The sequence below is a fragment of the Streptomyces sp. NPDC051563 genome (assembly GCF_044454225.1).
Classification (GTDB): domain Bacteria; phylum Actinomycetota; class Actinomycetes; order Streptomycetales; family Streptomycetaceae; genus Streptomyces.
Map to the genome: position 1 here is coordinate 257590 of NZ_JBITDL010000002.1, position 56060 is coordinate 313649.

Below are 56060 nucleotides of genomic sequence, written 5' to 3' on the forward strand. Positions count from 1 at the left end.
ACGCGACCACGCCGGCCGACTTCTTGACGCCGTCCTCCTCGACCAGGAGCTGGTCCAGGACGTAGAACTCGTTGAAGAACTCCACGCCCTCCTTGACGCAGTTCTGGTAGAGCGTCTGGAGGATCATGTGACCGGTGCGGTCCGCGGCGTAGCAGGACCGGCGGACCGGCGCCTCGCCGTGGTTGCGGGAGTGCCCGCCGAAGCGGCGCTGGTCGATGGTGCCGTCCGGGGTGCGGTTGAACGGCAGGCCCATCTTCTCCAGGTCGAGGACCGCGTCGATGGCCTCCTTCGCCAGGATCTCGGCGGCGTCCTGGTCGACCAGGTAGTCACCGCCCTTGACCGTGTCGAAGGTGTGCCACTCCCAGTTGTCGTCCTCCACGTTGGCGAGCGCGGCGGCCATGCCGCCCTGCGCGGCGCCCGTGTGGGAGCGGGTGGGGTAGAGCTTGGTCAGCACGGCGGTGCGGCTGCGCTTCGTCGACTCGATGGCGGCGCGCATACCTGCGCCGCCCGCGCCGACGATGACGGTGTCGTACTTGTGGATCTTCATTGGTTTCGCCTCAGCCCCGTTGCCTAGCGGATGTTCGGGTCGAAGGTGAAGATCACCAGCGTGCCCAGAAGAATGGTGAACACCGTGGCGGTGTAGAGCAGGCCCTTGAGCCACAGACGCGTGTTGGCGCGCTCGGCGTAGTCGTTGATGACGGTACGCAGACCGTTCGCGCCGTGCAGCATCGCGAGCCACAGCATCAGCAGGTCCCAGCCCTGCCAGAACGGGGAGGCCCAGCGGCCGGCCACGAAGGCGAAGCCGATCTTGGACACCCCGCCGTCCAGCACGAGCTGGATCAGCAGGTGGCCGAGGACCAGGACGACGAGCACGATGCCCGAGAGGCGCATGAAGAGCCACGCGACCATCTCGAAGTTGCCGCGGGTCGAGCGCGGGGTCTTGCTGGTGCGCTTGCGCGGGGCCTCGATGTACGGCGCCGGGTTGTCGACGTCGTAGAGGGCCACGCCCTCCACGGCACCGATGCCCTTTTCGAAAGAAGTGTCAGAAGACATGCGTGTCACTTCCCGAAGAGTTCGAGGTACGCGTGGTGCAGGACGGGGTACACGGCCCCGGCCATCAGCACGACCCAGATGCCCACCACGGTCCAGAGCATCTGCTTCTGGTAGCGGGGGCCCTTGGACCAGAAGTCCACGGCGATGACACGGAGACCGTTGAGCGCGTGGAACAGGATTGCGGCGACGAGGCCGTACTCCAGCAGCGCGACGATCGGAGTCTTGTAGGTAGCCACGACATCGTCGTACGCCTCAGGGGAGACGCGGACGAGAGCGGTGTCGAGGACGTGTACGAACAGGAAGAAGAAAATGAGGACGCCGGTGACTCGATGAGCCACCCAGGACCACATTCCTTCCCGGCCGCGGTACAACGTTCCAGCCGGCACGGAAAACCCTCCGGAAGCGGGGCGGGGGCCAGCCGGCTTCTTTGTCGGTCGGGCCCGGCCGGGTACGGTCCTCCGGCCCCGGACATCGTAGCGACGCTTTGTCGGTTCCCTCGCGCGGGGGCCATCGGTGTGATCAAACAGGCACGGACGGACTATCCCACAGGGGCGAATAGCCCGAATTCGGCAGCAGATACCCCATCTGCCGAGGTCAGCCAGTGTGTCAGGTCGGCGAGCCGGACCTGCGCGACGCGACGGAGCTCGTCCGCGGAGATCGCGCGCTCCTCGTCCACCTCCAGCTCCATCCGCCGCCGGATCGCGGCCAGCAGCTGGTCCGCCTGCTCCTCCGGGGTGGTCCCGTCGAGGCAGATCACGAAGGCGTGGCCGAAGGTCCGCTCGTACTCCCCGTGCGCCGCGTCGAGCGCGAGGAGCGCGGCGTACGCCGCCCCGTGCTCCAGCTCCGGCGGGAACTCGCAGGCCAGCGCCTCGGAGAGGTCGGCTTGGGAGAGGTCGTACGAGGCCTCGTCCGCGGCGGCGAGTAGCGCTCCGGAGTCGGGGTAGGGGCGGTGGGCGGCCACCCGCTGGGCCCAGCGACGGCTGCCGCAGCAGTGCAGCAGGGCGGAGTGGGCGGCCTCGGGGGACAGCGCGTTGAACCGCGCGAGCCCCGTTCCGTCGAGAGGGCCGGTGTCGCCGAAGGGATCGGCGTCGTGGAGGGAGGAGGAGCCGTGGGAAGGGTCGGAGCCTCCGCGGGCCTGTGCCGGAAGGTGGCTGGACAGCGGGGGGCTCCTCGTGGCGCGGCGCGGGTGTCCCGCCACGCTATCGACGTGGAGCCGGGTGTGTCGTACCCATTCCGGGTTTTCACTCGGAAGTGAGCCGAAAGGATGACGGGATCGCCCGTCGGGCCAGGTGCGGGGCCGCTCGGGGGCCCCGCGGCGGGCCCGGGCATGATGGCCGTGGAGACGGCGGGGAAGGGGAGGGCGACCGAGGCCGCCACCCCCCACAGGAGAGGCCCCGGCCGCCATCCGTCGCGGACTCGTGCGACAAGCCCGCACCCCTCTCAGCGTCTTCGGTGCGTTTTGTGTCACACCTCGCTCCGCGCAGGGATGGTTGCTCGTTGTACAACTCGTGGACGAAGGTGCTTGAAAGCCGTAACGTGCTGATTTGCGCCACACACACGGGACTGTGAACGGGTTGGGGATTTTGCTGGGGGACGACGCGGAGCTGACCACCGCGGTGCTCGCGGCACAAGACGGCGACGAGCTCGCGTTCCGTTCTGTGTACCGCGCCGTGCACCCGCGCCTGCTCGGATACGTCCGCACGCTCGTCGGGGACGGCGACGCCGAGGACGTCACCTCCGAAGCCTGGCTGCAGATCGCCCGCGACCTCGACTCCTTCACCGGCGACGCCGACCGCTTCCGCGGCTGGGCCGCCCGCATAGCCCGCAACCGGGCCCTCGACCACATCCGGATGCGCGGCCGCAGGCCCGCCGTCGGCGGGGACGAGACCGAGCTGACGGGCCACGCCGCCGAATCCGACACCGCCGGCGAGGCCATGGAGTCCCTCTCCACCTGCCGCACGATGGAACTCATAGCCCAGCTCCCGCAGGACCAGGCCGAGGCCGTCGTCCTGCGGGTGGTCGTCGGCCTGGACGCCAAGAGCGCGGCCGAGACCCTGGGCAAGCGGCCCGGTGCGGTCCGCACCGCCGCGCACCGGGGCCTGAAGAAACTGGCCGAGCTGCTCGGCCAGGACGAGGACTTCGATCCGGGAGCCGACCCCGATTCCGGCATCGGCTCCGGCATCGGCCCGGCGGTCGGCGTCGGCGCCGGCCGGCTGCGCGGCGGCCTCGGCGATAATGACGGGAGTCGCGCACGGGGCGCCGGGGGCGGACGGGACCTCGACGCCGTACCGGCGCAGCGGGCCCGCGCCGCGGGCCTCGTAGAGCAAACCGGTGTGACGGATTCACGTTGGCGGACGCAGAAGGACATGTGATGGCCGACGAGCGCGACAGGTGGCTGGACAAAGCCGCGGCGGACAGACTGCTGCGCGGAGAACCAGTCGCACCTGGCGCCGAGCACCACGCCCACGCCCGGGCGGAGCGGCTGCGCGCCGCCCTCGACGCACTCACCGAGCAGCCGCCGGCCGCCGGCGGGCTCCCCGGCGAACTGCGCGGAGAGGCCGCCGCGGTGGCCGCGTTCCGCGCACGCGGCTCGGTACTCCGGGCGGAACCGCAGGCGGCGGCTCCGGACGGGGCCCTGTTCGGCTCCGCGGACACCGTGGTCGAGCTCGGCCCGCCCGCCGGCCCGGCGCGACCGGGACCCCGGCGCGGGCGGCCGGTCCGCTTCGCCCTGGCCGCAGCCGTGGCGAGCGTCGCCGTGGGCGGCCTGGCGGCCGCCGCGGGCACCGGACTACTGGACCGGGCTCCCCGGGACACCGCCGGCGGGCTGCCGGCCGCCTCGGTGACGGTCGGATCCTCCTCGGCGGCCCCCGCCGACGGCCGCTTCGCGGCGCCCCTCGCGCCGCCCCGCAGCACCGCGCCGAGCAGCGGCGACGGCCAGAGCGGCACCCCCGGCCCGGGGAACACCCCGGGTGCGGAGGGGCGTACGACGGGACCCGGCGGCGTCGCCGGGGTCAGCGGCACCACCGGCACGCAGCCCTCCTCCCCGAGCGGCCCGGCCGGAGGCAAGGACGGCCGGGACCGCAACCGGCAGGGCGGCGTCGACGGCCTGGCCACGGTTCCCCCGGACGGCTCGGGCCGGGACCGGGAGGGGCGCGGCGGTGCGGCGGAGCTGTGCCGCGACTACCGGGCGGGGCGGCTCGACGAGGCCCGCCGCGAGAAGCTCGTGCGCCTGGCCAAGGGGCTGCTCCGGATCCCGCGCTACTGCCAGGTCCTGCTCGACGTGGCCACCGGCGGGGGAGCCGGCGCGGACCCCCCGGGCTCGCCCGCGGGGCCGGGATTCCCCTCGCGTTCGCTGGGGCTGGTCCCGGCCGGGACGGCTTCGCCGAAGCCCCCGGAGACGAGCCCGCGCCGCTGAGGACCGGGTACCGGACACTGGCCTGAAACAGCCCGCGCCCCGCCTGTAACACTTTTCGAACCGGCGGCGCAGTACATAACGAGCCGACTGGTCATCGGCCGCGCATGAGCCGGGGTTCCCCCCGTACCCCTGGGCTCTGCGCAACCGGCGCGGGCGGGATTCGTTCCCCCGATCCCGCCCGCGCCCTCAACTTCCGACCGTCGATGCCGGGACCGGGAGTTCCCGCCCGGCCCGCCGCAGGACGCCGCCCGCGGATCACCAGTAGACGACGACCTTGTCGCCCACCTTCACCGCGTCGAACAGCGTCGCCAGCTTGGCCTTGTCCCGGACGTTCACGCAGCCGTGCGAGGCGCCGGCGTAGCCGCGGGCGGCGAAGTCGGCCGAGTAGTGCACGGCCTGGCCCTTGCTGAAGAACATCGAGTACGGCATGGGCGTGTGGTAGAGCGTCGAAACCCAGTCCTTGGCCTTCCACTCCACCGCGAACTCACCTTCGCGGGTCGGGGTGTTCTCCGAACCGAAGCGCACGTCCAGCGTGGTGACCACCTTGCCGTCGATCATCCAGGCGAGGGTGCGGCTCTCCTTGCTGATGCACATCACCCGGCCCGTCATGCAGCGCGGGTCCGGAGCGTCCGGCTCGTTGACGGTCGGCGGGCGCAGCTCGTCGGCGGTCGGCTTCTTCGTGGAGTTCTGGATCTTCTTCCAGGTGGGCTCGTCCACGCCGCCGGTGGCGGTCAGGCCGTTCTTCGACTGGAAGGACTTCACGGCGGCGGTCGTCTTCGAACCGTAGAAACCGGTCGGGGCGACCGACATCAGCTTGAGCTGGCGCAGCCGGGCCTGCAGTTCGCGGACCTGCTCGCTGTCGTCGCCGTTCGCCATGACCTGCTTCACGGTCGGCGAGGGCGAGGCGGAGGCGGAGGCGGAGGGCGAGGCCGAGGCGGACGCCGACGGCGAGGCGTCGCCCGGCTTTCCGTCCGTGGACGGCGAGGCGTCAGGAGTGGCCACCGCCGTGGGCGATGCGGGAGCGGAAGAACCGGAGCCCGTGGACTCCGCCTTCTGCGGTCCGCAGGCGGTCGCGGCAAGTGCGACGGCGGTGGCCAGGCCGAGTGCGCGGATTATTGCCTTCTGGCGGTGCATTGCAGTCCCCCGATTTCTACGTGTGTACCTAGGTGATGCCACGCGGGCGTGGTCAGTTGCAGGGAAGCCCGCGATGTTGCGCCATTGTGACCAGCGGCCGCCGTGCGGCCGCCGCGGGGACGTTTTATCAGTCCCGGGCCCCCGGGAGCCACGAAGGAGCGCGTCACATGGAGCGGCACACCGAGAGCGGGATCCCGATCGCGCCCGTCTACCGCCCGGACGAGCTCGCCGGCTGGGACCCGGGGACCGAACTCGGGGAGCCGGGGGAGTACCCGTACACCCGGGGCGTCCACCCGACGATGTACACCGGACGTCCCTGGACCATGCGTCAGTACGCCGGCTTCGGGACCGCCGCCGAATCCAACGCCCGCTACCGGCAGCTCATCGGGGGCGGCGTCGCCGGGCTCTCCGTGGCCTTCGACCTGCCCACCCAGATGGGCCACGATTCCGACGCCCCGCTCGCGCACGGCGAGGTCGGCAAGGTGGGCGTGGCCATCGACTCGGTCGAGGACATGCGGGTGCTGTTCGACGGGATCCCCCTCGACCGGGTGTCCACCTCGATGACGATCAACGCACCGGCCGCCGTACTGCTCCTGCTGTACCAACTGGTCGCCGAGGAGCAGGGCGTCGCCGCCGCCGAGCTGACCGGCACCATCCAGAACGACGTGCTCAAGGAGTACATCGCACGGGGGACGTACATCTTTCCGCCCGGCCCCTCCCTGAGGTTGACGGCCGACGTCTTCCGCTACTGCCGCACCGAGCTCCCCCGGTGGAACACCATCTCCGTCTCCGGCTACCACATGGCCGAGGCAGGGGCCTCGCCCGCGCAGGAGATCGCCTTCACGCTGGCAGACGCGATCGCGTACGTACGCACCGCGCTGGCCGCCGGGATGGAGGTCGACGACTTCGCGCCCCGGCTGTCGTTCTTCTTCGTCGCCCGGACCACCCTGCTGGAGGAGGTGGCGAAGTTCCGTGCGGCCCGGCGGATCTGGGCCCGTGTCATGCGCGAGGAGTTCGGGGCCCGGGACCCGAGATCGCTGATGCTGCGCTTCCACACCCAGACCGCCGGGGTGCAGCTGACGGCGCAGCAGCCGGAGCTCAACCTGGTGCGCGTCGCCGTGCAGGGCCTGGCCGCCGTGCTCGGCGGTACCCAGTCGCTGCACACCAACTCCTTCGACGAGGCGATCGCGCTGCCCACCGAGAAGTCGGCCCGCCTCGCACTGCGGACCCAGCAGGTGCTCGCGTACGAGACGGACGTGCCGCACACCGTCGACCCCTTCGCCGGGTCCTACGCGGTGGAGCGGATGACGGACGAGGTGGAGGCGGCGGCGCTCGGCCTGATGGCCCGGGTCGAGGCGATGGGCGGGGCGGTGGCCGCGATCGGGGCGGGCTTCCAGAAGGAGGAGATCGAGCGGAACGCGTACCGGATCGCCCGGGAGACCGAGAGCGGCGAGCGGGTGGTGGTCGGGGTCAACCGCTTCGCGCTCGACGAGGAGGAGCCGTACGAGCCGCTGCGCGTGGATCCGGCGATCGAGGACCGGCAGCGGGCGGCCCTGGCCGCGCTGCGGGCGGGGCGCGACGGGGTGGCAGTGGAGGAGGCGCTGGCGGCCCTGCGGGAGGCGGCGGCGGGCACGGAGAACGTGCTCCATCCGATGAAGGAGGCACTGCGGGCCAGGGCCACGGTGGGGGAGGTGTGCGGGGCGCTGCGCGAGGTGTGGGGGACGTACGTGCCGGCTGATTCCGGCTGATACCCGCTGGTGAACGGGGCTGATTGCGATGTGGTCCCGATCCGTGAAATCAACTGGCGCGACAGGTGTGTCCCCATGGGACACTCCTGCACATGCTGGGTGTCACAGATCTTCCGACGTATCTCGCCGGCCTGGTGCTGATCATTTTGCTGCCGGGGCCGAACTCGCTCTACGTGCTCTCCGTCGCCGCGCGCGGCGGGGTCCGCCAGGGGTACCGGGCCGCCGCCGGGGTGTTCACCGGGGACGCCCTGCTCATGACCCTGGCCGCGGTGGGCGCCGGAGCGCTGCTGCGGACCAGCCCGATCGTGTTCGGCGTGGTCAAACTGCTCGGCGCCGGGTACCTGACCTGGCTCGCCATCGGCATGCTGCGGGGCGCGTGGACCATGTGGCGCGCCCGCCGCGAGCGCGCCGGGGCCGACGCGGGCGCCCCGCAGGTGCCCGTGGCCGCCGCCGAGGTGAAGGCCGGCGAAACCGAGCGGCCCTACCGGCGGGCGCTGCTGATCAGCGTCTTCAACCCCAAGGCCATCCTCTTCCTGATGTCCTTCTTCGTGCAGTTCGTGGACACGGCCTACGCCTACCCGGCGCTGTCCTTCCTGCTGCTCGGCAGCCTGATGCAGCTCGGCAGCTTCCTCTACCTGACCACGCTGATCTTCGGCGGGAACCGCCTGGCGGCCGCCTTCCGGCGCCGCAAGCGGCTCGCCGCCGGGGCCAGCTCGGCGGCCGGCGTGCTGTTCCTGGGCTTCGCGGCGAAGCTCGCCGTGAGCTGACCCGGCGAGCGGGCCCCGACCCCGGCCGGGACCGCCGCCCTGCCCGACCGCCCTGCCCGACCGCCCTGTCCGACCGCGCCCTACCCGACCGCCCTGCGCAGCAGCCGGGCCAGCCGCCGGGCGGCGCGGTTGCGGGGCAGGAAGGACAACTGCGCCGGGATGCCGCCCGGCAGGCCCAAGGTGGTCAGCCGGCGGCGGGTGAAGTAGCGCCAGGTGTCCGGGGTCAGGTGCGCGGTCAGCCAGCGCTCGGCCTCCGCGCGGTGCCCGGTCAGGATCCTGGGCTGCATGGTGAAGCCCACCGCCGCGAGCAGGCCCGTCAGCTCGGCCGCGACCCGTTCGGGTCCCGGCGGGGTCCAGGAGCGTACGGCCGCGGGGTCCGCGAGGTCGGGCAGCAGGGCGTCGGCCAGCACGAGCGGGATCCGGTTGCTGTTCGGGTACGGGGACAGCCGCGCGAGAACGGCCCCCGTGCCGGTCCGGGCCACCGGGAGCCCGTACAGGGTGGCGGCGGTCAGCAGTCCGGTGGAGAAGCAGCCGACGACCAGGGCCGGGCGCAGCCGCTCGTAGAGGGTCTCGGCGAGCACCGGGGTGCTCAGTACGGTGAGCCGGACCCCGAGCCGTGCGGCCTCCTCCTCCGCCCGGCGGGAGTAGGCGGCGGGGGCGCTGGGGTGGGGTTTGAAGACCAGCTCGCGGTGGCCCAGGGCGTGTGCTCCCCGGACCATCTCCACGTGGAGCTCCTCCTCTTCGGCGGCCGGCACCAGGTCGAGGGCGGAGAGGTACTGGCCCAGCAGGAGCGCGGGGGACCCGGCCGCGGGCAGTTCCGCGTCGGGCAGTTCCACCGCCGCGTCGAGCTCGCCGATGACCTTGAGGAAGGCGGCGGCCGGGACGGCCTCGGCCCGTACGCCGAACTCGGTCAGCAGCAGCGGTTCCAGGCCCGGTACGAGGTCCAGGTGCAGCACCCGCCGTACGCGCATCCCGAGTCCGGGGTCGAGGCGGAAACGGGTGGGACCGTAGCTCATCAGCCCGTCGGCGTAGACCTCTACGGCCGCCCCGGGGAACAGCTGGCACAGGCTCTGGGCGGGCGGCACCTGGAGCGATTCCACGATCAGCTCGACCCGGTCGGTGCCCAGCCCCCAGGAGGAGCGCAGCAGGCGTTCCCACAGCGGGACGTCGTCGGCGCGCGGGCTCCAGGTGCTGGGGTGCTGCGGGGCGATGACGGCGTTCCAGTCGAGGACCGCGTCGAAGCGGGTGCTCAGGGAGCCGAAGCCGGGGGCGGCGGTCAGGCCGGGGGTGATCTCGGCGGTGACGGAGTGGTTGCTGGTCAGCAGGATCCGGCGGCCGGCGGGCGGGAAGAGCCCGGCGTCGAGGGCGGCGGCGAGGGTGGCCGTGCCGTAGAGGGTGGAGGCCAGGAAGATCTGGGTGACGTTCACGCCGGCACCCCGGCGGAAGCAGAAGACGCGGCGGGGGCGGATCCGGCGGTGGCGCGCCGGCGGAGCCTGCGGAGCAGGGCCGCGCGGTCGGCGTCCATCGCGTCCAGGGTCTGGTCCAGGACCTGCTGCGGCATTCTGCCGAGTGCGGCCGCGCTCATCGAGCGGAGTTTTCTGGCCACGGGTGGTTCGAACCTTTCGATGGACCCGACATGGTGCGCGATAATTGCGCAATACGTTCGGACGGCTTTCGGGAGGAGGAGATCGGATTCCCGGTCCGTGGCCGTTTCCGACAGAACTTGATCGAATGCCCGGATGAAATCGAGCTGACGCTCGTCGCCGATTTGTGTCAGCGAGGTGGAAACCCCGCGACGGTAGAAGATTCCGGGCAGACCGACCGGGGCGAAGGACTCCGCCTCCCGGTGCAGCCGCCAGATCCACGGCCGGTCCTCCGCCGTCCGCAGCCCGTCCGTGAAGTGCAGCAGCCCGCGGTCCAGCAGCCGCCGGTGGTACATCCCCGCCCAGGCGTAGGGATAGTCCACCGAGGTCGCCCGGGTCGCGGGCAGGATCGCCGTGCGCGGATCGGCCACCACCGACTCCGGTCCGTAGGGGACGCGCTGGACGCTGCGGGTCCGGCCCGTGCACTGGACGTGGTCCGTACGGACGAAATCGCAGCTCAGGGCCTCGATCGCGGCCAAGGTCCGGGCCAGGTGGCCCGGCGCCAGCCAGTCGTCCCCGTCCAGGAAGGCGATGTACTCCCCGCGGGCCGCGTCCAGGCCGGTGTTGCGCGCCGTCGCCAGGCCGCCGTTGCGCTCGTGTCTGAGGTGCACGGCGCCGGGCAGCTCGCGGGCCGCCCGTTCCAGGAGCGCGGGCGTCCCGTCCGTCGAGCGGTCGTCCACGAGCAGGAACTCGAAATCGTCCCGAGCGTTGACTTCGAGGCTTTTCAGGGCATCCGGCGCATACGTCTGCACGTTGAAGAACGGCACGACAACAGAGAGCTTGAGCACTCGCGAGACATTAGGGCGCCGCTCGTCATTCACTGTGGCCCGGACGCGGATTCCATGTGAACGACGCACGGCAGGCACGTTAACCCGGGCGCTTTCGCACGGAGTCGACGGGTTGTTAACCCGCTGTTGTGCGTTCGTTGGGCCGATCACCGAAAAGCCGGAATAACTTCTGCCGAGTGCCAGCAAGCAACCGCGCGGCCCATCCGGCCGCCCTCCGTGTGGCCGTACTCGCCGATTCCGACACCCGCTGGAAATGGGGAGCGCTCACCGCGCGCCGCCTTTCCCCGGAACCGGACGCCGTCCACCTGACCGGATACCTGCTCCGCGGCCGGGCCACGCCCACCGCGCGCCAGCTCGGCGAGGTCGGGGCCCGGGCGGACCGGCTCACCGAAGTCACCTGCGCGGGATTCCTCGCCGAACTCTCGGCGCCGGAGCGGGAGCCGTACGACGTGATCGTCCTCGCCCTGGTCGGCGGCGCCGTCCAGGCCGTCCTGCACGGGGCCCGGGCGCTGTGGCCCGAGCCGGCCGCCCGGCCGGTGTTCGTCACCGGGTACGTCGGAGTCGTCTACGAGAAGCTCGCCGACGGCCTGCTGCTGCGCCACGGCGCCGACCTGGTCCTCGCCAACTCCCGCCACGACGCCGGTCGCTTCCGCGCGGTCTACGAGGGGGTCGGCGCCGACGCCGGGGCCGTCGTCGAGACCGCCCTGCCCTTCCTGGCCCCGGCCGACGCGCACGCGTACGAGCCGGTGGGGAGCGCGGCCCACCGGGTGGTCTTCGCGGTCCAGCCGTCCGTACCGGACGCCCGCGCGGACCGCACGTACCTGCTGCGCCGCGCCGCCGAACACGCCCGGCTGCACCCCGGACGCGAGGTGCTGATCAAACTGCGCAGCCGCCCGGGGGAGCACACCACGCACCTGGAGGAGCTCCCGTACCAGCGCCTCGCGGAGCAGCTCCCCGGCGGCCTGCCCTCCAATTGCCGCCTGGTCTACGGGAACATGGGCGAGGTCCTGGACAGCACGGACCTGCTGGTCACCGTCTCCTCCACGGCGGCGCTGGAGTCCCTCCACCGGGGCATCCCGACGGCCGTCCTCACCGACCTCGGCGTCCGCGAAGCCCTCGGCAACCACCACTTCCTGGGCTCCGGCTGCCTGGCCTCCTGGACCCAGCTCGACGCGGGCCTGCTCCCGAAGGCCGACCCGGACTGGCTGGCGGCCCAGGGCGTGGGCGCGCCGGCGGCCCCGGTGACCCGGTCCGCGTACCCGGCGTCCGAGCCCGGCGGGCACGACTCCTTCGGGCACGACCCCTACGCCGGCGCACGGGCACGCCTCGCGGAGCTGCTGGACGGGGCCCCGCTCCCGCCCGTGGCCCCGTACTACACGCAGGACACCGCGCCGGGATACCTCCCCGGGATCCTGGCCCGGCACCATCTCGGCGCCGACGGGCACCCGTTGCCCGGCGCGGCCCGGACCGGCGCCGGGGAGTCCCGGCTGCGCCGCCGGCTCCGCGCCCACCTGCGCGAAGCCGCCAGGGGCGCCTACCGCCACGGCGTCCAGCGCGTCGCGCCGGCGATCCGCCGCCTGGGGGAGCTGTGAGCCCCCGCCCGGCCGGAGCCGTCACGCGGGCCGCCGTCGCCCGTGCCGCGGCGACCCGGGCCGCCGCGACGCGCGCCGCAGCCACGCCCGCCGCCGCGACCCCCACCGCCGCCGCCGAGCCCGCCGCGACCGCCCCGGCCCCCGCGGGATCGCTCCGCGTGGCCCGCGCCGTGCCCAGGGTGCTCGCCGTGATCCCCGCACGCGGGGGGTCCAAGGGCGTGCCCGGGAAGAACCTGGCCGACGTCGGCGGGATGCCGCTCGTGGTGCGGGCCGTCCGGGCCTGCCTGGGGGCCGCGACCATCACCGACGTCCTGGTGTCCACCGACTCCGAGGCCATCGGCGACGCCGCCCGCGGGGCCGGGGCCGTGGTGCTGCGGAGGCCCGCCGGGATCTCCGGGGACACCGCCACCAGCGAGGCCGCCCTGCTGCACGCGCTCGACGCCTTCGAGGAACTGCACTCCGTCACCGTCGACGTGGTGCTCCTCGTCCAGTGCACCAGCCCCTTCGTCACCGCCTCCGACGTGGAGTCGGTCGCCGCCGCCGTCGCCTCGGGCGCCGCCGACTCGGCGCTGACCGCGGCCCCCTTCCACGGCTTCCTCTGGCGGGCGGCGCCCGACGGCTCCGGGACCGGGGTCAACCACGACACCTCGTACCGCCCCCGCCGCCAGGACCGCCCCCAGGACCTCCTGGAGACCGGCGCCGCCTACGCCATGGACGCCGCCGGCTTCCGCACCGCCCGCCACCGCTTCTTCGGGCGGACCGTCCCGGTCGCCACGGACCCGGCCCGGGTGCTGGAGATCGACGACCCCCACGACCTGGCCCGCGCCCGCGCCCTCGTCCCCGTACTCGCCCCGGCCGCGCCCGCACCGGCCCCCGCTCCCGCCTCCACCCCGGACCCGACCCCGAGCCCGACCCCAGGGGTCCCCACCCCGGCACTCCACACCTCAGCAGTCCACACCCCCGCGGTCCCCACCCCAGCAGCCCACACCCCTGTGCCGGCCTTCGCGCCCGCACCTCCTCGCGCCCGCACACCCCACGCTCCGAAGGACAGCCCTGCCATGACGGTCACCCCCGCACCCCGCCTCCGCACCTTCGGCTCCCGCACCGCCGGCCCGGGCCACCCCGTCTACGTCGTCGGCGAGATCGGCATCAACCACAACGGCGACCTCGGCAACGCCCTCGCCCTCATCGACGCCGCCGCCGAAGCCGGCTGCGACGCCGTGAAGTTCCAGAAGCGCACCCCCGAGATCTGCACCCCCCGCGACCAGTGGGACATCGAGCGCGACACCCCCTGGGGCCGGATGACCTACATCGACTACCGGCACCGCGTGGAGTTCGGCGAGGACGAGTACCGCGCCATCGACGAGCACTGCGCCAAGCGCGGCATCGACTGGTTCGCCTCCCCGTGGGACACCGAGGCCGTCGCCTTCCTGGAGAAGTTCGACGTCCCCGCCCACAAGGTCGCCTCCGCCTCCCTGACCGACGACGAGCTGCTGCGCGCGCTGCGCGCCACCGGCCGCACCGTCGTCCTCTCCACCGGCATGTCCACCCCGAAGCAGATCCGGCACGCGGTGGAGGTGCTCGGCAGCGACAACATCCTGCTCTGCCACGCCACTTCGACGTACCCGGCCAAGGCCGAGGAGCTCAACCTGCGGGTCATCAACACCCTGCGGGAGGAGTTCCCGAACGTCCCGATCGGCTACTCCGGCCACGAGACGGGTCTGCAGACCACCCTGGCCGCCGTGGCCCTCGGCGCCGCCTTCGTGGAGCGCCACATCACCCTCGACCGCGCGATGTGGGGCTCCGACCAGGCCGCCTCCGTGGAGCCCGGCGGCCTGACCCGCCTGGTCCGCGACATCCGCACCATCGAGACCGCGCTGGGCGACGGCGTGAAGCGGGTGTACGAGTCCGAGCTCGGCCCCATGAAGAAGCTCCGCCGCGTCCAGGGGGAGCTCGCCACCGTATGAGCGGCCCCCCGGCTCCCGGCCTCCCGGGTGTCCGCCGCGCGGGGCGAAGTCCCCTGCCGGCCCTTCCGCAGTTCCCCGGGCTCCGCCCCGACCCGTAGGCCCGGGCTCCGCCCCGACCCGTAGGCCCGGGCTCCGCCCCGACCCGTAGGTCCGGGCCGCGCCCGGCCCCCTGGGGCTCCGCCCCGGACCCCGCGCCCCACACGCCGGCGGGGCTGGACTTCCGGCCCCGCCGCCCTCTCCAGAGGAGTACGTGGTGACCCCCTCAGCCCCTGCCCCGACCCTGGCCTTCGTCGAAAGCCCGGTCCAGCTGCTCAACGTCCTGGAGTGGGCGCACGCCCAGGGCGCCGGACGGCTCCTCGGAGTCGTCCCGCGCCAGCCGGCCCGTGGCGGCGGGAACAGTTCCGGGCCGGTCGCCTCCGCCGCCGCAGGCCTGCGGATCGTGGTGCTCCCGCCCACCGACCCCATGTCCCGGGGGCAGCTGCGCCGGATGGCCGGGCTGGCCCGGGACGAGGGGCACGAGGTGCGCTGGCAGGAGGCCCGCGGCGGCCGGCTGGCCCCGGTCAAGGCCTTCGCCGCGCTCGCCCGCGAGGTGCGGGAGGCCGGGCGGGTGGTGATAGGGGACCCGTTCTCCCGCTACGTGCAGCTCCTGCTCACCCTCGTCCGGGCCGAGGAGCTGGTCGTGGTCGACGACGGCACGGCGACCATGGAGTTCATCGCGCAGACGGCCCGCGGCGAGCGCCTCGTGCGCTGGCACCGGGTCGGCGGCGGGGGCCTGCCGGGCCGGCTGCGCGAGCTGGCGTACGCGCCGGTCTCCGCGACGGCCCGGCGGCGGTTCACCCCGGGCGCGGACGGCCGCCGCCGGGTCGAGGTGTTCACCTCGATGCCGGTCACCGCGCACGGCGGGATGACCGTCCGGCTCAACGACTTCGCCTGGACCCGGGCCCGCTTCGGCCCGCCCCGCCTGACCAAGGGCACCGACCTGGTCGGGACCTCGCTGGTGGAGACCGGCGTGGTCGACCCGGACCGCTACCTGGAGGCGGTGCGCGCCCTGACCCTGGAACACGGGGCCACCCGCTACTTCGCCCACCGCCGCGAGTCCCCGGAGAAGCTGCGCTCCCTGAGCGAGGCGACGGGGCTGGAGATCGTACGTCCGGACCTGCCGCTGGAGCTGATCGCCAGGCGGGGCCCGGTCGGCCGGACGATCGTCAGCTTCCCCTCCACGGTCGTCCACACCCTGCCCTACGCACTGATCGGCACCGGAGTGACCGTGGCCGTATGCGATGTGGATCCGAGCTGGCTCACCCCGTCGGCCTCCGAGCGGGCCCGCGGTTTCCTCGCCGGAGTCACCGACACCGCCCGTGATGTGCACAGACTTCCTGCTCAGACGGCTCAGGCGACCGGATGAGCGAAGGAATGAGGGCGCGAGTTTACCCACGGCTTCATCCGGTCATGCGTCCGGAGGCCGGGATTCTTTCCCCTAACGGCATGAACTTTTTGTGATCTCCGGCCAGTTGACCCATGGGTGGGCCTACCCTTGAACGGGTGAACCAGTTGATGTCCCGCGAGTCCCAGACCGCCCAGCCCGCCGCGCCCGACCGGCCCGAGCTGCCCGGCAAGCTTCCGGACCACCTGCGCGCCGAACTGATCGCCTTCCGCCGGGACTTGCACATGCATCCCGAGCTAGGACACCAGGAGTTCCGCACCACGGCGGCGATCAAGGTCCGGCTGGAGAAGGCGGGCCTGCGCCCGAGGGTGCTGAAGTCGGGCACCGGGCTCATCTGTGACGTCGGCACCTGGGACGGAGTACGTCCCATGCTGGCCCTGCGCGCGGACATCGACGCCCTGCCCATCCCGGATGCCAAGACGCACGTCCCGTACCGCTCCACCGTCCCGGACCGCGCCCACGCCTGCGGCCACGACGTCCACACCGCCGTGGTGCTCGGCGCCGGCCTCGTCCTCGCCGAGCTCGACCGCAAGGGCGAGCTGCCCCGGCCCGTGCGGCTGCTGTTCCAGCCCGCCGAGGAGGTGCTGCCCGGCGGCGCCACCGAGGCCATCGACTCCGGGGTGCTGGACGGGGTGGGCAAGATCATCGCCCTGCACTGCGACCCGCGGGTCGACGCGGGCCGCATCGGCCTGCGCACCGGGCCCATCACCTCGGCCTGCGACCGGCTGGAGGTGACCCTCGACGGCCCCGGCGGGCACACCGCCCGTCCGCACCTGACCACCGACCTGGTGACGGCGGCCGCCCGGCTCGCCCTGGACCTGCCGGCCCTGCTGACGAAGCGGATGGACGCCCGCTCGGGCATGTCGGTCACCTGGGGCCGGATCGAGGCCGGGCACGCCTGCAACGTCATCCCGATGCACGCGGAACTGTCCGGAACTGTTCGGTGCCTGGACCTGGCCTCCTGGCACGAGGCCCCGGACCAGATCCACGCGATCATCGACGAGATCGCCTCCATGCACCGGGCCAAGTCGGAGATCACCTACGTGCGCGGGGTGCCTCCGGTCGTCAACGATCCGGTGGTCACCGAGCTGCTGCGCGAGGCGATGAGCGCCCGGCGCGGGGCCGACTCGGTCGAGGACACCGAGCAGAGCCTGGGCGGCGAGGACTTCTCCTGGTACCTGGAGCACGTCCCCGGAGCCATGGCGCGCCTGGGCGTCCGCAAGCCCGGGGACACGACGAAGCGGGATCTGCACCGGGGTGATTTCGACGTCGACGAGGCCGCGATCGCGGTTGGCGTGGAGTTCTTCACGGCCGCGGCCCTCCTCGACGGCGCGCCCCTCGAAGGGCGGCGCGCCAGGCTCGCGGGCCCGACCGGATAGAAGTTCTTGCGCGATCGGCGATTGATCGGGCGGACGCGTCCGGCCCTTGGTACACATGGGTCGGGCGCGTCGTCTGTTACTGATCGGTCACTGTCTGGTTCACGACGATCCGATAACGACTCATGAACGGGCCTTTAACTGACATCTACGCGCGTTACGATCTCGGCGAAACCAGCGCCGGTCGTGGCGCTTCGGTCAGGTTTTGAAGGAGCCTCCCCTTGCGCCGGATCACCAGGATCGCCACCGTGGGCATCGCGTCCGCTGCGCTGGCCCTCTCGGCCACCGCCTGTGGCGGTAAGAAGTCCTCGGACTCGTCGTCCGATTCCTCCTCCTCCGCGGAGAAGTCCGCCGCCATCGCGTACGACATCGGTGGCCGCGGCGACCAGTCGTTCAACGACGCCGCCTACGAGGGCCTGCACAAGGCCGAGACGGACCTCAAGATCAAGGGCGCCCAGGCGGAGCCCACCGACGGCGAGGGCGAGGCCGACAAGGTCCAGCGCCTCACCGAGCTGGCCCGCAAGGGCAACAACCCGGTCATCGGCGTCGGCTTCGCCTACGCGCCGGCCATCAAGAAGGTCGCCGAGAAGTTCCCGAACACCACGTTCGGCATCATCGACGACACCTCGGTGCAGGCGAAGAACATCGCCAACCTGGTCTTCAACGAGGAGCAGGGCTCCTACCTGGCCGGCGTCGCCGCCGCCAAGGCGTCGAAGACCGGCACGGTCGGCTTCATCGGCGGTGTCGAGGTTCCGCTGATCAAGAAGTTCGAGGCGGGCTTCACCCAGGGCGTCAAGGACACCAACCCGAACGCCAAGGTGCTCAGCCAGTACCTGACCCAGCCGCCGAACTTCGACGGCTTCGCCAAGCCCGACCTGGGCAAGGCCGCGGCCGAGGGCCAGCTCGACAAGGGCGCCGACGTGATCTACTCGGCCGCCGGTCTGGCCGGCTCGGGTGCCATCGAGGCCGCCTCCGCCAAGGGCAAGTGGTCCATCGGCGTCGACTCGGACCAGTACAACCAGGCCGGTCTGGCGAAGTACAAGGACTTCATCCTGACCTCGGTCACCAAGGACGTCTCCGACTCGGTCTACAACCTGATCAAGTCGGTCCAGGACGGCAAGCCGGAGACCGGCGAGATCCGCTACGGCCTGGACAAGGACGGCGTCGGCCTGGCCGACTCCAACCCGAAGTACAAGGAGATGACCGACCTCGTCGCCGCGGTCGACAAGGCGAAGGCCGACATCATCGCCAAGAAGATCACGGTCAAGACCGCGCCGTAAGGCGTCGTCCGACCTGCGTCACGCGTGAACCCGGGGTCCGGGCAGCGGTCACCATCGCTCCCGGGCCCCGGCCCGTGTCACGTACCTTCATGTGATCTTGTGGCCGGTTGGCCGCAAGTTTTCACTTTCGACAGTGCTACGCGCGTAGAAGCATCGTGGACGCGATACCGTCCTTCTCCCGCCCGCCGCCCTGCCGTCCCCCGCCCTGCTCCCCTCCCTGCCTTCAGCTCCTTCCGCGCCAAGGAGAGTGCGTCATCAACGCGTCCAGCCCGCCCCCCGCCGTAGAACTGCACGGCATCACCAAGCGCTTCCCCGGCGTCGTCGCCAACAAGGACATCGCGATCACCGTCCGCAAGGGCACGGTCCACGCCCTCGTCGGCGAGAACGGCGCCGGCAAGTCGACGCTGATGAAGATCCTCTACGGCATGCAGAAGCCGGACGAGGGCACCATCGCCATCGACGGGGAGCAGATCTCCTTCAGCAGCCCCGGCGACGCCATCGCCCGCGGCATCGGCATGGTGCACCAGCACTTCATGCTCGCCGACAACCTCACCGTCCTGGAGAACGTGGTTCTCGGCGGCGAGAAGCTCTACGGCATCGGCGCGAAGGCCCGCAAGAAGATCAAGGAGATCTCGGACGCGTACGGCCTCGGCGTGCGCCCCGACGCCCTGGTCGAGGACCTCGGTGTAGCCGACCGCCAGCGCGTGGAGATCCTCAAGGTCCTCTACCGCGGCGCGAAGATCCTCATCCTCGACGAGCCGACCGCGGTCCTCGTGCCCCAGGAGGTCGACGCGCTCTTCGACAACCTGCGCGAGCTCAAGTCCGAGGGCCTGACCGTCATCTTCATCTCGCACAAGCTGGGCGAGGTCCTGAAGGTCGCCGACGACATCACCGTCATCCGGCGCGGCACCACGGTCGGCACCGCCGACCCGCGGACCACCACGCCCAAGCAGCTCGCCGAGCTGATGGTCGGCTCCGAGCTGCCCTCGCCGGAGACCCGCGAGTCCACGGTGACCACCGTCCCGATGCTCCAGGTCGAGCGGCTGACCGTGGCCGAGGGCGGCGTGCCCGTCGTCACGGAGGACACCGCGCGCACGCCGGGCCTGCCGGACGCCAACCTGCGCGAGAGCGCGGTCGCCGGACGCCTGCTGCTCGACGGGATCAGCTTCACGATCCACAAGGGCGAGATCCTCGGCATCGCGGGCGTCGAGGGCAACGGCCAGACCGAGCTGATCGAGGCCCTCATGGGCATGCTGAGCCCCGACGCGGGCGTCATCACCCTCGACGGCAAGGACATCACCAAGTTCCCGGTGCGCAAGCGCCGCGAGGGCGGCATCGGCTACATCCCCGAGGACCGCCACCGGCACGGTCTGCTGCTGGAGTCCTCCCTCTGGGAGAACCGCATCCTCGGCCACGTCACCGAAGCCCCCAACTCCAAGCGCGGCATCATCGACCCGAAGGCCGCCCGCAAGGACACCGAGCGGATCGTGCGCGAGTACGACGTCCGCACGCCCGGCATCGAGGTCACCGCGGCCTCGCTCTCCGGCGGCAACCAGCAGAAGCTGATCGTCGGCCGCGAGATGAGCCACAACCCGAAGTTCCTCATCGCCGCCCACCCCACCCGCGGTGTGGACGTCGGTGCGCAGGCGCAGATCTGGGACGCGATCCGCGAGGCCCGCCGCGAAGGCCTGGCGGTCCTGCTGATCTCCGCCGACCTGGACGAGCTCATCGGCCTGTCCGACACCCTGCGCGTGATCTACCGCGGCCGCCTGGTCGCGGACGCCGACCCCGCGACCGTGACCCCCGAGGAACTCGGCACCGCCATGACGGGCGCCGCATCCGGACACCTCGACGCCACGGACGCCACCGACAACAACTCCGCCGCCGGCACGGATGCCCGTACCGACTCCCCGGAGGACGAGGCCCGATGAAGAAACTCGACAAGGACCGGCTGCTCCTCGGCTTCGCCGGGCCCGCGCTCGCGCTGGTCACCGCCTTCCTGCTGACCATGGTGGTCCTGGCGGCGACGGGTGTGGACCCGATCGATCCGCTGCGGATCATGGTGGAGAACGCGGGCTACGAGGACGTCCAGGTCCTCATCGTCAACCAGGCCGGCACGTACTACCTGGCGGCCCTGGCCGTGGCCATCGGCTTCCGGATGAACCTCTTCAACATCGGCGTCGACGGCCAGTACCGCCTCGCCGCGATGCTGTCGGCGGTCGTCGGCGCCGCGGTCTCGCTGCCCGGCCCGCTGCACATCCTGCTGATCGTGGTCGTCGCCATGCTGGTCGGTGCCTTCTGGGCCGGCATCGCGGGCGTCCTGAAGGCCAAGCGCGGAGTCAGCGAGGTCGTCTCCACGATCATGCTGAACGCGATCGCCACCAGCCTGATCGCCTGGCTGATCCTGCCGAAGAACCTCGGCGTCCAGCCCCAGGGCTCGAACGACCTGACCACCGGCGACATCGCGAAGTCGGGCTGGTTCCCGGCGATCTCCCTCGGTGACGGCCTGGAGATCTACGGCTTCACCTTCCTGGCCTTCGCGCTCGGCATCGTCTACTGGTTCGTGCTGGGCCGCACCCGCTTCGGCTTCGACCTGCGCGCCACCGGCGCCAGCGAGTCCGCCGCGCAGGCCTCCGGCGTGGACGCCAAGAAGATGATCATCACCTCGATGCTCATCTCCGGAGCCGTCGCCGGCCTCGCCGGCATGCCGGTGCTGCTGGGCGAGAGCCACACGTACAGCCTGTCCTTCCCGGTCGGTGTCGGCTTCACCGGCATCACCATCGCGCTGCTCGGCCGCAACCACCCGGTCGGCATCTTCTTCGCCGCGTTCCTGATGGCCTTCATCGACAAGGCCTCGGCCTCGCTCGACACGGCCGGGTACGCGAAGGAGATCGGCACGATCATGAAGGGCCTGATCGTGATCGCGGTCGTCGTCTCCTACGAGCTCGTCCGCCGTTACGGGATCCGACGCCAGCAGCAGAAGGTCGGCGAGGAGCTGGCCGCAGGCCACGCCATCACGACCGAGAAGGAGGTCTCGGCGTGAGCACCAGCACCGTTTCCGCGACCAGCGCCGCGCCCAAGAAGCAGGGCGGACGCACCAAGCTCACCCTCCCGTGGATCATGCTGATCATCGCGGGCGGCCTCGCGCTCGTCTCGCTGGTCCGCGTGATCAGCGGCGCGGACGACCTGACCTCCATCGGCCAGGTCTCCGGGGCGCTCTCCCTCGCCGTGCCGATCGGCCTCGCCGGCCTCGGCGGCCTGTGGGCCGAGCGTGCGGGCGTCGTCAACATCGGCCTCGAAGGCATGATGATCCTCGGCACCTGGTTCGGTGCCTGGGCCGGCTACCAGTGGGGCCCCTGGACCGGCGTCATCGCCGGCCTGATCGGCGGCGCCATCGGCGGCCTGCTGCACGCGATCATCACGGTCACCTTCAACGTGAACCACATCGTCTCCGGTGTGGCCATCAACATCCTTGCGCTGGGCTTCACCCAGTACCTGTCGAACTTCACCTTCGCCGAGGCGGCGGGCGGCTCCTCCAAGCAGTCCCCGCGCGTCGAGCCGATCTACGAGATCACCGTGCCGGGGCTCTCGGACTGGATGGCGAGCCTCCAGGGCAAGCACTGGTTCTTCCTCTCCGACATCGCGGGCGTGATCGGCGGCCTGGTCACCGGCCTGTCGCTGCTGACCGTCGTCGCCCTGCTGCTGATCCCCGGCACCTGGTGGGTGCTGTGGCGCACCACCTTCGGCCTGCGGCTGCGCTCCTGCGGCGAGAACCCCGTCGCCGCCGAATCCCTCGGCGTCAACGTCTACAAGTACAAGTACATCGCCGTGATCGTCTCGGGCGCCCTCGCGGGCCTGGGCGGCGCGTTCCTGTCGATCGTGGCCAGCCCGATCTACCAGGAGGGCCAGACCGGCGGCCGCGGCTACATCGGCCTCGCCGCCATGATCTTCGGCAACTGGATGCCGGGCGGCATGGCGCTGGGCGCCGGCCTCTTCGGCTTCACCGACAGCCTCAAGCTGCGTGGCGGCGCCGAGAACGTCCACGCGATGCTGCTGCTCATCGCGATCCTGCTCGTCCTGGTCGTGGCCTGGCAGCTCTACAAGAAGCGCTACGTCCCGGCCGTGGTCTCGGCGGTCTTCGCCGTGCTGCTGTTCCTCTGGTACGCGCTCACCGACCAGGTGCCCAGCCAGTTCGTGGACGCCGCCCCGTACCTGACCACGCTGCTGGTGCTCGCGCTGTCCGCGCAGCGCCTGCGGATGCCGAAGGCGGACGGCATGCCGTACCGCAAGGGCCAGGGCAAGTGACGGCCGCTCCCGACTGGGAGGCCCTGCGCGAGGCCGCGCGGGAGGCGATGTCGCGGGCGTACGCCCCGTACTCGGGCTTCCCGGTCGGCGTCGCGGCGCTGGTCGACGACGGCCGCACCGTCGTCGGCTGCAACGTGGAGAACGCCAGCTACGGGCTCGGCCTGTGCGCCGAGTGCGGGCTGGTGTCCTCCCTCCAAGCCACGGGCGGCGGCCGCCTGACGCACTTCACGTGCGTCGACGGCAAGGGCGAGATCCTCGTCCCCTGCGGGCGCTGCCGCCAGCTCCTCTTCGAGTTCGGCGGCGCCGAGCTCCAGGTGGAGACGCCGGAGGGCGTCCTGCCGCTCTCCGCGATGCTGCCGCAGGCCTTCGGGCCGGACCACCTGAGATAGCCGCGGCGACGGCCCTCCGCCCCTGCCGGGCGGGGGGCCGCCGTTCTTTCCCCTCATCTCCCTCTCCTCTCTCTATGCGCGTAGAAGGAAGCACTTCCATGGACGTCATCTCCGTCATCCGCACCAAGCGCGACCGCGGTGAACTGAGCCCCGAGCAGATCGACTGGGTCATCGACGCGTACACGCGCGGCGTGGTCGCCGACGAGCAGATGTCGGCGCTGGCGATGGCCATCCTGCTCAACGGCATGAACCGCACCGAGATCGCCCGCTGGACCGCCGCGATGATCGCCAGCGGCGAGCGGATGAACTTCGACTCCCTGTCCCGCCCGACCGCGGACAAGCACTCCACCGGCGGCGTCGGCGACAAGATCACCCTGCCGCTGGCCCCGCTCGTCGCCGCCTGCGGGGCGGCCGTGCCGCAGCTCTCGGGCCGCGGCCTCGGCCACACCGGCGGCACCCTGGACAAGCTGGAATCCATCCCCGGCTGGCGCGCCCTGCTCTCCAACGAGGAGATGCTGCACGTCCTGGACACCACCGGCGCCGTCATCTGCGCCGCCGGCGACGGCCTGGCCCCGGCCGACAAGAAGCTCTACGCGCTGCGCGACGTGACCGGCACCGTCGAGGCGATCCCGCTGATCGCCTCCTCGATCATGTCCAAGAAGATCGCCGAGGGCACCGGCTCCCTCGTCCTGGACGTGAAGGTCGGCACCGGCGCCTTCATGAAGAACATCGAGGACGCCCGCGAGCTGGCCCGCACCATGGTCGGCCTGGGCACGGACAGCGGCGTCAAGACGGTCGCCCTGCTCACCGACATGTCCACCCCGCTCGGCCTCACGGCCGGCAACGCCCTGGAGATCCGGGAGTCGGTCGAGGTCCTGGCGGGCGGCGGCCCCTCGGACGTGGTCGAGCTGACCCTGGCCCTGGCCCGCGAGATGCTGGACGCCGCGGGCATCAAGGACGCCGACCCGGCGAAGGCCCTGGCCGACGGCCGGGCGATGGACGTGTGGCGCCGGATGATCGCGGCCCAGGGCGGCGACCCCGACGCGGCCCTCCCGGTCGCGCGCGAGCAGCACGTGGTCACGGCCCCCTCCTCGGGCGTGCTGACCCGGCTGGACGCGTACGGGGTGGGCGTGGGCGCCTGGCGCCTGGGCGCCGGCCGCGCGCGCAAGGAGGACCCGGTCCAGGCGGGCGCCGGCATCGAGCTGCACGCGAAGCCGGGCGACACGGTGACCGCGGGCCAGCCCCTGATGACCCTGCACACGGACACCCCGGAGAAGTTCGACTACGCCCTGGCGGCGCTGGACGGCACCTTCGACATCGCGGCGGCGGGGACTTCCTTCTCGGCGACGCCGATCGTGCTGGACCGCATCGCGTAGTCCTGCGCGCGCTCCCTCGTACGGCTGAACGGGACCGGTGGACGCCCACCGGTCCCGTTCTGCATGCTGGGACCGGTGACGAAGCGATAGGAGCACTCGCAGCGAAGCTGATGGCCTTCCTGCAGCCGGGCATCCCCAAGGACTGGGGTCTTCACCAGACGCTCGGCGTCATCGTCCCGTCCAAGTCCGGCCTCTACATTCCCGACCTGCTGGTCGCCCCTGACGACGTCGTGAAGGGGCTGCCGTTCATTCCGGCGGGGGCGGCGGAACTCGTAGTCGAGATCACCTCGCCCTACAACGCCAAACACGATCGCGTGGACAAGGTCGTGGGGTACGCCCAGGCCGGTGTGCCGTTCTATCTGCTCATCGACGCGTTCGCACCCCTGGGTCCTACGCTCACACTTCACGGTGAGCCGAGGGGTGACTTGTACCGGGTCCTGCACGTGGCGAAGTTCGGCGAGATCTTCCACCTGCCCGCGCCCTTCGACGTGGACGTCGACACCTCGCTCTTTCCCGTGCCCGACGACTCCTGACCTCGATCGTCGATGAGTTCCGGTGGCCCGGACAGTCATCCCCTCATGGAGATCAGACTCGTCCTGCCCGGCCCCGGACCTGCCGCGCAGGACGCCGGCTCGCTCTGTGCCCGCCTCACCAGTCTTTACGAGGACGGAGCCCCGGCAGTGGAGTGCGACGTCGGCGCCGTCACCACGCCCGACCTCGGTACCGTCGAGGTACTGGCCCGGCTCCGGCTCGCCGCGGCCGGTCGGCCCCTCCGGATCACCGGGGCCAGGCCCCCGCTACGCGCCCTACTGCACCTCGTAGGACTCGTCGAGCTGCTCGGGGAGCCCGAAGAGCGGGAACCACCGGGCGGTGTCGAGGAAGGCGTTCAGGCCGGTGATCTTCCCCCCTGACACCTCCAGCACCTGGAGCGCCCACGGGGTCCACCCCGGCTGCCCGTCCTCCCGCGGCCGGTACTGGCCGAAGGCAGGCATGCCGTTCGCCGTGGTCGGGACCAGCCGCGAGCCCTTGCAGCCGATGCCCTGGTTCAGGTGCCAGGCCGCGATGTCCTCGTGGCCCTGGAGCCACAGGTCGAACGGCGGCATCGACAGCACCGCGTCCTCGTGGAGGAGAGTGGTCAGCCGGGAGATGTCGTACGCCTCGAAGGCGGCGAGGTACTGCTCCAGCAGCTTGACCTGGTCCGCGTCCAGCGGATCCGCGGACTCGCTCTCCCGGACCCGGGTCGCGGACAGCGTCGCGCGGGCCCGCTGCAGCGCGCTGTTCACCGAGGCGACCGTGGTGTCCAGCAGGGTGGCGACCTCGTCGGCCTTCCAGGCCAGCACCTCGCGCAGGATCAGTACGGCCCGCTGCTTGGCCGGCAGGTGCTGGAGCGCGGCGACGAACGCGAGCCGCACGGACTCCTTGGCCAGCGCCATCTCCGCCGGGTCGGCGGTCTGCGGCAGCACCCGGCCTTCCGGCACCGGCTCCAGCCAGGTCACCTCGGGCCGCTCGTTGAGCACGGCGGACGCCTGGTGCTGCGGGGCGCTGAGGTCCATCGGCCGGGCCCGCTTGTTCCCCGCGTTCAGCAGGTCCAGGCAGACGTTGGTGGCGATCCGGTAGAGCCACGACCGCAGGGAGGAGCGGCCCTCGAACTTCGCGTGGCTCCGCCAGGCACGGATGTACGTGTCCTGCACCGCGTCCTCGGCGTCGAAGGCCGAGCCGAGCATGCGGTAGCAGTATCCGGTGAGCTCGACGCGGTAGCGGTCGAGCGCGGCGTCGAGCTCGGGCGCGAGGTCGGTGGCTTCGGTCATGTCCCTTGATCCCCCTGGTAGTTCCCGGTCCTTTGGACGCTACCGGAGGGGTCTGACAACCGCAGCCCGGCACGCGGACTGCTCACGGCGTCGCAGGTCAGGGGCGGTCTCCGGCCGCCGGGCTGCCGAGGGGCAGCTGCGGGCGGGCCGGGAGGGGCCACGACTGCGGCGGGCGGAAATCGCACCAGGTACACCGGGTGGCCCGCCCCGCTCTTGTGCGCCGTGGCAGCTGCGCAGCAGCACCGCGGCCGTACGGCACCCTCAGCGTGCCGCGGGCGCCGCGATCCGGGCCGTGCGGGCCGCGTGGGACCCGTACAGGGTGATCGTGACCACCCCGGCCACCGCGAGCAGCGCGAGGGTGACCGTGGCCGCCCAGCCCGCCGAGTGGTAGGCCAGCGCGCCCAGGGTGCCGCCGGCGCTGGAGCCGACGTAGTACGCCGACTGGTAGAGCGCCGAGGCCTGCGCGCGGCCCGTCTTCGCCGTGCGGCTGACCGCCGCGGAGGCCACCGCGTGGCCCGCGAAGAAGCCCGCCGTGATCAGGACCAGGCCCAGCAGGATCGCGGTGAGCGACTCCGCGAGGGAGAGGAACAGGCCCACCGCCGTCGTGGTCACCGCCAGGTACAGCGCGCCGCGCCGGCCCAGCCGGCCCACGAGCTGCCCGGCCGCCGCCGAGGAGACCGTACCGACCAGGTAGACCAGGAAGATCGAGCCGATGAGGCCCTGCCCGAGCGAGAACGGCTCGTCCACCAGGCGGTAGCCGATGACCGTGTACACCGCCCCGAACACGGTCATGAACAGCGCACCGATCCCGTACAGCCGCAGCAGCAGCGGATCGTGCAGGTGCGCGGAGACGGTACGCCCCACCGCGCGCGGGTTCAGCGAGGCCGGCCGGAAGAACCGGGCCCGGGGCAGGAGGACCAGGAACGCCGCCGCGCAGGCCAGCGACATCAGGCCGACGGTCAGCAGCCCGCCGCGCCAGCCCCAGGCCTGGGCCGCCCAGCCGGTGACGAGGCGGCCGCTCATGCCGCCGATGGAGTTGCCCGCCACGAACAGGCCGATCGCGGCGACCAGCGCCTTCGGCTTCACCTCTTCCGCCAGGTACGCCATCGCGGAGGCCGGGATGCCGGCGATCGCCGCGCCCTGGACGGCGCGCAGCGCGATCAGCCACTCCAGGTTCGGGGCGAAGGGCACCAGGAGGCCGACGCCGACCGCGATCACCATCGAGCAGGTCATCATGCGGGTCCGGCCGAACCGCTCCGAGAGCGCGCTCAGCGGCAGGACGAACAGGGCGAGCGCGCCGGTGGCCGCGGAGACCGTCCAGCTGGCCTGACCCGCCGTCACGCCGAACCCGTCGGAGATCGCGGGCAGCAGCGCCTGGGTGGAGTAGAGGAGGGCGAAGGTGGCGAGACCGGCGGCGAAGAGCGCGAGGCTGAGGCGGCGGTAGCCGGGGCGGCCGGGCTCGTGCGCCTCGGGTGCCGAGGCGGGGAACGACGGGGTGGAGGCACCCGGGATGACGGGTGCCCCGGTATGAGCGGGAGGCATGCGTACGACGGTAGGCCCGTCCTTTTCATGCGTCCAATGCACGGATTCGCGATAATCAATCCATCCACGCATCAGTGCAGGCCAGATGGGTACCTATCGATGAGTCGTTACGAAGAAGACATGGCCGTGACACAGGCGCTGGCCCCGCGCCTCGCCTACTTCGCCGCCGTCGCCCGGCACGAGCACGTCACCCGCGCCGCCCAGGAGCTGGGCGTCCCGCAGTCCACCCTGTCGCGGGCCATGGTCCGCCTCGAACAGGACCTGGGCGTCACGCTGTTCGCCCGCAAGGGCCGTACGGTCGCGCTCACCACCGCGGGCCGCACCTTCCTCGCCTCGGCGGAACGCTCACTGGCCGAGATCGCCCGCGCCGCCGGTTCCGTGCAGCAGGACGCCGACCCGTCCTTCGGCAAGGTCGCCTTCGGCTTCCTGCACACCCTGGGATCCGAGACCGTGCCCGGCCTGATCCGGGCCTTCCGGGCCGACCACCCCGGCGTGCGCTTCTCCCTGGTCCAGAACTACGGGGAGGCCATGCTGGAGAAGCTGCGCGCCGGCGAGCTCGACCTCTGCCTGACCTCGCCGCTGCCCGACGCCCCCGACCTGGTGGCCCGCCGGCTCGACGAGCAGCGGCTGCGCCTGGTGGTCCCCGACGACCACCGGCTCGCCACGCGCAAGCGGATCCGCCTCGCGGAGGCCGCCGAGGAAACCTTCGTCACCCTGGAGCCCGGCTACGGGCTGCGCCGCATCACCGACGACCTGTGCGCGGAAGCCGGGTTCACGCCCCGGGTCGCCTTCGAGGGCGAGGAGGCGGAGACCCTGCGCGGGCTGGTCGCCGCCGGTCTCGGCGTGGCGCTGCTGCCGCCGCCGGCGGTGGCCCGGCCCGGGGTCGTCGAGCTGACGGTCACCGCCCCGCGCGCGGTCCGCGAGATCGGGGTGGCCTGGCGCGACGGGCACCCGGACACCCCGCCGGTCGCGGAGTTCAAACGGTTCCTGCTGTCCCGGCGGGGCCGGCTGATTCCGGAGCTCCAGCCGGAGGGTGCGTGAGCGGGGCCGCGGAGGAGACGGCGGAGGCCGCCGTGGCCGCCGACAGCAGGAACCCGGCCTGGAACCGGGACTTGGCCCCCACCGCCCGCATGATCTCGGCGATGTGGCGCTGGCAGGTCCGCTCCGACATGCCCAGGCGCCGGGCGATGACCTTGTCCTCCAGTCCCTCCGCCAGGAGCCGCACGATGGTCTGACGGAGCTCGTCCGAGATCGAACGGGCCTGGTCCGGCCCGACGGTGGTGCTGAAGGCCTCGGCCTCCGCCCAGGTGCGCTCGAAGGTCTGCAGCATGAAGTGGACGACGTTGGGCTCGCGGACCACCAGCGCCGCCTTGGTGTCATCCTGCACCTCCATCAGTCCGGTGTGCCGGTCGACGATGATCATCCGCATCAGCCCGTCGCCGACGGTACGGACCTGCGAGCCGAGCGCGGCCACCCGCTCCACGTAGGCGGCCGTCGGGCGGGAGTAGCGGGCGGTGTGCTGGTAGAGGGTGCGCATCCGCACCCCCCGGGCGAGCATCGCCTCGTCCCGGTTCACCGCCCCCTCCAGGGTGGCCGTGCTGCGCCCGCCGCCGGGGTGGCAGGTCAGCACCTCGGACCCGGCCGAGGCGACGAGCTCCCCGATCAGGTCCTGCAGTGCCACCGGGTCGGTGACCAGCTCCAGGGCGTTCGCCCCGCCCCGGTCGCGCAGGTCGGTGCCCGCCTCGTACGCGGGGAGCAGCTCCTCCAGCCGGACGCGCAGCCGGTCCATCTCGTCGTGCGTCTCGCGCACCCGCAGCGCCAGCGGGGCCAGCGTCCGGGCCACCGCGGCCCGCGGGGACACGGCGCTCCAGCACACCCGCGCAGGCCCGTCGGGGCAGTCGGCGGGGGCGGCGGTCGCCGTGGCCGCGGTCGCGGCTGTGCCCGTGCCTGTGCTCGTGCCCGCGCCCGTGCCCGCGGCCGGACGGGAGCGGGGCTGGATCAGGTGGGCCGCCGCGAGTTCGGCGAGGGCGGCCCCGACGGACTCGCCGAGCGCCTCGCCGGCCTCCGCCTCGGAAAAGGCGTGCCGCTCGGCCGCGAAGGCGTAGAGACGCCGGGCCACGGAGCTCAGTTGGTCCGTTTCATCCGATGGCATGTACATATTCGTCCCGGACTGTGCCGATGTGTAAACCCCTCGTGTTCCCGCAAGGCATCAAGACGATGCCCTCCGATCTTCGTGAGGATAGGCCGAACCGGCACAGTGGTACCACGGCGTTCTCGGGGGAGGGCGCGGGCATCCTGAGTCCGCGCTTCGCCGTCCTGGCAACGCGCCCTCGCGCGGGCGTGTGCCTCAAGGTGGTCGCGCCGGGCCCGCCCGTGTCATCCGACCGGGAGGGGACGGCGCGGCCGGCGCGTGCGGCCCCGCGCGACCACCGACGCCCTCAGCCGCGCAGGGACCGTCCGTAGCCGGAGGCCAGCGGCATCCGCAGGCCCAGCGGCGGGGGAGCCGCCAGTGCGTCGGTGACCGGTCGCGAGTACGGCCCCGAGAACACGGAACCCAGGACGAAGTCCACGGAGAGCGCCACGACTTCGCTCTGGTGCTCGCGCAGTCCGTGCCCGTCGGAGTGCACCTCGAAGCGGCAGGTCGTGCGGTTCGCCTTCTTCGCCCGGGTGGCCAGCCGGTAGGACAACTCCGGGTCGCTGCGGGCGTCGTTGGTGCCGTGCACGATCAGGACCCGGCGGCCCGAGAGCTGCTTCACCGGTTCGGGGGAGTCGGTGTCCGACTGCCGGGGGAGCGAAGGGGCCAGCGCCAGAACGGAGTTGACGGCCCCGTGGCCCGCCGCGGCGAGCGCCGCCCGGCCGCCCGCGTCGTAGCCGGCCAGGCACACCGGTACGTCCCCGTACAGCCGGACCACCTCGTCCGCGGCCCACTCGGCGTCCCCTTCCCGGGTCCCCGCGCCGTGGATGACCTGGTGCGTGACCAGCCCGTCCGCCGCACCCGCGCGGGCCAGGGCCCGCGCCAGCGGACGCACCGGACCGGGGGACAATCTGGACGCTCCGGGGAGAAGGAGCACCACACCACTGACCGTTGAGACCGAGCCGGTCGCGCCGGCCGCCCGCCCCAGGCGGGCCCCGCGCGCCGGGGGCGCATGCTGTGCCATGACGGAACAGTCTCAGACGCGGAGGTGTACGCCACCCGTCCGCGCGGTCACTGTTACATATCGGCAGCGTCCACCGCCTCACCGCTCTACGCGCGTAGGAGCTAGAGTGCCCAGATGACGAGCGAGACCCTCAACCTGCCCACCCCGGATCAGATCCGCCGCTCCCCGAAGGTGCTCCTGCACGACCACCTCGACGGTGGCCTGCGCCCCGGGACCATCATCGAGCTGGCCCGCGAGGTCGGCTACGAGAACCTTCCCGAGAGCGACGCCGACAAGCTCGGCATCTGGTTCCGGGAAGCCGCCGACTCCGGCTCCCTCCCGCGTTACCTGGAGACGTTCGCCCACACCTGCGCGGTCATGCAGACGAAGGCGGCCCTCTTCCGGGTGGCCGCCGAGTGCGCCGAGGACCTCGCCGAGGACGGCGTCGTCTACGCGGAGATCCGCTACGCGCCCGAGCAGCACCTGGAAGCCGGCCTGACCCTCGAAGAGGTCGTCGAGACGGTCAACGAGGGCTTCCGCGAGGGCGAGCGCCGCGCGAAGGCCAACGGCCACCGGATCCGCGTCGGTGCGCTGCTGACCGCGATGCGGCACGCGGCCCGCGCGCTGGAGATCGCGGAACTGGCGAACCGCTACCGCGACAACGGCGTCGTCGGCTTCGACATCGCCGGCGCCGAGGCCGGGTTCCCTCCCACCCGCCACCTCGACGCCTTCGAGTACCTCAAGCGCGAGAACAACCACTTCACGATCCACGCGGGCGAGGCCTTCGGCCTGCCGTCGATCTGGCAGGCCCTGCAGTGGTGCGGCGCCGACCGGCTCGGCCATGGCGTGAAGATCATCGATGACATCGAGGTCGCCGCCGACGGTTCCGTGACGCTGGGCCGCCTGGCCTCCTACGTCCGGGACAAGCGGATCCCGCTGGAGATGTGCCCGACGTCGAACCTGCAGACGGGCGCGGCGGTCTCCTACGCCGAGCACCCGATCGGCCTGCTGCGGAAACTGCACTTCAGGCTGACCGTCAATACCGACAACCGGCTGATGAGCGGCACCAGCATGAGCCGCGAGTTCGAGCACCTGGTCGACACCTTCGGGTACTCGCTCGACGACATGCAGTGGTTCACGGTCAATGCGATGAAGTCCGCGTTCATTCCTTTCGATGAACGACTGGCGATGATCAACGACGTGATCAAGCCCGGTTATGCGGAGCTGAAGTCGGAATGGCTGTTCCGTCAAACCGCTTCCACCAGCGGTTCTGTCTCGGCCTAGGCCATGGCATGACGGACTGAAAGCGCCCGGGAGGAGCAATTCCCGGGCGCTTTCTCGTATTTAATGATGTTTGCGGGAGGGGGTTTGAAGTGACTAGTTTGCGGAGCCGCTCATTTCCCCGTCGCAAGGACGATTCTTCATGAAGCAGTCAGCTGCCAAGACCCTCGGTGTTGCCGCTCTCGGTGCCGCCTTCGCCGCCGTCGCCGCCGGAACCGCCTCGGCCGCCGTCCCCGCCGTCGGTCTCGGTGACGCACTGGGCACCGTCACGGGCGCCGTCCAGGGCGCGACCAGCCAGCAGCACGTGAGCCCCGAAGACGGCCAGCAGGCCCCCGAGGCGTCCGACCCGGCCGCCGCGCTCGGCACGGTCACCGGCCTGCTCGGCGGCCTGCCGACCAACAACCTCGGCGCCTGATCCACTCCGGATCCCCTGCCGGATTCGTACGCGACTCGTACGCGACCCGTACGTGATTCGTACGCATGCCCACGCGGCGCACGCCTCTTCGAGCAGGTGTGTGCCGCGTCGCGGCATGTGCCAGGATCACCGCCAACTGCCCGCCAAAACCCTGGGTATGAGGTTCGATCATGCGCATGAAGGCACGAACGGCCACGGCCGTGCTGCTCCCCGCCCTGCTGTCCGCGATGGTGGGCTGCGGCAGCACGAACACCCCCGCCTCCGCCAAGGATCCGGACCCGAAGGGCTCCGCGAGCGCACCCGGGCAGCCCGCGACGGCGGGCTCGGCCGGCGCGTCCGGCCCGGCGGGTTCCCCCGGCTCCGCGGGCACCGGCGGAGCCGGTGACACGGGCGGCACGACCGGCCCCGGCCGGGCCTCCAGCCGACTGGAGCGCTCCGCCCTGCAGCAGGGCGACCTGGCGGGCTACCAGATCTCCGCGAACGGCAAGAACCCGAACGCCCCCGACGGCCAGCCGCAGGCGGACCGCAAGGCCTGCCAGCCGCTCGCCGACATCATGGGCGACAAGCCCGACCCGGCGGCGCGCGAGACCGTCAACCGGGGCATCGGCTCGCAGAAGCAGCTGGGCCTGGCCGTCTCCGCCTCGGTCAGCTCCTACGCCGAATCCGACGCCAAGACGCTGATCGCCCGGCTGAAGGACGCCGTGGCCGCCTGCGCGGGCGGCTTCACCGCCACCGTCGAGAAGCAGAGCGGCACCTACCGCGACGTGAAGGCGGCCGACTACCGGACGGGCGGCGACGAGAGCGTCAGCTGGACCACGACCGCGGCCGCCGAGGGGGTCACCGCCCAGGTCCACCTCATCGTCGTACGCCAGGGCGACACCGTCATGCGCCTCATGGCACTCAACGTCACGGGCGGCCACCAGACCCCCCAGGTTCCGCACGAGGTCGCGGACAAGCAGCTCCAGAAGGTCCGCGCCGCGCGCTGAATTCCCGCTCCGGCCGCTTACCAGCCGGTGGCGGCGGAAGCCGTGCCCGACTTCTCGTTCGGCAGGAGCACCCACAGCGCCAGGTACAGCAGGAACTGCGGGCCGGGCAGCAGGCACGAGACGACGAAGATGATCCGCATGGTGTTCGCGGATATTCCGAAGCGGCGCGCCAGACCGGCACAGACTCCGCCGATCCATCGTCCGTCACGGGGGCGGGCAAGGGCGCTCATGGTCTCTCCTCGGTCGTTGTGCGGTCCGCGGGACGCTTTCCCGCGATGCCTCAATACTCCCGCTGAACAGAGGACAGAACGTCGGTCCAAGGGCCGAGCCCGACCCTGGTAATTCTCGGGGTCGGGCCCTGAGAACGCCTCAGCCGGGCCCTCAGGGCCGGGACGACGGCCAGGTGCGCGAGCATCACGCCGAGGGTGCTCAGCAGCACCGAATCCACGTCGACCACCTGCCCCGGTACCGCGGTCTGGAGCATCTCGATGCCGACCGCGACCAGCGCGCCCGCGGCCGCCGTCCGGGCCAGCGAGGACCAGGTCGCCAGCGGCGACAGCTCCACACGGCCGCTGAGAAGCGGCAGCAGCACCCCGAGCGGGGCCAGCATCGCCAACCCGCCGCCGATCCGGCGGGCGGCCTCGAGAGGCCCGTGGGAGAGGTCCTCCCTGATCCCCTCGAGCGGGCTCAGATTGGCGGCCGCCGCCCAGGGCACGTCCAGCGGGCGCAGCATCAGCCAGCCGACGAGGAGGAGGTGGGCGCCCAGCAGGACCCCGGCGAGAAGCCGGATCCACAGCTGTACGGCGGCGCTGCCGCTGCCCTTCACACGCTTGTCCTTGAGACGGTGCACGCCAGTGGAGACGCGGGTTCCGGCCCCGGCGGTTCCGGGGAAACCGCCGGTCAGCCCGTGGCGAGCAGCACAATCAGGATCAGCGCGCCGACCACGGCGGGGGCGATGATCTCGTACGACCAGGAGACCTTCACCGGGCCCTGGGCACCGGCCCGCGAGGCGCCGCGCTCGTGCAGTTCGCGCAGTTCGTCCACGGTCTGGTCGGCGGCCGCGCGGCGGACCTCCTCGTCCGGGGTCCTGCCCTGGCCGTTGTTCATGCCGAGCCGGCCCGCCTGCCGCCGGTTGGCCTTCTTGCGCTCCCGCAGGGAGACCGGGATGGACCACAGCTGGTACGTCGCCCCCCCGGCCAGCACCTCGGCGGAGAACCGGGCCCGGACGGTGTCGACGGCGCCCCAGGGGAGCTCGATGGTCCGGAAGGGGTTGCGCACGCGCAGCCGGTCGGCGCTCGCGAACACGGCCGGACGGACCGTGAACGCGACGATGACCGGGACCACGCACAGCGCCACGGCGAGGGCGATCCACGGGACGTTCCCGGAACCCCGCACCACGGAGTCCCCGCACAGCCAGGCGAGTAGCGCGAGCAGCACCACCCCGGTGACGGTGGCCATCGGGGAGCGGTAGACCCGGTCTTCGTACGCCGGCTCTTCGGTGGGCTGATCGCTGCTCATGCGGCCGATTGTGCCTCAAGCCGTCTCACCCCACGAGATCGGCGTACAGGATGATGTTGTCGGGACGGTGACCGTCGGTGATGTCACCGCCGCAGGTGATCACGCGCAGCTCGGGGCGCGGGGTGTCCCCGTAGACCTTCGCGGTGGGGAAGTGCTTCTTGTCCACCTGCTCCAGCTCGCGCACCCGGAAGACCGCTTCGGTGCCGTCCGCCCTGCTCACCCGGATCTCGTCGCCGGTGTGGACCCGCGAGACGTTGCGCAGGACGGCCGGGCCGCGCGCGGTGTCGAAGTGGCCGATCAGCACCGCCGGGCCGGTCTCACCGGGGGTGACCCCCTTGGTGTACCAGCCGATCTTGTCCCCGTCCGCCACGGAGGGCACCTGGACGGAGCCGTCGGAGGCCAGCCCGAGCTCCAGCACCGGCGAGGCGTCCACCCCGGCCGAGGCGATCCGTACGCGGACCGGCGCCGAGGCGGGCAGGGCGGCGGCGGGCGCGGCCGGGGCCGACGGGGCGGGCGCGGGAGCGGCCGAGGTCTCGGCGACGTGCGGCGGCGGAGTGGCGGCCGGTGCGGCGCCGCCGCACCCGGTCAGGGCGGCCAGCGCCAGCGGGCCGAGCAGGGCGGCGGCGAGCAGCGTGCGCCGGCGGGACGGGCGGTGATCCATGGGGTCGGCTCCGGGGAACGGCCCGCGGCGGGCCACCGCGGGGCGGCCCGCCGGAAGCGGGAACGAGTGGTTCGGGGAAGGGTGGTTCAGCCGTGGGTGCGGGCCTTGCGGGCGCGGACCGCGAAGGTGGTGCCGAGCCCCGCGAGGATCGCGAGGAGGCCGGCGCCGGCGGCCGCGGTGATGGTGTCGTCGGTGTCCGTGGCAGCGGCCTGCGCGGTCCCGGCGGCCGCGCCGGGTGCGTCGAGGTCGGCGCCCGCGGCGACGGGCCCCTGGGGAACGACGGCGGTCTGCGGCCTGGCGACGACGGCGGGCTGCGCGGCAGCCTGCTCCGCGGGCCTGGCGGCCGGCTTGGCGGAGGACTTCGCCGCGGGCCCGGCGGCCGGCTTGGCGGCCCGCTCGGCCTCGGGCATCTGCCGGAAGGTCGAGGCACCCTCGCCGAGTACGCGGACGTCGAAGCCCTCACCGTGGTCGGTGAGCCTGTACCGGACCCCGTCGAGTACGGCGAGGGGGTGGGTGAGGTCGAGCTTGGCGAGGACGCGGCCGGCCCAGCCGTCGCCGGGCTTCCAGTCGGGGGAGACGGCGCGGATCCAGACCTCGGGGCCCTCGGACTTGTTGCGCAGCACCGCGATCCTGCCCTTGCCCAGGTCGACGATCTCGCCGTCGTAGCGGTCGTTGCCGGAGGGGTCCGCCGATACCGCGGCAGCCACGGCCGTCACCGGGGCCGCGGCCCGGGCGGGCGTGGCAAGGGCCGTCGCGGCGGGCGCGAGGAGCGCTCCGGCGAGGGCGGCGGTGACGATCGAGGTACGGAGGGCGGTACGCATAACGACTCCTGCGAGCATTGTCCGGGATCGGGTGGAGAGCCGCATGCCGCGGTGTCGCTGCCGGGGTTTCGGCCGGCCAGGTCTGCGGGGCTGCTGAGGAGAAATCTACGGATCACGGGCGACCGGAGCATGGTCGTCCTGTCATGGCTGCGTAACAGCGAACACCTGTGTGACCAGCGCGGGAACGCCCTCCGGCGGGCCGCCACGAAGGCGGCCCGCCGGACGGGCGGCGCAGGGCGCGGGTCCGCGCGCCGCGGTGGTGATCAGCCGCGGGAGCGGGCCCTGCGGGCACGGACCGCGAAGGCGGCACCGAGCAGGGCGGCCGCGGAGAGCACTCCGACACCGGCGACTGCGACCGGAGCGGGCGCGCCGCTGCCGGCCTCCGTACCCGGTTCGGTGCCCGCGGCGACCGGCCCCTTCGGGACGACGACCGTCTGCGGCTTGGGCTGCGGCTTCGCCGGGGTGGTGGGCGCCGCCTTGGTGAACACGTAGCTGGTCTTGCACCCCTTGGGGAACGCGGGGAACGCGGCCCGGCCGAACGGGGTGCCACCGCCCTGGGTCTTCCATTCGAGGACCGGCGTGGCGCTGCTGGGGTTCAGGATCCTGGCGATGATGCCCGCCGAGGCGGGCAGCGAGGGGGTGGTGCGGTCCAGAGTGGTCCAGCCGCGCCCGTCGCCGGAGTGGAAGAGGACGACCCTCGGGCCCTTCTCGGTGAGGTACAGCTCGGCCCGCTCGCCCGCGCCCAGCGGCTGTCCGACCGGCCCGACCCGGCAGTCCGTGCTGGCCTGCCCGGCGGGCAGGGGGTAGGACTTGGTGCTCCCGTCCTTGGCGGTGACCACGAGCACGGGGTGGGCACTGGCGGCCTTGGTCAGTTCGAGCGACAGGCCTTCGGCCTTGTCCGCGGGGCCGCTCCGGTCGAGCATCGTCACGACCCGGAACATGTAGTTGTCGCCGGGCTTCCAGCCGGTCCCGACGCTGCGGATCCAGGCCTCGGGCCCCTCCACCTCGTTGCGCAGCACCGCGACCAGGCCCTCGCCGATGTACACGGCCTTGCCCTCGTAGCGGCTGTTGTCGGAGGCAGTGGCGGCGGCCGGGGCCGCTGCCGCGGCTGCCTGCGGGGCGGCGGTGACCGGCGCGGCGAAGGCGGCGCCGGCGGCGGCCGGTATGAGCATCGAGCCCGCGAGGGCGGCGGTGACGGTCGAGGTACGCAGGACGAGGGGCACGGATGTACGCATAACGACTCCTGGAGCGCGGTCGGCGCGGGCGCGCGAGCGGCGCGAAAAGGGACGGACGGTGGAGGAGAGCCGCATGCCGCGTCGGGTCTGTTCGGTCTTTTCGGCCGGGTCAGGAGTGGCGGGCTGCTGATGACGAATCTATGGATCTTGTGCGGTCGGAGGATCCGCCTCCCGTAATGGGCACGTAACGGCCGAACGCGTGTCGGAACGGACGTGTCGATTCCGTCGCTGATGCCCTCGAATCGGCAGAGGGGGGTGACAGGCCGCTACGCGCGTAGATATGCTCATGTGGTGACCATGCCCACCACCCTCACCGCATTCGCTGACGTGACGACGTCCGACAGTGCGCTGCGCCGCTTCCTGCACGGGCTGCCCGGCGTCGACGCTGTCGGCCTGGAGGCCCGCGCGGCCTCCCTCGGCACCCGCTCGATCAAGACGACGGCCAAGGCGTACGCCATCGACCTCGCCATCTCGATGATCGACCTGACGACGCTGGAAGGCGCGGATACCCCGGGCAAGGTCCGGGCGCTCTCCGCCAAGGCAGCCAACCCCGATCCGACCGACCGCACCACGCCCATGACGGCCGCCGTCTGCGTGTACCCCGACATGGTGGCCACCGCCAAGGCCGCCCTGAACGGCGCCGACGTCAAGGTCGCCTCCGTCGCCACCGCCTTCCCGGCCGGCCGCGCGGCCCTGCCCGTCAAGCTCGCCGACACGGCCGACGCCGTGGCCGCCGGCGCCGACGAGATCGACATGGTCATCGACCGTGGCGCCTTCCTCGCCGGCCGCTACCTCGACACCTACGAGCTGATCCGCTCCGTCAAGGAAGCCTGCGTCCGCCCCGACGGCAGCGCGGCCCGGCTCAAGGTGATCTTCGAGACCGGCGAGCTGTCCACGTACGACAACATCCGCCGCGCCTCCTGGATCGGCATGATGGCCGGGGCCGACTTCATCAAGACGTCCACCGGCAAGGTCGGGGTCAACGCGACGCCCGCGAACACGCTCCTCATGCTCGAAGCCGTCCGCGACTTCAAGGCGCAGACTGGAATCCAGATCGGCGTGAAGCCGGCCGGCGGCATCCGGACCACCAAGGACGCGATCAAGTTCCTGGTCCTGGTCAACGAGACCGTGGGCGAGGACTGGCTGTCCAACCACTGGTTCCGTTTCGGAGCCTCCAGCCTGCTCAACGACCTGTTGATGCAGCGCCAGAAGCTGAGCACCGGCCGGTACTCCGGTCCCGACTACGTGACGGTGGACTGATCACCATGGCTTCCGCATTCCAGTACGCACCCGCCCCCGAGTCCCGCTCCGTCGTCGACATCGCGCCCTCCTACGGGCTGTTCATCGACGGCGAGTTCACCGACGCGGCGGACGGCAAGGTCTTCAAGACCGTCTCCCCGGCCTCCGAAGAGGTCCTCGCGGAGATCGCGCAGGCCGGCGCCGCCGATGTGGACCGCGCAGTGAAGGCCGCCCGCAAGGCCTTCGAGAAGTGGTCCGCGCTGCCCGGCTCCGAGCGCGCCAAGTACCTCTTCCGCATCGCCCGGATCATCCAGGAGCGCAGCCGCGAGCTGGCCGTCCTGGAGACCCTCGACAACGGCAAGCCGATCCGGGAGACCCGCGACGCGGACCTCCCGCTCGTCGCCGCGCACTTCTTCTACTACGCGGGCTGGGCCGACAAGCTCGACCACGCGGGCTACGGCGCCAACCCGCGCCCGCTCGGCGTGGCCGGCCAGGTCATCCCGTGGAACTTCCCGCTGATGATGCTCGCGTGGAAGATCGCCCCGGCGCTCGCCACCGGCAACACGGTCGTGCTCAAGCCGGCCCAGACGACCCCGCTCTCGGCGCTCTTCTTCGCGGACATCTGCCGCCAGGCGGGCCTGCCCAAGGGCGTCGTCAACATCCTCACCGGGTACGGGGACGCGGGCGCGGCCCTCGTCGAGCACCCCGACGTGAACAAGGTCGCCTTCACCGGCTCCACCGCCGTCGGCAAGGCCATCGCGCGCCAGGTCGCCGGCACCTCCAAGAAGGTCACCCTGGAGCTGGGCGGCAAGGGCGCCAACATCGTCTTCGACGACGCACCCATCGACCAGGCCGTCGAGGGCATCGTCAGCGGCATCTTCTTCAACCAGGGCCAGGTCTGCTGCGCGGGCTCGCGCCTCCTGGTCCAGGAGTCGATCCACGACGAGCTGATCGACTCGCTCAAGCGCCGGCTGACCACGCTGCGCCTGGGCGACCCGCTCGACAAGAACACCGACATCGGCGCGATCAACTCCGCCGAGCAGCTCGCCCGGATCACCGCCCTCGCGGACACCGGCGAGGCCGAGGGCGCCGAGCGCTGGTCGGCGCCGTGCGAACTGCCGAACGCCGGCTACTGGTTCGCCCCGACGCTCTTCACGAACGTCTCCCAGTCGCACACCGTCGCCCGCGACGAGATCTTCGGCCCGGTGCTGTCCGTGCTGACCTTCCGTACGCCCGACGAGGCCGTCGCCAAGGCCAACAACAGCCAGTACGGCCTGTCCGCCGGCATCTGGACGGAGAAGGGCAGCCGCATCCTCGCGGTCGCCAACAAGCTCCGCGCGGGTGTCGTGTGGGCCAACACGTTCAACAAGTTCGACCCGACCTCGCCGTTCGGCGGCTACAAGGAGTCGGGCTTCGGGCGCGAAGGCGGCCGCCACGGCCTGGAGGGGTACCTCGATGTCTGAGTCGTCGACGCAGGCGCGTCTGAGCGTCTTCAAGACCTACAAGCTGTACGTCGGGGGCAAGTTCCCCCGCTCCGAGAGCGGCCGGGTGTACGAGGTGACTGACTCGAAGGGCAAGTGGCTGGCCAACGCCCCGCTGTCCTCCCGCAAGGACGCCCGTGACGCGGTCGTCGCCGCCCGCAAGGCCTTCGGCGGCTGGTCGGGCGCCACCGCGTACAACCGCGGCCAGATCCTCTACCGCGTCGCCGAGATGCTGGAGGGCCGCCGCGAGCAGTTCGTCCGCGAGGTCGGCGAGGCCGAGGGCCTGTCCAAGACGAAGGCCGCGGCCGTCGTCGACGCGGCGATCGACCGCTGGGTCTGGTACGCGGGCTGGACCGACAAGATCGGCCAGATCGTGGGCGGGGCCAACCCGGTCGCGGGCCCGTACTTCAACCTCTCCACCCCCGAGCCGACCGGTGTGGTCACGGTCGTCGCCCCGCAGGACTCGTCCTTCCTCGGACTGGTCTCCGTGATCGCCCCGGTGATCGCCACGGGCAACACCGCCGTCGTGATCGCCTCGGAGAAGGCCCCGCTGCCCGCGCTCTCCCTCGGCGAGGTGCTGGCCACCTCCGACCTCCCCGGCGGCGTGGTCAACATCCTGTCCGGCAAGGCGGCCGAGATGGGCCCGCACCTGGCGTCCCACCAGGACGTCAACGCGATCGACCTGGCGGGCGCCGACGAGGCGCTGGCCAAGGAGCTGGAGATCGCGGCCGCGGACAACCTCAAGCGCGTCCTGCGTCCACAGCCTGTGGACGACTGGAGCGCGGACCCGGGCACGACGCGCATGACGGCGTTCCTGGAGACCAAGACCGTCTGGCACCCGACCGGGTCGCTGGGCGCGGGCGGGTCCTCCTACTAGAGGCCCACCCCCGAAGACGGGCCCCGGCAGCGTCCCCCGCGCCGCCGGGGCCTCTTCATGCCCTACGGGAGCTACTTGCCGCCCGCCAGGGGGCCCAGCAGGGACGATGCCGCGGCGGTGGGCAGCTCACCGACCGACGGCCCCTGGGTCAGGATGCCCGTCACCATGCCGGTGCCGACGGAGGGGAAATCCGCGACCTGGGTGGCGACGCCGTTGTCGAGGGGATCCACGCCGGTGTGGGCCAGGGGGTTCACCTTGAGGTTCGAGATCGGGTTGGAGACCCCCGCGAGGGCCGCCGGAACATCGAGCTCGCCCGCCTGGGCGCCGCCGGCGGCCATCGCGAGGGCCGCACCGGCCATCGAGAGGCTCAGGCCCGCGCTGCGCAGCGCCTTGGGGTGGGGGACTTTGGGGGCTGCGTGACGTGCCATGGGTTCCCGCCTGTGGGCTCGTGTGGGTAAGTGGTCGTGCGCGCACGCAGCGTAGCGAGACGGGATGGTTCACCGGTATCCGGACCTGGGTGCCATCACCCGTTCGAGGTTATCCCCGGGGCATCGCAGGAAGGCGACGCACCATGACGTTACTTTCCAGGCATGACGACAACGACCGAAGCCGAGGAGCTCGGGTACGCCCGGTTCACCTTCCGGCTCCGCGTGTCGTCGACCGCCCTCGCCAAGCTGTCGGGTGAGTGGGCGCGGTGCAGATGGGTTTGGAACGAATGCACGGCCCGGTCGAAGAAGGGCCACGTCGAGGGCGAGAAATGCGGCCCCGCCCGGCTGGACAGGATGCTGACCGAGGTACGCAGCCACAACACCTGGTTGAGTATCGGCAGCAGTGTTCCGCAGCAGCAACTGATACGCGATTTCGGGAAGTCCCGGGCCAAAGCCCTGAGGGATATCAAGGCCGGCTTGCCGATGCGGCAGCGGGCCGGGATGCCCACGTACAAGAAGAAGCATGCGGCCGACCCGACCCTCAACTACACCCGCCGCGGGTTCCGCATCAGGGACGGCCGGCTCCATCTCGCCGGCGGCATCACACTGACCGTGGTGTGGTCCCGTGATCTCCCGGCGGACCCGTCGTCGGTGCGTGTCTTCCGCGATGGTCTTGGGCACTGGTACGCCTCGTTCGTCGTCCCGGCCGTAGCTCACCCGCTGCCCGCGACGGGGGCGGTGATCGGGATCGATTGGGGCGTGAAGGAGACTGCGACCACCACCAGCGACGCCCACGACCTCTCCCACGCCGGGCATGGCAAGAAAGCCGCCGCCGGGCTCGCCCGCTATCAGCGGATGATGGCCCGCCGGAAACCGGCGAAGGGACAACCGGGTCGAGGGGCTACCGTGCGGCGAAGAAGCTGACCGCGAAACTCCACAAGAAGGTAGCCCGGCAACGCCAGGACACCGCCCGCAAGTGGGCCAAGGCCGTGGTCCGCGACCACGACGCTCTCGCCGTGGAGGATTTCAGGCCCAAGTTCCTCGCCAAATCCACCATGGCGCGGAAAGCAGCCGACGCGGCGATCTCCGCCACCAAGCACGAGCTGATCAACATGGCGCGCAAGCACCAGCGCCTCCTCTACCTGGTGCACCCGTCGCACACCACCATGGACTGCGGACGGTGCGGAGCGAGAGCCAAGCACGCACTGCCGCTGTCGGAACGCACGTACACGTGCACCGGGTGTGGAGCCGTCTCTCCCCGAGACAAGAACTCCGCACATGTGATGCTCGTCCGGGCAGGTCTCGACCCGGCCGGCGCTGATCGTGGAAGACCTGCCGGCCCGCCGGGCCGCCAGGCTGCGTGAGCCGGGAATCCCCCGCCTTTTGTCTTTGGGAGGGGGAGGAGTCAAACTGTTGTTCCGTGAGCTGTTCCTCTCCTTTGCCTACGCGTGTCGTCCTGCTGACCGGGCCCTCGGGCTCCGGCAAGTCCTCGCTGGCGGCCCGTTCCGGGCTGCCCGTCCTGCGCCTCGACGACTTCTACAAGGACGGCGACGACCCGACCCTCCCGTGCGTCGAGGGCAGCGCCGACATCGACTGGGACTCCCCGCTGTCCTGGGACGCGGAAGCGGCCGTGGCCGCGATCGCCGCGCTGTGCGCGGCCGGGCGGACCGAAGTCCCCGTCTACGACATCGCGACCTCCTCGCGGACCGGTACGGAGTCGCTGGACATCGGGCGCACCCCGCTGTTCATCGCCGAGGGGATCTTCGCGGCGGACGTCGTCATGCGGTGCCAGGAGCTGGGGCTGCTGGCGGACGCGATCTGTCTGCGCGGGCGGCCCAGCACCACCTTCCGGCGGCGCCTCGCCCGTGATCTGCGCGAGGGGCGCAAGTCCGTGCCGATGCTCTTGCGGCGGGGGTGGCGGCTGATGCGGGCCGAGCGGGGGATCGTGGCGCGGCACACCGCGCTGGGCGCTCACGCGTGCGCTCGTGACGAGGCGCTCGGGCGGCTTGCCGCCGCCGCGGCCGGGCGGCACCGGGCTCCGGTGTCCGTGTAGCCGTCGCCTGCCGGAGCCGGAGCCGGAGCCGGAGCCGGAGCCGGAGCCGGAGCCGGGCGGGCCCTGCGGGGCTCGTCCCCTACCCGCCCTTCCACCGTTCCCCGGGGCTCCGCCCCAGAGCCCGCGCCTCAAACGCCGGCGAGGCTGGATGTGGCTGATGCGGCCCCACGCCAAAGGGCGGGACCGTACGGACCCCCGTCCGTTCGGTCCCGCCCTTTGCCCCCGTGGCCCCCGTCCCACCCCCGCAGGACGGGCCCCCTGGCCCTTTGGTCTGGTGGAGGCCGCCTTACGCGACCAGGTCCTCGAAGGACTCCGCCTCGTCGCGGCCGAAGCTCAGGGCCTCGTCCTCGCGCATGCGGCGCAGGGAGCGCCAGATGCTCGACTTCACCGTGCCGACGCTGATGCCGAGGATCTCGGCGATCTCCGGGTCCGTGCGGCCCTCGTAGTAGCGGAGCACCAGCATCGTGCGCTGCGGCTCCGGGATGCGGGTGAGCGCCTGCCACAGCACGGCGCGCAGCTCCGTACCGCCCATGGCGTCCGTGTCCGAGGCCGTCTCCGGCAGTTCTTCGGTCGGGTACTCGTTGAGCTTGCGCCGGCGCCAGGCGCTGATGTGCAGGTTCGTCATCGTGCGGCGCAGGTACCCGCCGACGGCGGCCTTGTCGCTGATGCGGTCCCAGGCGCGGTACGTGGAGAACAGCGCGGTCTGCAGCAGGTCCTCGGCCTCGTAGCGGTCACCGGTCAGGTGGAAGGCCGTCGCGTAGAGGGCGGCCCGCCGCTCCTGGACGTACGCCGTGAACTCGGCCTCGTTGGAGGAGTCCGGGACGTCCGCGGAGCCCGGCGTGCGCTGGGCGGGGACGGAGGGGCGCTCGTAGGTCTTCGCGTCGATGGCCACCACGTGCGCCGGCCGCCGGGAAGGGGCCGTCGCCGTACGGATTGCCGTGCGGCGGTTCACATCGTGCAGCCGCGTGACAACCGCGCTGGTGTTGATGCTGTGCAGCGTGTTCATCTCGCGCCCCCCGTCGTGGAGTCTGTCTGGTCCGTTGCCAAGAAGACTGCCCGCCCGAGATAACCGGGGTGTCCGCCGACTGTCACAGGCCTGTCACAGGGACCCGGGGGAGTCGTGTTCGGATTGAAGGCGCAGGGCGGTCGAAGTCCCGAGGGGCGATGGGACAGAATGAGCCCGTGCCTTTCCTGTTGCTCATCGAGGACGACGACGCCATCCGCACGGCCCTCGAACTCTCCCTGACTCGCCAGGGCCACCGTGTGGCCACCGCGGCGACGGGCGAGGACGGCCTCAAACTGCTGCGCGAGCAGCGGCCCGATCTGATCGTGCTCGACGTCATGCTGCCCGGCATCGACGGCTTCGAGGTGTGCCGGCGCGTCCGGCGCACCGACCAGCTGCCGATCATCCTGCTCACCGCGCGCAACGACGACATCGACGTGGTCGTCGGCCTGGAGTCGGGAGCCGACGACTACGTCGTCAAGCCCGTCCAGGGGCGGGTGCTCGACGCCCGCATCCGGGCCGTGCTGCGCCGCGGTGAACGCGAGGCCACCGATTCCGCCGTCTTCGGCTCGCTGGTCATCGACCGCAACGCCATGACGGTGACCAAGAACGGCGAGGACCTCCAGCTCACCCCGACCGAGCTGCGGCTGCTCCTGGAGCTCAGCCGCCGGCCCGGCCAGGCGCTCTCCCGCCAGCAGCTGCTGCGCCTGGTGTGGGAGCACGACTACCTCGGCGACTCGCGCCTCGTCGACGCCTGCGTACAGCGGCTGCGCGCCAAGGTCGAGGAAGTGCCCTCCTCGCCCACCCTGATCCGTACCGTGCGGGGCGTCGGCTACCGACTGGACTCCCCGCAGTGATCAGAGCCCTGTTCGCGGGCCGGCGCTGGACCAGCCTGCGGCTGCGGCTCCTCGTCGTGTTCGCACTGGTCGCGCTGACGGCCGCCGTGTCCGCCTCCGGGATCGCGTACTGGCTCAATCGCGAGGCCGTCCTGACCCGGACCCAGGACGCCGCCCTCGGCGACTTCCGGCAGGAGATGCAGAACCGGGCCGCGGCACTGCCCGCCGACCCGACGCAGGAGGAGCTGCAGCACACCGCCGAGATGATGGCGGGCAGCAGCCCCGGCTACAGCGTGCTGCTGGTGGACGAGAAGGGCGGCCGCAAGGTGTCCGGTTCGGCCGGTCCCGACGCCTTCTCCCTGGACGACGTACCCAAGTCGCTCCAGCACGCCGTGGACGACCGGCAGAAGACCACCTCGGCCGACGACGCCGCGTACCACGTGTACTGGCAGCGGACGAAGCCGGACGGGAACCCCTACCTGGTCGGCGGCACCCGGATCGTGGGCGGCGGCCCGACCGGCTACATGTACAAGTCCCTCGCCCAGGAGCGCGACGACCTCAACGCCCTGGCCTGGTCGCTGACCATCGCCACCGGGCTCGCGCTGCTCGGCTCGGCGCTGCTCGCGCAGGCCGCGGCCCGTACGGTGCTGCGGCCCGTGCAGCGGCTCGGCGACGCGGCGCGGCGGCTCGGCGAAGGGGAGCTGGACCACCGGCTGGAGGTGTCGGGGACGGACGAACTCGCCGACCTGGCGCACACCTTCAACAAGACGGCGGAGGCGCTGGAGAAGAAGGTCGCCGACATGAGCGCGCGGGAGGAGTCCAGCCGGCGGTTCGTCGCGGACATGTCCCACGAACTGCGCACGCCGCTCACGGCGTTGACGGCGGTCGCCGAGGTGCTGGAGGACGAGGTCGAGTTCCTGGACCCGATGATCGCACCGGCGGTGGGCCTGGTCGTGAGCGAGACCAGGCGGCTGAACGACCTCGTGGAGAACCTCATGGAGGTCACCCGCTTCGACGCGGGAACGGCGCGGCTGGTGCTGGACGACGTGGACGTCGCCGACCAGGTGACGGCGTGCATCGACACGCGGGCGTGGCTGGACGCGGTCGAACTCGACGCGGAGCGCGGGATCGTGGCGCGGCTCGACCCGCGCCGGCTCGACGTGATCCTGGCCAACCTGATCGGCAACGCCCTCAAGCACGGCGGATCGCCGGTCCGGGTATCCATCCGGGTGGAGGGGGACTGGCTGGTCATCGCCGTACGGGACAACGGGCCGGGCATCCCCGAGGCCGTACTGCCGCACGTCTTCGACCGGTTCTACAAGGCGAGCGCTTCGCGGCCGAAGTCCGACGGCAGCGGGCTGGGCCTGTCCATCGCGATGGAGAACGCGCACATCCACGGCGGCGACATCACCGCGGAGAACGGGGCGGAGGGCGGCGCGCTGTTCACGCTGCGGCTGCCGGTGGACGTGGGGAAGGTGATCGCCGGTGACGACGACGAGGCGTAGAACGGCCGCCGCGGCCCTGGGCCTGGTGTCCCTGGGCCTCCTGGCGGGCTGCGGGATCCGGGCGACCACCGTGCCGGTGGACGTGGGCGCGGCCCCCTCGCGGGTCTCGTGCAAGACCCCGACCGGCACGGCCGCCGGAACGGGCGGGGTGCACGGCATCCGGGCCACGGTGGAACTGGTCTGCGGGGCGCAGCTGGTGGGCGTCCAGAAGATGGTGCCGGTGCCGGAGAAGCAGCCCGCGCGGGACGCGGCGGTGTCCGTGACCCAGGCCCTGCTGGAGGCGCTCCAGCGCGAGCCGTCGGAGGAGGAGCGGGAGGCCGGCTTCACGTCGGAGGTCCCGGCCACGCTGACGGCTTCGGCGCCCCGGCCGGGGGATCCGGCCGGCACGGTACGGCTGAGCCGCAAGCCCGAGGACCTGCCTCCGGTGGCCCTGTCGCAGCTGGTGTGCACGCTCGCGGAGAGCGACGCGGTGTCGGCGGGGGCGGGCCCGGTGGTGCTCGGCGGTCCCGACGCGGATCCGCCGCGGGCCTGGGAGTGCACGGACGCCGTCCGCTCCCGTCCGGAGTCGGTCGCGACCCTGGGCGACGTGGTCCGGCCGACGGCGAGCCCGGCGCCGAGTCCGTCGGCTTCCTGACGCCCTGCGCGGACGGCCCCCCGAGCCTGGGCTCGGGGGGCCGTCGCATGCCTGGCGCGCGAAGGATCAGATGCCGGCCGCGGCCGCCAGGTCCTTCTTGATCGCGTCGAGGACTTCCTGGCCGCGGGCGCGGGCCGGGAGCAGGTCCGAGGCTTCCGCCACCGGGACCACGACCTCCAGGTAGCACTTCAGCTTGGGCTCCGTGCCGGACGGGCGGACGATCACCCGGGCCTTGTAGTCGCCCTCCAGGTAGTAGCGCAGCCCGTCCGTGGGCGGCAGGGTCGCGGTGCCCCGGTTGAGGTCCTCCGCCGAGGTGACCCGCAGGCCCGCCAGCGAGGCCGGGGGCTCCGCGCGCAGCGCCGCCATCGCCGAGGCGATGACCGACAGGTCCTCCACCCGGACCGACAGCTGGTCGGTGGCGTGCAGACCGTGCTCCATGGCCAGGTCGTCGAGCAGGTCGGTCAGGGTCCGGCCCTGCTCCTTGAGCTCGGAGGCCAGCTCGGCGACGAGCAGGGCGGCCGTGACGCCGTCCTTGTCGCGGACGCCCTCGGGGTCCACGCAGTAGCCGAGCGCCTCCTCGTACCCGTAGCGCAGGCCCTCGACGCGGGAGATCCACTTGAAGCCCGTCAGGGTCTCCTCGTAGCCGACGCCCGCGGCCTCCGCGATCCGCCCGAGGAGGGAGGAGGAGACGATGGACTCGGCGAAGACGCCCCGCGCCCCCTTGTGCACAAGGTGGGCGGCGAGCAGCGCGCCGACCTCGTCGCCGCGCAGCATCCGCCAGCCGGCGGCCGAGGCCTCGTCCGGGACGGCCACCGCGCAGCGGTCGGCGTCCGGGTCGTTCGCGATGATGATGTCGGGATTCGCCCGGGCGGCCGTCGCGAAGGACAGGTCCATCGCGCCCGGCTCCTCCGGGTTGGGGAAGGCCACCGTCGGGAAGGCCGGGTCCGGCTCCGCCTGCTCGGCCACCAGGACCGGGGCGGGGAAGCCGGCGCGGGCGAAGGCGGCCAGGACGACGTCCTTGCCGACGCCGTGCATGGCGGTGTAGACGGTCCGCACGCTCCGGGGGGAACCGGGAGTCAGGACGGCGTCCGTGCGCGCCAGGTAGGCCTCCAGGACCTCGTCGCCGAGGTCCTGCCAGCCGTCCTCGGCCCGCGGTACGTCGGCCAGCGCGGCGATCGCGTCGATCTGCGCGGCGATCTCCGCATCGGCCGGGGAGACGATCTGCGAACCGTCGCCGAGGTAGACCTTGTAGCCGTTGTCCCGGGGCGGGTTGTGGCTCGCGGTCACCTCGACGCCCGCGACGGCGCCCAGGTGCCTTATGGCGTACGCGAGGACGGGCGTCGGCAGCGGGCGGGGCAGGACGGCGGCGCGCAGTCCGGCGCCGGTCATCACGGCGGCGGTGTCGCGGGCGAAGTCGGCCGACTTGTAGCGCGCGTCGTAGCCGACGACGACCAGGCCGCCGGCGTGGCCCCGGGCCTTGAGGTAGGCGGCGAGGCCCGCCGCGGCGCGGATCACCACGTTGCGGTTCATCCGCATCGGGCCCGCGCCCAGCTCGCCGCGGAGTCCGGCGGTGCCGAACTGCAGCATGCCGGAGAAGCGGTCCGCGAGCTCGGCCGTGTCCCCGGCTTCGATGAGCTTCGCGAGCTCCCCGGCCGTCTCCGGGTCCGGGTCCTCGGCCAGCCAGGCCCGGGCCCGCGCGATCAGATCGTCCTGCACTACTTCCGCCTTACCTCTCGTACCGTTCGTACCGTCGGTCGTCCGGTCCTGCGGGCGTCCCCGTTGCCCGGTCGCCCGGTGCGTCGTTCAGATCCGGGCGAGGACCTGGGTCAGCAGCGTGCCCATGCGCGCGGCCGAGTCGCGGCCGGCCTGGAGCACCTCTTCGTGGTTCAGCGGCTCGCCGGAGAGGCCGGCCGCCAGGTTGGTGACCAGCGAGATCCCGAGCACCTCGGCGCCGGCCTCGCGGGCTGCGATGGCCTCCAGCACGGTGGACATGCCGACCAGGTCGGCGCCCATGACGCGGATCATGTTGATCTCGGCCGGGGTCTCGTAGTGCGGGCCGGGGAACTGCACGTAGACGCCCTCTTCGAGGGTCTCGTCGATCTCCTTGCACATCGCGCGCAGGCGCGGCGAGTACAGGTCGGTCAGGTCCACGAAGTTCGCGCCGACGATCGGCGAGGTGGCCGTCAGGTTGAGGTGGTCGCTGATCAGGACCGGCTGGCCGGGCTTCATGCCCTCGCGCAGGCCGCCGCAGCCGTTGGTCAGGACGATGGTCTTGCAGCCGGCGGCGACGGCCGTGCGCACGCCGTGGGCGACGGCGGCGACGCCGCGGCCCTCGTAGTAGTGGGTCCGGCCGAGGAAGAGCAGCGCGCGCTTGTCGCCGATCTTGTACGAGCGGATCTTGCCGCCGTGGCCCTCGACGGCGGGGGGCGGGAAGCCGGGCAGCTCGGTGACCGGGAACTCGGCCTCGGGTGCGCCGAGAGCCTCCGCGGCGGGGGCCCAGCCGGAGCCCATCACGAGGGCGACGTCGTGGGTCTCGGCGCCGGTCAGCTCGCGCAGGCGGGCGGCGGCGGCGTCGGCGGCGGCGAAGGGGTCGGTAACAGATGCGTTCACGCAGAAGAGCGTAGCCGCTCTTCGCCTACGCGCGTAGATGGCGCCGCTCACGGTATTCGGATCGTTGCTTTGTCGTTTCCGACCAATTGTCCCGGGCGGGCGTACGGGGGATCCGGCGGCCCCGGCTCAGCAGGGGCGCTTGCGCAGTTCCATCACGTAGTCGTGCGGGGCACCCGCGGATTCGGCCGCGTCGGCGAGTTCGCCCAGGTAGCGGGCGGAGGGCAGGCCGCCCTCGTAGCCGTTGAGCACGTACACCCAGGCCGCTTCCTCGCCGTCCAGCGTGTGCACGCGCACCCGCATGCGGCGGTAGATGTCGAGCCCGACGCCCTCCCAGCGGTCCATGGAGTCCTCGTCGAGCGGGGCCACGTCGTACAGCGCGACGAAGACCTGGTGGCGCGGAGCTTCGACGATCGTTGCCAGCGCGCCCTCCCAGCCCATCTGCTCGCCGCCGAAGGTCAGCCGCCAGTCGTTGATCCAGCCCGTGCCGCGCAGCGGCGAATGCGGAGCGCGGCGCGTCATCAGCCGCGGGTCGAGGTTGCCGGCGTACGCGGCGTAGAGCGACATGTGGTCGAGGGTACGGGAGGGGCGGCCCCGGCAGCGCTCCCGGCCGCGCAAGGGCCCCGCGTCCCGGATGGTGGGACCGGGCGTGAAGCACCTTGATGCGTGCGGGACAATGACGTACGGAATGCATCCCCCGGGGAGACCCCCCGGAAGCCCCGGCCGGGGCGGCAGCCGGCCGGGTAGACGTGAGGCGGAGTTTTCGTGACCCGGATCGTGATCATCGGCGGCGGACCCGGCGGGTATGAGGCGGCCCTCGTGGGGGCCCAGCTCGGCGCGGAGGTGACCGTCGTGGACTGCGACGGTCTGGGCGGCGCGTCGGTGCTCACCGACTGCGTGCCCTCCAAGACTCTCATCGCGACCGCAGAGGTCATGACGACCTTCGACTCGTCGTACGAGGAGCTCGGGATCGTCGTCGCGGACGACACCCCGCACATCGAACAGGCCGCGCGCGTCGTCGGCGTGGACCTCGGCAAGGTGAACCGGCGCGTCAAGCGCCTGGCGCTCGCCCAGTCGCACGACATCACCGCCTCCGTCACCCGGGCCGGTGCCCGCGTCGTACGGGGCCGCGCCAAGCTCGGCGGCCCGCAGGGCATCGACGGCACGCGGGACGTCATCGTCACGGCGGCCGACGGCTCCGAGACGATCCTCACCGCCGATGCCGTGCTCATCGCGACCGGCGGCCACCCCCGCGAGATCCCCGACGCGATGCCCGACGGCGAGCGGATCCTGAACTGGACCCAGGTCTACGACCTCGAAGAGCTCCCCGAGGAGCTCATCGTGGTCGGCTCCGGCGTGACCGGCGCCGAGTTCGCCGGCGCCTACCAGGCCCTCGGCTCCCGGGTGACCCTCGTGTCCTCCCGCGACCGCGTCCTGCCCGGCGAGGACCCGGACGCCGCCGCCGTACTGGAGGACGTCTTCCGGCGCCGCGGCATGAACGTCATCGGCCGCTCCCGCGCCGAGTCGGCCAAGCGGGTCGGCGACCGGGTCGAGGTCACCCTCTCCGACGGCCGGGTCATCAGCGGCACGCACTGCCTGATGGCGGTCGGCGCGATCCCGAACACGAGCAACATGAACCTGGAGGAGTCCGGGGTCAAGCTCAAGGAGTCCGGTCACATCTGGACCGACAAGGTCTCGCGCACCTCCTCGCCCGGCGTGTACGCGGCCGGCGACGTGACCGGGATCTTCGCCCTCGCCTCGGTGGCCGCCATGCAGGGGCGCATCGCGATGTACCACTTCCTCGGCGACGCGGTGGCCCCGCTGAACCTGAAGACGGTCTCCTCCAACGTCTTCACCGACCCCGAGATCGCCACCGTCGGCTACACCCAGGCCGACGTGGACTCCGGCAAGATCGACGCCCGCTGCGTGAAACTCCCGCTGCTGCGCAACCCGCGCGCCAAGATGCAGGGCATCCGGGACGGCTTCGTGAAGCTGTTCTGCCGCCCGGGCACCGGCATCGTGGTGGGCGGCGTGGTCGTCTCCCCGCGCGCGAGCGAGCTCATCCACCCCATCTCGATCGCCGTGGACAACAACTTGACGGTCGAGCAGATCGCAAACGCGTTCACCGTGTACCCCTCGTTGTCCGGTTCGATCGCCGAGGTCGCCCGCCAGCTGCACACGCGCAAGGCCTCGGGCGAGGTGTAAATACCGATAACGGCCCTTGTGCGCAAGGGCTTTGGAGTGGGTGGCCGGCCCGCCGCGGAGCAGGTGCGCGGCGGGCCGACCGCGTATACCACTAGTTGCCCTACGGTATGGACAACTTCGGAATTCCGGCGCAAAGAGCTGAAAGCAGATGGTCGTTGGGGTTACTGTCAGTTTCGTGTTCGCTGCAGAACGTCGCCAATTGATCCTCGAAATGGTGCGGGCCAACGGAGCGGTATCGCTCCGGGAGCTCGCCCGCGTCGTCCAGACCTCCGAAGTGACCGTACGGCGGGACGTGCGGGCACTGGAGGCAGAAGGACTCCTCGACCGCCGGCACGGCGGTGCGGTACTGCCGGGCGGTTTCACGCGTGAATCCGGCTTTCCGCAAAAGTCCCATCTCGCGACGGCGGAGAAGACCGCCATCGCCGATGTCGCGGCCGGACTCGTCGAAGAAGGCGAGGCCGTGGTCGTCGGCGCCGGCACCACCACCCAGGAGCTGGCCCGCCGGCTCGCCCGGGTGCCCGGACTCACGGTCGTCACCAACTCGCTGCTCGTCGCACAGGCGCTGGCCCACGCGAACCGCGTGGAAGTGGTGATGACCGGCGGAACCCTGCGCGGGTCCAACTACGCGCTGGTCGGCAGCGGTGCCGAGCAGTCCCTCCAGGGGCTGCGGGTCTCGCGGGCCTTCCTGTCCGGCAGCGGCCTCACCGCCGAACGCGGGCTGTCCACCTCCAACATGCTCTCCGCGAGCGTGGACCGGGCGCTGGTGCAGGCCGCGGCGGAGGTGGTGGTCCTGGCCGACCACACGAAGCTCGGGACGGACACCATGTTCCAGACCGTGCCCACCGATGTGATCACCCGTCTGGTGACGGACGAGCCGCCCGCGCACGACGACCGGGCCGGTACGGAACTGCAGGCGCTGGCGGACCAGGGCGTGCAGATCACCGTGGCCGGAGCCAGTGCCTCCGGCGGCGGGGAGCCGATGGCCGGCCGCCGCCCGCGCCGGGAGTCGCCGCTCCCGGTCCAGCGCCGGGGCGGCCCGACGGCCCAGCTGCGCAGCGCGGCCCCGCCGTTGCACGAGCAGCAGGCGGAGCGGGCGCGGGTCGCGGACATGCGGCGCCGGTAGCAGGGCACGGCACCGTTGCCGGGGACCACCAGTCCCCGGACCCCCCTGCTCCTCAAGCGCCGGGGGCTGGAAAGACCGCCTCAAACGCCGGCGGGGCTGGATGCGTCCAGCCCCGCCGGCGATTGAGGAGCGGGGCCCGGGGCGTGAGCCCCGGAACCCCGGTCGGAGTGCGTCAGTCCTTGATCTCGCAGATCACCGCGCCCGAGGTGAGGGAGGCGCCGACCTCGGCCGCGAGGCCGACGACGGTGCCCGAGCGGTGGGCGTTCAGGGGCTGTTCCATCTTCATGGCCTCGAGGACGACGATCAGGTCGCCCTCGTTGACCTGCTGGCCCTCCTCGACCGCGACCTTCACGATCGTGCCCTGCATGGGCGAGGCCAGGGTGTCGCCGGAGGCGGCCGGGCCGGACTTCTTGGCCGCGCGGCGCTTGGGCTTCGCGCCGCCCGCGGCCGCGGTACGGGCCAGGGTCATGCCCAGCGAGGACGGGAGGGAGACCTCCAGGCGCTTGCCGCCGACCTCGACGACCACGGTCTCGCGGCCCGGCTCGTCCTCGGAGTCCTCCGCGGCGGGAACCACGAACGCCGGGATCTCGTTGACGAACTCGGTCTCGATCCAGCGGGTGTGGATCGTGAACGGGTCGGCCGTGAAGGCGGGGTCGACGACGACCGCGCGGTGGAACGGGATGGCCGTGGCCATGCCCTCCACCTCGAACTCGGCCAGCGCGCGCGCCGCCCGCTGCAGGGCCTGCTCGCGCGTGGCACCCGTGACGATGAGCTTGGCGAGCAGGGAGTCCCACGCCGGGCCGATGACCGAGCCGGACTCGACGCCCGCGTCCAGGCGGACGCCCGGGCCGGTCGGCGGGGCGAACCTGGTGACGGTGCCGGGGGCCGGCAGGAAGCCGCGGCCCGGGTCCTCGCCGTTGATGCGGAACTCGAAGGAGTGGCCACGCAGGACCGGGTCCCCGTAGCCGAGCTCCTCGCCGTCCGCGATGCGGAACATCTCGCGGACCAGGTCGAGGCCGGTGACCTCTTCGGTGACCGGGTGCTCGACCTGCAGGCGGGTGTTGACCTCCAGGAAGGAGATCAGGCCGTCGGCGGAGACCAGGAACTCGACCGTGCCGGCACCGACGTAGCCGGCCTCCTTCAGGATCGCCTTCGACGCCGCGTACAGCTCGGCGTTCTGGGCCTCGGTCAGGAACGGCGCCGGGGCCTCCTCCACCAGCTTCTGGTGGCGGCGCTGCAGCGAGCAGTCGCGGGTGGAGACGACGACCACGTTGCCGTGGGAGTCGGCCAGGCACTGGGTCTCCACGTGCCGCGGCTTGTCGAGGTACTGCTCGACGAAGCACTCGCCGCGGCCGAAGGCGGCGACGGCCTCGCGCACGGCGGAGTCGTAGAGCTCCGGGATCTCCTCGATGTTGCGGGCGACCTTCAGACCGCGACCGCCGCCGCCGAAGGCGGCCTTGATCGCGATGGGCAGGCCGTGCTCCTTGGCGAAGTCGACGACCTCGTCCGAGCCGGAGACCGGGTCCGGCGTGCCGGCGACCAGCGGAGCGCCGGCACGCAGCGCGATGTGACGGGCGGCGACCTTGTCGCCGAGGTCGCGGATGGCCTGCGGCGGCGGGCCGATCCAGATCAGGCCCGCGTCGATGACGGCCTGCGCGAATTCGGCGTTCTCGGAAAGGAAGCCGTATCCGGGATGGATGGCGTCCGCACCGGAGTCGGCTGCGGCCTGCAGGATCTTGGAGATGTCCAAGTAGCTCGCGGCCGGGGTGTCACCGCCCAACGCGAACGCTTCGTCGGCCGCGCGGACGTGCAGAGCGTCCCGGTCCGGGTCGGCGTAGACGGCTACGCTCGCGATCCCGGCATCCCGGCAGGCCCGAGCAACGCGGACTGCGATTTCGCCACGGTTGGCGATGAGCACCTTGCGCACGATGGCTCCCTCCTTGAAACAAGCTGAGTTTAGGGACAGCCCACACGGCCTTTCGACCCTTCCCCGGTGGTGACCTTGCCCACACGGACTGTGATCCGAGTCGATCTCGAGTCGATGAAACCCTTGTGGCGCCCCATGTCAGGGGGATCCCCGACTGCACAGTAACCCTGTCGTGTGTCCGGGGTCTCTGTCCGCCGGGTCAGCGGGCCGGGGTGATTCTTTGTCGAATCCCTACGAACGGCCCATGCACCGCCCGCACGGGCGCGGTGTCGCCGCCGGGGCGTCGCCCGGCGGCGGCCCGACCGTAACGAAGCGGCCCCGGCCCCTTGTCCCGAGGTTTACCCGTTAGTAGCCTCCAGGCGTCGAACGGGCTTGTGCATGCGGGGTGGGGGCGTCGTGGCTGGTGTGAGTGGCGTGGGTGGCTCGGGACTGCGGAGATCCGTGGCCGGAGCGACCGCGGT

Annotated in this window: 53 protein-coding genes and 2 pseudogenes (2 of these 55 only partly in view); 32 read left to right on the plus strand and 23 right to left on the minus strand. The window is 71.9% G+C overall.

Annotated features, from left to right (window positions below; genetic code table 11):
• The 4 genes from sdhA to ACIA8F_RS03395 all read right to left on the minus strand — a co-directional run.
• Positions 1-547 carry the start of a succinate dehydrogenase flavoprotein subunit gene (gene sdhA, locus ACIA8F_RS03380; RefSeq protein WP_266880719.1) on the minus strand. The gene continues 1208 nt to the left of window position 1, outside the view, so only the first 547 of its 1755 coding nucleotides appear in the window; the start codon lies at positions 545-547; its stop codon lies beyond the left edge, outside the window.
• A 23-nt stretch (positions 548-570) separates the two neighbouring features.
• A complete protein-coding gene (locus ACIA8F_RS03385) occupies positions 571-1053 on the minus strand; it encodes a succinate dehydrogenase hydrophobic membrane anchor subunit (protein ID WP_399376453.1) in 483 nt (160 codons plus the stop codon).
• 5 nt (positions 1054-1058) lie between these two features.
• Entirely contained in the window at positions 1059-1439 is a 381-nt protein-coding gene (sdhC, locus tag ACIA8F_RS03390) for a succinate dehydrogenase, cytochrome b556 subunit (RefSeq protein WP_399376455.1), read from the minus strand.
• 152 nt (positions 1440-1591) lie between these two features.
• Positions 1592-2251, minus strand: coding sequence for a 2-oxo-4-hydroxy-4-carboxy-5-ureidoimidazoline decarboxylase (locus ACIA8F_RS03395; protein WP_399376456.1), 660 nt, complete (start codon positions 2249-2251; stop codon positions 1592-1594).
• Positions 2252-2636: 385 nt separating this feature from the next.
• Between ACIA8F_RS03395 and ACIA8F_RS03400 the strand changes: the two genes are divergently transcribed.
• Positions 2637-3425, plus strand: coding sequence for an RNA polymerase sigma factor (locus ACIA8F_RS03400; protein WP_399376631.1), 789 nt, complete (start codon positions 2637-2639; stop codon positions 3423-3425).
• Positions 3425-4468, plus strand: a complete 1044-nt coding sequence (locus tag ACIA8F_RS03405; RefSeq protein ID WP_399376457.1) for a hypothetical protein — start codon at positions 3425-3427, stop codon at positions 4466-4468. Before ACIA8F_RS03400 ends, ACIA8F_RS03405 begins: the two co-directional genes overlap by 1 nt.
• 255 nt (positions 4469-4723) lie before the next feature.
• Here the strand turns inward: ACIA8F_RS03405 and ACIA8F_RS03410 are convergent, their stop codons facing one another.
• Positions 4724-5602 (minus strand): peptidoglycan-binding protein, encoded by an 879-nt coding sequence (locus ACIA8F_RS03410; RefSeq protein ID WP_399376458.1) that lies wholly within the window; start codon positions 5600-5602, stop codon positions 4724-4726.
• A gap of 167 nt (positions 5603-5769) precedes the next feature.
• On the opposite strand from ACIA8F_RS03410, the gene ACIA8F_RS03415 reads away from it, so the two are divergent.
• Both ACIA8F_RS03415 and leuE read left to right on the plus strand, forming a co-directional pair.
• Positions 5770-7350 carry a methylmalonyl-CoA mutase gene (locus ACIA8F_RS03415; protein ID WP_399376459.1) on the plus strand — a complete coding sequence of 527 codons (1581 nt, stop codon included), beginning with the start codon at positions 5770-5772 and terminating at the stop codon, positions 7348-7350.
• Between the two features lie 92 nt (positions 7351-7442).
• A complete protein-coding gene (gene leuE, locus ACIA8F_RS03420) occupies positions 7443-8117 on the plus strand; it encodes a leucine efflux protein LeuE (RefSeq protein WP_399376461.1) in 675 nt (224 codons plus the stop codon).
• 80 nt (positions 8118-8197) lie between these two features.
• On the opposite strand, the gene ACIA8F_RS03425 is transcribed toward leuE, so the two are convergent.
• Together ACIA8F_RS03425 and ACIA8F_RS03430 are read right to left on the minus strand one after the other, a co-directional pair.
• Positions 8198-9544: a polysialyltransferase family glycosyltransferase gene (locus ACIA8F_RS03425; protein WP_399376462.1), complete on the minus strand. Its 1347-nt coding sequence runs from the start codon at positions 9542-9544 to the stop codon at positions 8198-8200.
• The gene (locus tag ACIA8F_RS03430) at positions 9541-10548 is read right to left on the minus strand and encodes a glycosyltransferase family 2 protein (RefSeq protein ID WP_399376463.1); all 1008 of its coding nucleotides are present in this window, start codon (positions 10546-10548) and stop codon (positions 9541-9543) included. Before ACIA8F_RS03430 ends, ACIA8F_RS03425 begins: the two co-directional genes overlap by 4 nt.
• 176 nt (positions 10549-10724) lie before the next feature.
• On the opposite strand from ACIA8F_RS03430, the gene ACIA8F_RS03435 reads away from it, so the two are divergent.
• From ACIA8F_RS03435 to ACIA8F_RS03495, 13 genes and pseudogenes are all read left to right on the plus strand, one after another.
• Positions 10725-12140, plus strand: a complete 1416-nt coding sequence (locus ACIA8F_RS03435) for a DUF6716 putative glycosyltransferase (protein WP_399376464.1) — start codon at positions 10725-10727, stop codon at positions 12138-12140.
• 188 nt (positions 12141-12328) lie between these two features.
• A pseudogene (locus ACIA8F_RS03440) lies at positions 12329-12682 on the plus strand (cytidylyltransferase domain-containing protein); the annotation flags it as partial.
• A 516-nt stretch (positions 12683-13198) separates the two neighbouring features.
• Complete coding sequence (locus tag ACIA8F_RS03445; protein WP_399376633.1) at positions 13199-14107, plus strand: N-acetylneuraminate synthase family protein; 909 nt, start codon at positions 13199-13201, stop codon at positions 14105-14107.
• A 253-nt stretch (positions 14108-14360) separates the two neighbouring features.
• On the plus strand, positions 14361-15512 hold the full coding sequence (locus tag ACIA8F_RS03450; protein ID WP_399376465.1) for a hypothetical protein: 1152 nt from the start codon (positions 14361-14363) through the stop codon (positions 15510-15512).
• A 149-nt stretch (positions 15513-15661) separates the two neighbouring features.
• Positions 15662-16930: an amidohydrolase gene (locus ACIA8F_RS03455; protein WP_399376634.1), complete on the plus strand. Its 1269-nt coding sequence runs from the start codon at positions 15662-15664 to the stop codon at positions 16928-16930.
• Between the two features lie 218 nt (positions 16931-17148).
• The gene (locus tag ACIA8F_RS03460; RefSeq protein WP_399376466.1) at positions 17149-18207 is read left to right on the plus strand and encodes a BMP family protein; all 1059 of its coding nucleotides are present in this window, start codon (positions 17149-17151) and stop codon (positions 18205-18207) included.
• A gap of 287 nt (positions 18208-18494) precedes the next feature.
• A complete protein-coding gene (locus tag ACIA8F_RS03465) occupies positions 18495-20138 on the plus strand; it encodes an ABC transporter ATP-binding protein (RefSeq protein ID WP_399376635.1) in 1644 nt (547 codons plus the stop codon).
• Positions 20135-21250 (plus strand): ABC transporter permease, encoded by a 1116-nt coding sequence (locus ACIA8F_RS03470; protein WP_399376467.1) that lies wholly within the window; start codon positions 20135-20137, stop codon positions 21248-21250. Before ACIA8F_RS03465 ends, ACIA8F_RS03470 begins: the two co-directional genes overlap by 4 nt.
• Positions 21247-22512 (plus strand): ABC transporter permease, encoded by a 1266-nt coding sequence (locus ACIA8F_RS03475; protein WP_399376468.1) that lies wholly within the window; start codon positions 21247-21249, stop codon positions 22510-22512. Before ACIA8F_RS03470 ends, ACIA8F_RS03475 begins: the two co-directional genes overlap by 4 nt.
• On the plus strand, positions 22509-22901 hold the full coding sequence (locus ACIA8F_RS03480; RefSeq protein ID WP_243333749.1) for a cytidine deaminase: 393 nt from the start codon (positions 22509-22511) through the stop codon (positions 22899-22901). The genes ACIA8F_RS03475 and ACIA8F_RS03480 overlap by 4 nt, the downstream gene beginning before the upstream one ends.
• Before the next feature lie 98 nt (positions 22902-22999).
• Positions 23000-24277, plus strand: a complete 1278-nt coding sequence (locus tag ACIA8F_RS03485; RefSeq protein WP_399376470.1) for a thymidine phosphorylase — start codon at positions 23000-23002, stop codon at positions 24275-24277.
• A gap of 86 nt (positions 24278-24363) precedes the next feature.
• Positions 24364-24810, plus strand: a complete 447-nt coding sequence (locus tag ACIA8F_RS03490) for a Uma2 family endonuclease (protein ID WP_399376637.1) — start codon at positions 24364-24366, stop codon at positions 24808-24810.
• A 45-nt stretch (positions 24811-24855) separates the two neighbouring features.
• Complete coding sequence (locus tag ACIA8F_RS03495; RefSeq protein ID WP_399376471.1) at positions 24856-25188, plus strand: STAS domain-containing protein; 333 nt, start codon at positions 24856-24858, stop codon at positions 25186-25188.
• Here the strand turns inward: ACIA8F_RS03495 and ACIA8F_RS03500 are convergent.
• Together ACIA8F_RS03500 and ACIA8F_RS03505 are read right to left on the minus strand one after the other, a co-directional pair.
• Positions 25084-26085 (minus strand): sigma-70 family RNA polymerase sigma factor, encoded by a 1002-nt coding sequence (locus ACIA8F_RS03500; protein WP_399376472.1) that lies wholly within the window; start codon positions 26083-26085, stop codon positions 25084-25086. The genes ACIA8F_RS03495 and ACIA8F_RS03500 overlap by 105 nt on opposite strands.
• A gap of 261 nt (positions 26086-26346) precedes the next feature.
• Positions 26347-27627 carry an MFS transporter gene (locus ACIA8F_RS03505; RefSeq protein WP_399376473.1) on the minus strand — a complete coding sequence of 427 codons (1281 nt, stop codon included), beginning with the start codon at positions 27625-27627 and terminating at the stop codon, positions 26347-26349.
• A 99-nt stretch (positions 27628-27726) separates the two neighbouring features.
• Here ACIA8F_RS03505 and ACIA8F_RS03510 point away from each other — a divergent pair, with 99 nt between their 5' ends.
• The gene (locus ACIA8F_RS03510) at positions 27727-28668 is read left to right on the plus strand and encodes a LysR family transcriptional regulator (protein WP_399376474.1); all 942 of its coding nucleotides are present in this window, start codon (positions 27727-27729) and stop codon (positions 28666-28668) included.
• Here the strand turns inward: ACIA8F_RS03510 and ACIA8F_RS03515 are convergent.
• The gene (locus tag ACIA8F_RS03515; RefSeq protein WP_399376475.1) at positions 28604-29779 is read right to left on the minus strand and encodes a LuxR C-terminal-related transcriptional regulator; all 1176 of its coding nucleotides are present in this window, start codon (positions 29777-29779) and stop codon (positions 28604-28606) included. The genes ACIA8F_RS03510 and ACIA8F_RS03515 overlap by 65 nt on opposite strands.
• A gap of 286 nt (positions 29780-30065) precedes the next feature.
• Positions 30066-30785 carry an alpha/beta hydrolase gene (locus tag ACIA8F_RS03520; RefSeq protein ID WP_399376476.1) on the minus strand — a complete coding sequence of 240 codons (720 nt, stop codon included), beginning with the start codon at positions 30783-30785 and terminating at the stop codon, positions 30066-30068.
• Positions 30786-30899: 114 nt separating this feature from the next.
• Here ACIA8F_RS03520 and ACIA8F_RS03525 point away from each other — a divergent pair, with 114 nt between their 5' ends.
• The 3 genes from ACIA8F_RS03525 (at position 30900) to ACIA8F_RS03535 (ending at position 33446) form a co-directional block, all read left to right on the plus strand.
• Positions 30900-32048: an adenosine deaminase gene (locus ACIA8F_RS03525; RefSeq protein ID WP_399376477.1), complete on the plus strand. Its 1149-nt coding sequence runs from the start codon at positions 30900-30902 to the stop codon at positions 32046-32048.
• 139 nt (positions 32049-32187) lie between these two features.
• The gene (locus tag ACIA8F_RS03530) at positions 32188-32460 is read left to right on the plus strand and encodes a hypothetical protein (protein ID WP_399376478.1); all 273 of its coding nucleotides are present in this window, start codon (positions 32188-32190) and stop codon (positions 32458-32460) included.
• A 176-nt stretch (positions 32461-32636) separates the two neighbouring features.
• The gene (locus tag ACIA8F_RS03535) at positions 32637-33446 is read left to right on the plus strand and encodes a sensor domain-containing protein (RefSeq protein ID WP_399376479.1); all 810 of its coding nucleotides are present in this window, start codon (positions 32637-32639) and stop codon (positions 33444-33446) included.
• 17 nt (positions 33447-33463) lie between these two features.
• Here ACIA8F_RS03535 and ACIA8F_RS03540 read toward each other — a convergent pair whose 3' ends face one another.
• The 6 genes from ACIA8F_RS03540 to ACIA8F_RS03565 form a co-directional block, all read right to left on the minus strand.
• Complete coding sequence (locus tag ACIA8F_RS03540) at positions 33464-33676, minus strand: PspC domain-containing protein (RefSeq protein ID WP_250746180.1); 213 nt, start codon at positions 33674-33676, stop codon at positions 33464-33466.
• Positions 33677-33726: 50 nt separating this feature from the next.
• Complete coding sequence (locus ACIA8F_RS03545) at positions 33727-34272, minus strand: VanZ family protein (protein ID WP_399376480.1); 546 nt, start codon at positions 34270-34272, stop codon at positions 33727-33729.
• 74 nt (positions 34273-34346) lie between these two features.
• Positions 34347-34964, minus strand: a complete 618-nt coding sequence (locus tag ACIA8F_RS03550) for a PH domain-containing protein (RefSeq protein WP_399376481.1) — start codon at positions 34962-34964, stop codon at positions 34347-34349.
• 25 nt (positions 34965-34989) lie between these two features.
• On the minus strand, positions 34990-35625 hold the full coding sequence (locus tag ACIA8F_RS03555) for a class F sortase (protein WP_399376482.1): 636 nt from the start codon (positions 35623-35625) through the stop codon (positions 34990-34992).
• A gap of 86 nt (positions 35626-35711) precedes the next feature.
• Entirely contained in the window at positions 35712-36446 is a 735-nt protein-coding gene (locus tag ACIA8F_RS03560) for a hypothetical protein (protein ID WP_399376484.1), read from the minus strand.
• Between the two features lie 263 nt (positions 36447-36709).
• On the minus strand, positions 36710-37681 hold the full coding sequence (locus ACIA8F_RS03565) for a hypothetical protein (protein ID WP_399376485.1): 972 nt from the start codon (positions 37679-37681) through the stop codon (positions 36710-36712).
• 297 nt (positions 37682-37978) lie between these two features.
• Here ACIA8F_RS03565 and deoC point away from each other — a divergent pair, with 297 nt between their 5' ends.
• Genes deoC through ACIA8F_RS03580 form a run of 3 tightly spaced genes read left to right on the plus strand, consistent with a single transcriptional unit; the run spans position 37979 to position 41278 of the window.
• Complete coding sequence (gene deoC / locus ACIA8F_RS03570; RefSeq protein WP_250746380.1) at positions 37979-38941, plus strand: deoxyribose-phosphate aldolase; 963 nt, start codon at positions 37979-37981, stop codon at positions 38939-38941.
• Positions 38942-38946: 5 nt separating this feature from the next.
• Positions 38947-40383: an aldehyde dehydrogenase family protein gene (locus ACIA8F_RS03575; RefSeq protein ID WP_399376486.1), complete on the plus strand. Its 1437-nt coding sequence runs from the start codon at positions 38947-38949 to the stop codon at positions 40381-40383.
• On the plus strand, positions 40376-41278 hold the full coding sequence (locus ACIA8F_RS03580; RefSeq protein WP_399376487.1) for an aldehyde dehydrogenase family protein: 903 nt from the start codon (positions 40376-40378) through the stop codon (positions 41276-41278). Before ACIA8F_RS03575 ends, ACIA8F_RS03580 begins: the two co-directional genes overlap by 8 nt.
• Before the next feature lie 71 nt (positions 41279-41349).
• Here ACIA8F_RS03580 and ACIA8F_RS03585 read toward each other — a convergent pair whose 3' ends face one another.
• The gene (locus tag ACIA8F_RS03585; protein ID WP_399376488.1) at positions 41350-41706 is read right to left on the minus strand and encodes a hypothetical protein; all 357 of its coding nucleotides are present in this window, start codon (positions 41704-41706) and stop codon (positions 41350-41352) included.
• 162 nt (positions 41707-41868) lie between these two features.
• Here ACIA8F_RS03585 and ACIA8F_RS03590 point away from each other — a divergent pair.
• Positions 41869-43070: pseudogene (locus tag ACIA8F_RS03590) on the plus strand (RNA-guided endonuclease InsQ/TnpB family protein).
• Positions 43071-43144: 74 nt separating this feature from the next.
• Positions 43145-43759 (plus strand): uridine kinase, encoded by a 615-nt coding sequence (locus tag ACIA8F_RS03595; protein ID WP_399376489.1) that lies wholly within the window; start codon positions 43145-43147, stop codon positions 43757-43759.
• 286 nt (positions 43760-44045) lie between these two features.
• Here the strand turns inward: ACIA8F_RS03595 and ACIA8F_RS03600 are convergent, their stop codons facing one another.
• On the minus strand, positions 44046-44765 hold the full coding sequence (locus ACIA8F_RS03600; protein ID WP_399376490.1) for a SigE family RNA polymerase sigma factor: 720 nt from the start codon (positions 44763-44765) through the stop codon (positions 44046-44048).
• Between the two features lie 176 nt (positions 44766-44941).
• Between ACIA8F_RS03600 and afsQ1 the strand changes: the two genes are divergently transcribed.
• Genes afsQ1 through ACIA8F_RS03615 form a run of 3 tightly spaced genes read left to right on the plus strand, consistent with a single transcriptional unit; the run spans position 44942 to position 47737 of the window.
• Positions 44942-45619: a two-component system response regulator AfsQ1 gene (gene afsQ1 / locus ACIA8F_RS03605; RefSeq protein WP_250746240.1), complete on the plus strand. Its 678-nt coding sequence runs from the start codon at positions 44942-44944 to the stop codon at positions 45617-45619.
• The gene (locus ACIA8F_RS03610; RefSeq protein ID WP_399376638.1) at positions 45517-47103 is read left to right on the plus strand and encodes an ATP-binding protein; all 1587 of its coding nucleotides are present in this window, start codon (positions 45517-45519) and stop codon (positions 47101-47103) included. The genes afsQ1 and ACIA8F_RS03610 overlap by 103 nt, the downstream gene beginning before the upstream one ends.
• On the plus strand, positions 47084-47737 hold the full coding sequence (locus ACIA8F_RS03615; RefSeq protein WP_399376492.1) for a hypothetical protein: 654 nt from the start codon (positions 47084-47086) through the stop codon (positions 47735-47737). Before ACIA8F_RS03610 ends, ACIA8F_RS03615 begins: the two co-directional genes overlap by 20 nt.
• 66 nt (positions 47738-47803) lie before the next feature.
• Here ACIA8F_RS03615 and ACIA8F_RS03620 read toward each other — a convergent pair whose 3' ends face one another.
• The 3 genes from ACIA8F_RS03620 to ACIA8F_RS03630 form a co-directional block, all read right to left on the minus strand.
• Positions 47804-49453 carry a phospho-sugar mutase gene (locus ACIA8F_RS03620; protein WP_399376493.1) on the minus strand — a complete coding sequence of 550 codons (1650 nt, stop codon included), beginning with the start codon at positions 49451-49453 and terminating at the stop codon, positions 47804-47806.
• An 87-nt stretch (positions 49454-49540) separates the two neighbouring features.
• Positions 49541-50347, minus strand: coding sequence for a purine-nucleoside phosphorylase (locus ACIA8F_RS03625; RefSeq protein ID WP_399376494.1), 807 nt, complete (start codon positions 50345-50347; stop codon positions 49541-49543).
• A gap of 126 nt (positions 50348-50473) precedes the next feature.
• Positions 50474-50911 (minus strand): gamma-glutamylcyclotransferase, encoded by a 438-nt coding sequence (locus ACIA8F_RS03630; RefSeq protein ID WP_112449900.1) that lies wholly within the window; start codon positions 50909-50911, stop codon positions 50474-50476.
• A gap of 198 nt (positions 50912-51109) precedes the next feature.
• Between ACIA8F_RS03630 and ACIA8F_RS03635 the strand changes: the two genes are divergently transcribed.
• Positions 51110-52549, plus strand: coding sequence for an NAD(P)H-quinone dehydrogenase (locus ACIA8F_RS03635; protein WP_399376496.1), 1440 nt, complete (start codon positions 51110-51112; stop codon positions 52547-52549).
• A gap of 175 nt (positions 52550-52724) precedes the next feature.
• Positions 52725-53672, plus strand: coding sequence for a DeoR/GlpR family DNA-binding transcription regulator (locus ACIA8F_RS03640; protein ID WP_399376497.1), 948 nt, complete (start codon positions 52725-52727; stop codon positions 53670-53672).
• 172 nt (positions 53673-53844) lie between these two features.
• Here the strand turns inward: ACIA8F_RS03640 and ACIA8F_RS03645 are convergent, their stop codons facing one another.
• Positions 53845-55599, minus strand: coding sequence for an acetyl/propionyl/methylcrotonyl-CoA carboxylase subunit alpha (locus ACIA8F_RS03645; RefSeq protein WP_399376498.1), 1755 nt, complete (start codon positions 55597-55599; stop codon positions 53845-53847).
• 441 nt (positions 55600-56040) lie between these two features.
• Between ACIA8F_RS03645 and ACIA8F_RS03650 the strand changes: the two genes are divergently transcribed.
• A protein-coding gene (locus ACIA8F_RS03650) for a hypothetical protein (RefSeq protein ID WP_399376500.1) crosses the window boundary here: on the plus strand, positions 56041-56060 show its beginning. Its footprint extends 586 nt past the window's final position; only the first 20 of its 606 coding nucleotides appear in the window; it begins with the start codon at positions 56041-56043; the stop codon falls past the right edge of the window.

Bases quoted from the DNA above. Each gene is read 5' to 3' on its own strand.
- ACIA8F_RS03505 (WP_399376473.1), bottom strand. From the start codon at position 27,627: ATGCCTCCCGCTCATACCGGGGCACCCGTCATCCCGGGTGCCTCCACC.
- ACIA8F_RS03600 (WP_399376490.1), bottom strand. From the start codon at position 44,765: ATGAACACGCTGCACAGCATCAACACCAGCGCGGTTGTCACGCGGCTG.
- ACIA8F_RS03540 (WP_250746180.1), bottom strand. From the start codon at position 33,676: ATGAGCGCCCTTGCCCGCCCCCGTGACGGACGATGGATCGGCGGAGTC.
- ACIA8F_RS03515 (WP_399376475.1), bottom strand. From the start codon at position 29,779: ATGCCATCGGATGAAACGGACCAACTGAGCTCCGTGGCCCGGCGTCTC.
- ACIA8F_RS03585 (WP_399376488.1), bottom strand. From the start codon at position 41,706: ATGGCACGTCACGCAGCCCCCAAAGTCCCCCACCCCAAGGCGCTGCGC.
- ACIA8F_RS03535 (WP_399376479.1), top strand. From the start codon at position 32,637: ATGAAGGCACGAACGGCCACGGCCGTGCTGCTCCCCGCCCTGCTGTCC.
- ACIA8F_RS03630 (WP_112449900.1), bottom strand. From the start codon at position 50,911: ATGTCGCTCTACGCCGCGTACGCCGGCAACCTCGACCCGCGGCTGATG.
- ACIA8F_RS03560 (WP_399376484.1), bottom strand. From the start codon at position 36,446: ATGCGTACCGCCCTCCGTACCTCGATCGTCACCGCCGCCCTCGCCGGA.
- ACIA8F_RS03470 (WP_399376467.1), top strand. From the start codon at position 20,135: ATGAAGAAACTCGACAAGGACCGGCTGCTCCTCGGCTTCGCCGGGCCC.
- leuE (WP_399376461.1), top strand. From the start codon at position 7,443: ATGCTGGGTGTCACAGATCTTCCGACGTATCTCGCCGGCCTGGTGCTG.
- ACIA8F_RS03405 (WP_399376457.1), top strand. From the start codon at position 3,425: ATGGCCGACGAGCGCGACAGGTGGCTGGACAAAGCCGCGGCGGACAGA.
- ACIA8F_RS03580 (WP_399376487.1), top strand. From the start codon at position 40,376: ATGTCTGAGTCGTCGACGCAGGCGCGTCTGAGCGTCTTCAAGACCTAC.
- ACIA8F_RS03520 (WP_399376476.1), bottom strand. From the start codon at position 30,785: ATGGCACAGCATGCGCCCCCGGCGCGCGGGGCCCGCCTGGGGCGGGCG.
- ACIA8F_RS03415 (WP_399376459.1), top strand. From the start codon at position 5,770: ATGGAGCGGCACACCGAGAGCGGGATCCCGATCGCGCCCGTCTACCGC.
- ACIA8F_RS03510 (WP_399376474.1), top strand. From the start codon at position 27,727: ATGAGTCGTTACGAAGAAGACATGGCCGTGACACAGGCGCTGGCCCCG.
- ACIA8F_RS03385 (WP_399376453.1), bottom strand. From the start codon at position 1,053: ATGTCTTCTGACACTTCTTTCGAAAAGGGCATCGGTGCCGTGGAGGGC.
- ACIA8F_RS03410 (WP_399376458.1), bottom strand. From the start codon at position 5,602: ATGCACCGCCAGAAGGCAATAATCCGCGCACTCGGCCTGGCCACCGCC.
- ACIA8F_RS03550 (WP_399376481.1), bottom strand. From the start codon at position 34,964: ATGAGCAGCGATCAGCCCACCGAAGAGCCGGCGTACGAAGACCGGGTC.
- ACIA8F_RS03500 (WP_399376472.1), bottom strand. From the start codon at position 26,085: ATGACCGAAGCCACCGACCTCGCGCCCGAGCTCGACGCCGCGCTCGAC.
- ACIA8F_RS03445 (WP_399376633.1), top strand. From the start codon at position 13,199: ATGACGGTCACCCCCGCACCCCGCCTCCGCACCTTCGGCTCCCGCACC.
- ACIA8F_RS03495 (WP_399376471.1), top strand. From the start codon at position 24,856: ATGGAGATCAGACTCGTCCTGCCCGGCCCCGGACCTGCCGCGCAGGAC.
- ACIA8F_RS03485 (WP_399376470.1), top strand. From the start codon at position 23,000: ATGGACGTCATCTCCGTCATCCGCACCAAGCGCGACCGCGGTGAACTG.
- ACIA8F_RS03530 (WP_399376478.1), top strand. From the start codon at position 32,188: ATGAAGCAGTCAGCTGCCAAGACCCTCGGTGTTGCCGCTCTCGGTGCC.
- ACIA8F_RS03525 (WP_399376477.1), top strand. From the start codon at position 30,900: ATGACGAGCGAGACCCTCAACCTGCCCACCCCGGATCAGATCCGCCGC.
- ACIA8F_RS03575 (WP_399376486.1), top strand. From the start codon at position 38,947: ATGGCTTCCGCATTCCAGTACGCACCCGCCCCCGAGTCCCGCTCCGTC.
- ACIA8F_RS03565 (WP_399376485.1), bottom strand. From the start codon at position 37,681: ATGCGTACATCCGTGCCCCTCGTCCTGCGTACCTCGACCGTCACCGCC.
- deoC (WP_250746380.1), top strand. From the start codon at position 37,979: ATGCCCACCACCCTCACCGCATTCGCTGACGTGACGACGTCCGACAGT.
- ACIA8F_RS03555 (WP_399376482.1), bottom strand. From the start codon at position 35,625: ATGGATCACCGCCCGTCCCGCCGGCGCACGCTGCTCGCCGCCGCCCTG.
- ACIA8F_RS03455 (WP_399376634.1), top strand. From the start codon at position 15,662: ATGTCCCGCGAGTCCCAGACCGCCCAGCCCGCCGCGCCCGACCGGCCC.